General features: G+C 69.3%; 64 protein-coding genes and 1 pseudogene (1 of these 65 cut by a window edge). 28 read left to right on the top strand and 37 right to left on the bottom strand.

Annotated elements, in window-relative coordinates; genetic code table 11:
• Positions 1-294 precede the first annotated feature (294 nt).
• The gene (locus tag ACQUQF_RS08790) at positions 295-744 is read left to right on the top strand and encodes a ferritin-like domain-containing protein (RefSeq protein ID WP_435177857.1); all 450 of its coding nucleotides are present in this window, start codon (positions 295-297) and stop codon (positions 742-744) included.
• 87 nt (positions 745-831) lie between these two features.
• Positions 832-1134 (top strand): DUF5779 family protein, encoded by a 303-nt coding sequence (locus ACQUQF_RS08785; protein WP_435177855.1) that lies wholly within the window; start codon positions 832-834, stop codon positions 1132-1134.
• Positions 1135-1355: 221 nt separating this feature from the next.
• Here ACQUQF_RS08785 and ACQUQF_RS08780 read toward each other — a convergent pair whose 3' ends face one another.
• Positions 1356-2033: a VOC family protein gene (locus ACQUQF_RS08780; protein WP_435177853.1), complete on the bottom strand. Its 678-nt coding sequence runs from the start codon at positions 2031-2033 to the stop codon at positions 1356-1358.
• Between the two features lie 175 nt (positions 2034-2208).
• Between ACQUQF_RS08780 and ACQUQF_RS08775 the strand changes: the two genes are divergently transcribed.
• Both ACQUQF_RS08775 and ACQUQF_RS08770 read left to right on the top strand, forming a co-directional pair.
• A complete protein-coding gene (locus ACQUQF_RS08775) occupies positions 2209-2886 on the top strand; it encodes a hypothetical protein (RefSeq protein ID WP_435177851.1) in 678 nt (225 codons plus the stop codon).
• 120 nt (positions 2887-3006) lie between these two features.
• Entirely contained in the window at positions 3007-5088 is a 2082-nt protein-coding gene (locus tag ACQUQF_RS08770; protein ID WP_435177849.1) for a hypothetical protein, read from the top strand.
• Position 5089: 1 nt separating this feature from the next.
• Here ACQUQF_RS08770 and ACQUQF_RS08765 read toward each other — a convergent pair whose 3' ends face one another.
• Positions 5090-5224: a DUF7503 family protein gene (locus ACQUQF_RS08765; RefSeq protein ID WP_435177847.1), complete on the bottom strand. Its 135-nt coding sequence runs from the start codon at positions 5222-5224 to the stop codon at positions 5090-5092.
• Positions 5225-5408: 184 nt separating this feature from the next.
• Here ACQUQF_RS08765 and ACQUQF_RS08760 point away from each other — a divergent pair, with 184 nt between their 5' ends.
• Positions 5409-5822, top strand: a complete 414-nt coding sequence (locus tag ACQUQF_RS08760; RefSeq protein ID WP_435177845.1) for a hypothetical protein — start codon at positions 5409-5411, stop codon at positions 5820-5822.
• Between the two features lie 27 nt (positions 5823-5849).
• Here the strand turns inward: ACQUQF_RS08760 and ACQUQF_RS08755 are convergent, their stop codons facing one another.
• Together ACQUQF_RS08755 and ACQUQF_RS08750 are read right to left on the bottom strand one after the other, a co-directional pair.
• Positions 5850-6059 carry a ribbon-helix-helix domain-containing protein gene (locus ACQUQF_RS08755; RefSeq protein WP_115796150.1) on the bottom strand — a complete coding sequence of 70 codons (210 nt, stop codon included), beginning with the start codon at positions 6057-6059 and terminating at the stop codon, positions 5850-5852.
• 73 nt (positions 6060-6132) lie between these two features.
• Positions 6133-6408, bottom strand: coding sequence for a DUF7111 family protein (locus tag ACQUQF_RS08750; RefSeq protein WP_435177843.1), 276 nt, complete (start codon positions 6406-6408; stop codon positions 6133-6135).
• A gap of 284 nt (positions 6409-6692) precedes the next feature.
• Here ACQUQF_RS08750 and ACQUQF_RS08745 point away from each other — a divergent pair, with 284 nt between their 5' ends.
• Positions 6693-6971: a helix-turn-helix transcriptional regulator gene (locus ACQUQF_RS08745; RefSeq protein ID WP_435177841.1), complete on the top strand. Its 279-nt coding sequence runs from the start codon at positions 6693-6695 to the stop codon at positions 6969-6971.
• A gap of 30 nt (positions 6972-7001) precedes the next feature.
• Here the strand turns inward: ACQUQF_RS08745 and ACQUQF_RS08740 are convergent, their stop codons facing one another.
• Together ACQUQF_RS08740 and ACQUQF_RS08735 are read right to left on the bottom strand one after the other, a co-directional pair.
• Positions 7002-8144 (bottom strand): acyl-CoA dehydrogenase, encoded by a 1143-nt coding sequence (locus ACQUQF_RS08740; protein WP_435177839.1) that lies wholly within the window; start codon positions 8142-8144, stop codon positions 7002-7004.
• A gap of 172 nt (positions 8145-8316) precedes the next feature.
• Positions 8317-8556, bottom strand: a complete 240-nt coding sequence (locus ACQUQF_RS08735; RefSeq protein ID WP_435177837.1) for a hypothetical protein — start codon at positions 8554-8556, stop codon at positions 8317-8319.
• Positions 8557-8744: 188 nt separating this feature from the next.
• On the opposite strand from ACQUQF_RS08735, the gene ACQUQF_RS08730 reads away from it, so the two are divergent.
• Positions 8745-9824 carry a phytoene/squalene synthase family protein gene (locus tag ACQUQF_RS08730; RefSeq protein WP_435177835.1) on the top strand — a complete coding sequence of 360 codons (1080 nt, stop codon included), beginning with the start codon at positions 8745-8747 and terminating at the stop codon, positions 9822-9824.
• A 27-nt stretch (positions 9825-9851) separates the two neighbouring features.
• On the opposite strand, the gene ACQUQF_RS08725 is transcribed toward ACQUQF_RS08730, so the two are convergent.
• From ACQUQF_RS08725 to ACQUQF_RS08715, 3 genes and pseudogenes are all read right to left on the bottom strand, one after another.
• Positions 9852-10055, bottom strand: a complete 204-nt coding sequence (locus ACQUQF_RS08725; protein ID WP_435177833.1) for a hypothetical protein — start codon at positions 10053-10055, stop codon at positions 9852-9854.
• A gap of 100 nt (positions 10056-10155) precedes the next feature.
• Positions 10156-11016 carry a 3-hydroxyacyl-CoA dehydrogenase family protein gene (locus ACQUQF_RS08720; RefSeq protein ID WP_435177831.1) on the bottom strand — a complete coding sequence of 287 codons (861 nt, stop codon included), beginning with the start codon at positions 11014-11016 and terminating at the stop codon, positions 10156-10158.
• A 48-nt stretch (positions 11017-11064) separates the two neighbouring features.
• Positions 11065-11639, bottom strand: a pseudogene (locus ACQUQF_RS08715) (cysteine hydrolase family protein).
• A 229-nt stretch (positions 11640-11868) separates the two neighbouring features.
• Between ACQUQF_RS08715 and ACQUQF_RS08710 the strand changes: the two are divergent.
• The 3 genes from ACQUQF_RS08710 (at position 11869) to ACQUQF_RS08700 (ending at position 14347) form a co-directional block, all read left to right on the top strand.
• A complete protein-coding gene (locus ACQUQF_RS08710; protein ID WP_435177829.1) occupies positions 11869-12519 on the top strand; it encodes a helix-hairpin-helix domain-containing protein in 651 nt (216 codons plus the stop codon).
• 143 nt (positions 12520-12662) lie between these two features.
• Entirely contained in the window at positions 12663-13457 is a 795-nt protein-coding gene (locus ACQUQF_RS08705) for a class I fructose-bisphosphate aldolase (protein ID WP_435177827.1), read from the top strand.
• The gene (locus ACQUQF_RS08700) at positions 13454-14347 is read left to right on the top strand and encodes a class 1 fructose-bisphosphatase (protein WP_435177825.1); all 894 of its coding nucleotides are present in this window, start codon (positions 13454-13456) and stop codon (positions 14345-14347) included. The genes ACQUQF_RS08705 and ACQUQF_RS08700 overlap by 4 nt, the downstream gene beginning before the upstream one ends.
• A 44-nt stretch (positions 14348-14391) precedes the next feature.
• Here ACQUQF_RS08700 and gfo6 read toward each other — a convergent pair whose 3' ends face one another.
• Positions 14392-15489 carry a D-xylose 1-dehydrogenase Gfo6 gene (gene gfo6 / locus ACQUQF_RS08695; protein ID WP_435177824.1) on the bottom strand — a complete coding sequence of 366 codons (1098 nt, stop codon included), beginning with the start codon at positions 15487-15489 and terminating at the stop codon, positions 14392-14394.
• Between the two features lie 154 nt (positions 15490-15643).
• On the opposite strand from gfo6, the gene ACQUQF_RS08690 reads away from it, so the two are divergent.
• The 3 genes from ACQUQF_RS08690 to ACQUQF_RS08680 all read left to right on the top strand — a co-directional run bounded on the left by ACQUQF_RS08690 (position 15644) and on the right by ACQUQF_RS08680 (position 19234).
• The gene (locus ACQUQF_RS08690; RefSeq protein WP_435177822.1) at positions 15644-16519 is read left to right on the top strand and encodes an EamA family transporter; all 876 of its coding nucleotides are present in this window, start codon (positions 15644-15646) and stop codon (positions 16517-16519) included.
• Between the two features lie 119 nt (positions 16520-16638).
• On the top strand, positions 16639-18453 hold the full coding sequence (locus tag ACQUQF_RS08685) for an acyl-CoA carboxylase subunit beta (RefSeq protein ID WP_435177820.1): 1815 nt from the start codon (positions 16639-16641) through the stop codon (positions 18451-18453).
• 376 nt (positions 18454-18829) lie between these two features.
• Positions 18830-19234 carry a DUF5658 family protein gene (locus ACQUQF_RS08680; RefSeq protein WP_435177818.1) on the top strand — a complete coding sequence of 135 codons (405 nt, stop codon included), beginning with the start codon at positions 18830-18832 and terminating at the stop codon, positions 19232-19234.
• A gap of 24 nt (positions 19235-19258) precedes the next feature.
• Here the strand turns inward: ACQUQF_RS08680 and ACQUQF_RS08675 are convergent, their stop codons facing one another.
• The gene (locus ACQUQF_RS08675; RefSeq protein ID WP_435177816.1) at positions 19259-19732 is read right to left on the bottom strand and encodes a MaoC family dehydratase; all 474 of its coding nucleotides are present in this window, start codon (positions 19730-19732) and stop codon (positions 19259-19261) included.
• 195 nt (positions 19733-19927) lie between these two features.
• Here ACQUQF_RS08675 and ACQUQF_RS08670 point away from each other — a divergent pair, with 195 nt between their 5' ends.
• Positions 19928-21160 carry a PQQ-binding-like beta-propeller repeat protein gene (locus ACQUQF_RS08670; protein WP_435177814.1) on the top strand — a complete coding sequence of 411 codons (1233 nt, stop codon included), beginning with the start codon at positions 19928-19930 and terminating at the stop codon, positions 21158-21160.
• A 29-nt stretch (positions 21161-21189) separates the two neighbouring features.
• Positions 21190-22068 carry an HpcH/HpaI aldolase/citrate lyase family protein gene (locus tag ACQUQF_RS08665; protein WP_435177812.1) on the top strand — a complete coding sequence of 293 codons (879 nt, stop codon included), beginning with the start codon at positions 21190-21192 and terminating at the stop codon, positions 22066-22068.
• 30 nt (positions 22069-22098) lie between these two features.
• Here ACQUQF_RS08665 and gdhB read toward each other — a convergent pair whose 3' ends face one another.
• A complete protein-coding gene (gene gdhB, locus ACQUQF_RS08660) occupies positions 22099-23400 on the bottom strand; it encodes a glutamate dehydrogenase GdhB (RefSeq protein ID WP_435177810.1) in 1302 nt (433 codons plus the stop codon).
• 224 nt (positions 23401-23624) lie between these two features.
• Between gdhB and ACQUQF_RS08655 the strand changes: the two genes are divergently transcribed.
• The 3 genes from ACQUQF_RS08655 to ACQUQF_RS08645 all read left to right on the top strand — a co-directional run bounded on the left by ACQUQF_RS08655 (position 23625) and on the right by ACQUQF_RS08645 (position 26453).
• Positions 23625-24881 carry a Glu/Leu/Phe/Val family dehydrogenase gene (locus tag ACQUQF_RS08655; protein ID WP_435177808.1) on the top strand — a complete coding sequence of 419 codons (1257 nt, stop codon included), beginning with the start codon at positions 23625-23627 and terminating at the stop codon, positions 24879-24881.
• 297 nt (positions 24882-25178) lie between these two features.
• On the top strand, positions 25179-25763 hold the full coding sequence (locus tag ACQUQF_RS08650) for an archaellin/type IV pilin N-terminal domain-containing protein (protein ID WP_435179506.1): 585 nt from the start codon (positions 25179-25181) through the stop codon (positions 25761-25763).
• 171 nt (positions 25764-25934) lie between these two features.
• Positions 25935-26453: a GNAT family N-acetyltransferase gene (locus ACQUQF_RS08645; protein WP_435177806.1), complete on the top strand. Its 519-nt coding sequence runs from the start codon at positions 25935-25937 to the stop codon at positions 26451-26453.
• 19 nt (positions 26454-26472) lie between these two features.
• Here ACQUQF_RS08645 and ACQUQF_RS08640 read toward each other — a convergent pair whose 3' ends face one another.
• Positions 26473-27615: an acyl-CoA dehydrogenase family protein gene (locus tag ACQUQF_RS08640; protein ID WP_435177804.1), complete on the bottom strand. Its 1143-nt coding sequence runs from the start codon at positions 27613-27615 to the stop codon at positions 26473-26475.
• 126 nt (positions 27616-27741) lie between these two features.
• Between ACQUQF_RS08640 and ACQUQF_RS08635 the strand changes: the two genes are divergently transcribed.
• From ACQUQF_RS08635 to ACQUQF_RS08625, 3 genes are all read left to right on the top strand, one after another.
• Positions 27742-29187 carry an arylsulfotransferase family protein gene (locus ACQUQF_RS08635; RefSeq protein ID WP_435177802.1) on the top strand — a complete coding sequence of 482 codons (1446 nt, stop codon included), beginning with the start codon at positions 27742-27744 and terminating at the stop codon, positions 29185-29187.
• Positions 29188-29259: 72 nt separating this feature from the next.
• Positions 29260-30069, top strand: a complete 810-nt coding sequence (locus ACQUQF_RS08630) for an RIO1 family regulatory kinase/ATPase domain-containing protein (RefSeq protein ID WP_435177800.1) — start codon at positions 29260-29262, stop codon at positions 30067-30069.
• Positions 30070-30196: 127 nt separating this feature from the next.
• Positions 30197-31735, top strand: coding sequence for an aldehyde dehydrogenase family protein (locus tag ACQUQF_RS08625; protein WP_435177798.1), 1539 nt, complete (start codon positions 30197-30199; stop codon positions 31733-31735).
• Positions 31736-31977: 242 nt separating this feature from the next.
• On the opposite strand, the gene ACQUQF_RS08620 is transcribed toward ACQUQF_RS08625, so the two are convergent.
• The 5 genes from ACQUQF_RS08620 to ACQUQF_RS08600 form a co-directional block, all read right to left on the bottom strand.
• Positions 31978-32484 carry a DUF7344 domain-containing protein gene (locus ACQUQF_RS08620; RefSeq protein ID WP_435177796.1) on the bottom strand — a complete coding sequence of 169 codons (507 nt, stop codon included), beginning with the start codon at positions 32482-32484 and terminating at the stop codon, positions 31978-31980.
• Positions 32485-32736: 252 nt separating this feature from the next.
• Entirely contained in the window at positions 32737-33540 is an 804-nt protein-coding gene (locus tag ACQUQF_RS08615; RefSeq protein WP_435177794.1) for a carbon-nitrogen family hydrolase, read from the bottom strand.
• Positions 33537-33959 carry a CoxG family protein gene (locus ACQUQF_RS08610; RefSeq protein WP_435177793.1) on the bottom strand — a complete coding sequence of 141 codons (423 nt, stop codon included), beginning with the start codon at positions 33957-33959 and terminating at the stop codon, positions 33537-33539. The genes ACQUQF_RS08615 and ACQUQF_RS08610 overlap by 4 nt, the downstream gene beginning before the upstream one ends.
• A gap of 108 nt (positions 33960-34067) precedes the next feature.
• Positions 34068-34292: a DUF7123 family protein gene (locus tag ACQUQF_RS08605; RefSeq protein ID WP_115796176.1), complete on the bottom strand. Its 225-nt coding sequence runs from the start codon at positions 34290-34292 to the stop codon at positions 34068-34070.
• A gap of 106 nt (positions 34293-34398) precedes the next feature.
• Positions 34399-34584 (bottom strand): DUF7525 family protein, encoded by a 186-nt coding sequence (locus tag ACQUQF_RS08600; protein WP_115796177.1) that lies wholly within the window; start codon positions 34582-34584, stop codon positions 34399-34401.
• A gap of 90 nt (positions 34585-34674) precedes the next feature.
• Between ACQUQF_RS08600 and ACQUQF_RS08595 the strand changes: the two genes are divergently transcribed.
• On the top strand, positions 34675-35889 hold the full coding sequence (locus ACQUQF_RS08595; protein ID WP_435177790.1) for an LEA type 2 family protein: 1215 nt from the start codon (positions 34675-34677) through the stop codon (positions 35887-35889).
• A 266-nt stretch (positions 35890-36155) separates the two neighbouring features.
• A complete protein-coding gene (locus ACQUQF_RS08590) occupies positions 36156-36560 on the top strand; it encodes a DUF7528 family protein (RefSeq protein WP_435179504.1) in 405 nt (134 codons plus the stop codon).
• Positions 36561-36740: 180 nt separating this feature from the next.
• On the opposite strand, the gene ACQUQF_RS08585 is transcribed toward ACQUQF_RS08590, so the two are convergent.
• The 8 genes from ACQUQF_RS08585 to ACQUQF_RS08550 form a co-directional block, all read right to left on the bottom strand.
• Positions 36741-36914: a hypothetical protein gene (locus ACQUQF_RS08585; RefSeq protein ID WP_435177788.1), complete on the bottom strand. Its 174-nt coding sequence runs from the start codon at positions 36912-36914 to the stop codon at positions 36741-36743.
• Between the two features lie 108 nt (positions 36915-37022).
• The gene (locus ACQUQF_RS08580; RefSeq protein ID WP_435177786.1) at positions 37023-38051 is read right to left on the bottom strand and encodes a PhoU domain-containing protein; all 1029 of its coding nucleotides are present in this window, start codon (positions 38049-38051) and stop codon (positions 37023-37025) included.
• A 57-nt stretch (positions 38052-38108) separates the two neighbouring features.
• A complete protein-coding gene (locus tag ACQUQF_RS08575; protein WP_435177784.1) occupies positions 38109-39200 on the bottom strand; it encodes an ATP-NAD kinase family protein in 1092 nt (363 codons plus the stop codon).
• 77 nt (positions 39201-39277) lie between these two features.
• Positions 39278-39970, bottom strand: coding sequence for a hypothetical protein (locus tag ACQUQF_RS08570; RefSeq protein ID WP_435177782.1), 693 nt, complete (start codon positions 39968-39970; stop codon positions 39278-39280).
• Positions 39971-40441: 471 nt separating this feature from the next.
• A complete protein-coding gene (locus ACQUQF_RS08565; RefSeq protein WP_435177780.1) occupies positions 40442-41134 on the bottom strand; it encodes a competence/damage-inducible protein A in 693 nt (230 codons plus the stop codon).
• Between the two features lie 129 nt (positions 41135-41263).
• Positions 41264-42034, bottom strand: coding sequence for a DUF5803 family protein (locus ACQUQF_RS08560; protein ID WP_435177778.1), 771 nt, complete (start codon positions 42032-42034; stop codon positions 41264-41266).
• Entirely contained in the window at positions 42031-42741 is a 711-nt protein-coding gene (locus tag ACQUQF_RS08555; RefSeq protein WP_435177776.1) for a DUF2110 family protein, read from the bottom strand. The genes ACQUQF_RS08560 and ACQUQF_RS08555 overlap by 4 nt, the downstream gene beginning before the upstream one ends.
• On the bottom strand, positions 42742-43278 hold the full coding sequence (locus tag ACQUQF_RS08550) for a transcription factor (protein WP_115796184.1): 537 nt from the start codon (positions 43276-43278) through the stop codon (positions 42742-42744).
• 216 nt (positions 43279-43494) lie between these two features.
• On the opposite strand from ACQUQF_RS08550, the gene ACQUQF_RS08545 reads away from it, so the two are divergent.
• Positions 43495-43962 (top strand): MaoC/PaaZ C-terminal domain-containing protein, encoded by a 468-nt coding sequence (locus tag ACQUQF_RS08545; RefSeq protein ID WP_435177774.1) that lies wholly within the window; start codon positions 43495-43497, stop codon positions 43960-43962.
• Positions 43963-44028: 66 nt separating this feature from the next.
• Positions 44029-44910 carry an amidohydrolase family protein gene (locus ACQUQF_RS08540; RefSeq protein WP_435177772.1) on the top strand — a complete coding sequence of 294 codons (882 nt, stop codon included), beginning with the start codon at positions 44029-44031 and terminating at the stop codon, positions 44908-44910.
• A 20-nt stretch (positions 44911-44930) separates the two neighbouring features.
• Here the strand turns inward: ACQUQF_RS08540 and ACQUQF_RS08535 are convergent, their stop codons facing one another.
• From ACQUQF_RS08535 to ACQUQF_RS08525, 3 genes are all read right to left on the bottom strand, one after another.
• Positions 44931-45302, bottom strand: a complete 372-nt coding sequence (locus ACQUQF_RS08535; protein WP_435177770.1) for a hypothetical protein — start codon at positions 45300-45302, stop codon at positions 44931-44933.
• Between the two features lie 81 nt (positions 45303-45383).
• Positions 45384-46223, bottom strand: coding sequence for an aldo/keto reductase (locus ACQUQF_RS08530; protein WP_435177768.1), 840 nt, complete (start codon positions 46221-46223; stop codon positions 45384-45386).
• 109 nt (positions 46224-46332) lie between these two features.
• Complete coding sequence (locus tag ACQUQF_RS08525) at positions 46333-47097, bottom strand: enoyl-CoA hydratase/isomerase family protein (RefSeq protein WP_435177766.1); 765 nt, start codon at positions 47095-47097, stop codon at positions 46333-46335.
• Positions 47098-47251: 154 nt separating this feature from the next.
• On the opposite strand from ACQUQF_RS08525, the gene ACQUQF_RS08520 reads away from it, so the two are divergent.
• Together ACQUQF_RS08520 and ACQUQF_RS08515 are read left to right on the top strand one after the other, a co-directional pair.
• Positions 47252-47611 (top strand): Hsp20/alpha crystallin family protein, encoded by a 360-nt coding sequence (locus tag ACQUQF_RS08520; RefSeq protein WP_435177764.1) that lies wholly within the window; start codon positions 47252-47254, stop codon positions 47609-47611.
• A gap of 38 nt (positions 47612-47649) precedes the next feature.
• Positions 47650-48039 (top strand): methylated-DNA--[protein]-cysteine S-methyltransferase, encoded by a 390-nt coding sequence (locus ACQUQF_RS08515; protein WP_435177762.1) that lies wholly within the window; start codon positions 47650-47652, stop codon positions 48037-48039.
• 3 nt (positions 48040-48042) lie between these two features.
• On the opposite strand, the gene ACQUQF_RS08510 is transcribed toward ACQUQF_RS08515, so the two are convergent.
• From ACQUQF_RS08510 to paaA, 6 genes are all read right to left on the bottom strand, one after another.
• Positions 48043-48261: a DUF2196 domain-containing protein gene (locus tag ACQUQF_RS08510; RefSeq protein ID WP_435177760.1), complete on the bottom strand. Its 219-nt coding sequence runs from the start codon at positions 48259-48261 to the stop codon at positions 48043-48045.
• Positions 48262-48605: 344 nt separating this feature from the next.
• Entirely contained in the window at positions 48606-48773 is a 168-nt protein-coding gene (gene paaE, locus ACQUQF_RS08505) for a 1,2-phenylacetyl-CoA epoxidase subunit PaaE (RefSeq protein ID WP_303646387.1), read from the bottom strand.
• A 2-nt stretch (positions 48774-48775) separates the two neighbouring features.
• Complete coding sequence (paaD, locus tag ACQUQF_RS08500) at positions 48776-49303, bottom strand: 1,2-phenylacetyl-CoA epoxidase subunit PaaD (protein ID WP_435177758.1); 528 nt, start codon at positions 49301-49303, stop codon at positions 48776-48778.
• On the bottom strand, positions 49304-50146 hold the full coding sequence (gene paaC / locus ACQUQF_RS08495) for a 1,2-phenylacetyl-CoA epoxidase subunit PaaC (RefSeq protein WP_435177756.1): 843 nt from the start codon (positions 50144-50146) through the stop codon (positions 49304-49306).
• Entirely contained in the window at positions 50146-50466 is a 321-nt protein-coding gene (gene paaB, locus ACQUQF_RS08490) for a 1,2-phenylacetyl-CoA epoxidase subunit PaaB (RefSeq protein WP_435177754.1), read from the bottom strand. Before paaB ends, paaC begins: the two co-directional genes overlap by 1 nt.
• A 2-nt stretch (positions 50467-50468) precedes the next feature.
• Complete coding sequence (gene paaA, locus ACQUQF_RS08485; RefSeq protein ID WP_435177752.1) at positions 50469-51410, bottom strand: 1,2-phenylacetyl-CoA epoxidase subunit PaaA; 942 nt, start codon at positions 51408-51410, stop codon at positions 50469-50471.
• A gap of 383 nt (positions 51411-51793) precedes the next feature.
• Between paaA and ACQUQF_RS08480 the strand changes: the two genes are divergently transcribed.
• On the top strand, positions 51794-52435 hold the full coding sequence (locus ACQUQF_RS08480) for a helix-turn-helix domain-containing protein (RefSeq protein WP_435177750.1): 642 nt from the start codon (positions 51794-51796) through the stop codon (positions 52433-52435).
• Position 52436: 1 nt separating this feature from the next.
• Here the strand turns inward: ACQUQF_RS08480 and ACQUQF_RS08475 are convergent, their stop codons facing one another.
• Both ACQUQF_RS08475 and ACQUQF_RS08470 read right to left on the bottom strand, forming a co-directional pair.
• Positions 52437-52652 (bottom strand): hypothetical protein, encoded by a 216-nt coding sequence (locus tag ACQUQF_RS08475; protein WP_435177748.1) that lies wholly within the window; start codon positions 52650-52652, stop codon positions 52437-52439.
• A 54-nt stretch (positions 52653-52706) separates the two neighbouring features.
• A protein-coding gene (locus ACQUQF_RS08470; RefSeq protein WP_435177746.1) for a bifunctional metallophosphatase/5'-nucleotidase crosses the window boundary here: on the bottom strand, positions 52707-52832 show its 3' end. The gene runs 1254 nt beyond the window's last position; the window shows 126 of its 1380 coding nt (coding positions 1255-1380); the start codon falls outside the window, past its right edge — the gene reads right to left on this strand; its stop codon occupies positions 52707-52709.

Genomic DNA, 52832 nt, shown 5'->3' with positions numbered 1-52832 from the left:
GCCCGGCGGCGACGACCGTCCGAAGACGACCCGGCAGATCGCAAAACCGCACGACTGAAACGGCCTATCATTCTTCGTATGACCTAAGTTGACCTTATACTCCGACGCCGAACAGTAACATCGTTCTCTCGTCGAACCGTTGATTTTCAACATTCTCTCCCGGAATATACTCGGGCGCAGAGCTGACCGCCGGTCGCTCGGTGGGACCCGAGCCCGACTGGAGACCAGAGCGTCCCGGGCCGAAACTGCTACAGCAACAACAGTAAGGTGGCTGGCGGACGAAGTACCGCCGGTATGACGACGCAAGAGGTCACGGACCTGCTCAAGAAGGCCTACAGCGACGAGATCGAGACGGTGATGAACTACCTGACCAACTCCATCGTGCTCGACGGCGTGAGCGCCGAGGAGGTCAAGGAGAGCCTCGAGGCCGACATCCAGGAGGAGCTGGGTCACGCCGAGATGCTCGGCCAGCGGCTCAAGCAGCTCGACGAGCGCCCGCCGGCGTCCTACGACTTCGAGGCCCGCCAGGAGAGCCTCCAGCCGCCCGAGGACAGCACCGACGTGCTGTCGGTCATCAACGGCGTGCTCGACGCCGAGGAGGACGCCATCGAGACGTACCGCTCGCTCATCACGGCCGCCGGCGACGACGACCCGGTGACCGAGGACATCGCGGTGACCATCCTCGCCGACGAGGAGGCCCACCGCACGGAGTTCCGCGGGTTCAAGCGCGAGTACGAAGACTGACCGACACGCGATTCCGGCGGGAGGGTCACGGCTCCCGGCCGACCGTCGGGGGCAAGGACTTTGCCGGGGGAGTGCGAGCGAGCGCGTATGGGCAGTTTCGACCTCGACCTCCAGACCGTCGAGAAGGAGATAGACGACGGCGACACCGACCGCGAGCAGAGCGACCGACGCATCGTGCTGGGGGAGTTGAACGGCGAGACCGACGAGCGCGAGTGGTTCGAGGTCATCGACCGCGGCGACGTCCTCGTGCTGGCCATCGAGGGGGAACTGGCGGAGCTGGCGGCCGACCTCGCGCCCCGCGTCAAGGAGCGCGGCGGCAACCTCATCCACTTCCGGGAGTTCCTCATCGTGACGCCCGCCGACGTGAGCGTGGACACCGACCGGCTCTGAGACGGCCGCCGCGACTCGCGGCCGCAAGCCGACGCTCTTGCTGGGAAGGTTTACGTGCGAAAGCGCGAGGAAGACCGACCGGACGCTCCGCGCGGTCGCCCGTCGTCGCCGAGAGAGCTTGACCACCCGGGACGGGGACCGCCAGTCCGACTACCCCGAGAGGGCTGCGCCAGACGCGTCACCGCTCGGGCCGACTCCGTCGTCGCCCTCGCCGGGACCGACTACCGGAACGTGAGGTAGTGGCCGTCCGGGTCGCGCACGCGCACGCCGTCGTCGAGTTCCTCCACGGCGCACGCCCGGTCGCGGACCGCCTCGGCCGCCGCGGCCGGGTCGTCGGCCGCGAACCCCACGTCGACGTGGAGGCCGCCGCGGGCGTCGGCGATGCCCAGGTGGGGCTCCCAGAGCTCGAGATCCACCGGTCCGCCGAGCCGGACCCGGCGGCGCTGGTCGCCGCGGTCGACCACCTCGAAGCCCAGCGACCGGTACAGCGACTCGGCGCGCGGGAGGTCCTCGACTTCGAGGACGATCTCGAACACCCTGGTGATGTCGGCGTCGCCCTCGCCGACGCCGCCGATCTCGACGCAGTTCCCGTCGGGGTCGTAGAAGTACAACGACTTCGCGCCGCCGAAGTCGAACTCCGTGAGGTCGAACGACGGGGCGAGCCGGTCGTACCACGCCCGGTAGCGGTCCGGCGGCGCGGCGAACGCGTAGTGGGTGTGGACCCCGCCGCGGGGCACCCCGCCGGGTTCGCGGAGGACGAGGTCGGTCTCGCCGGCCTCGAGGACCACCTCGCCGCCGCCCTCGCGGGCCACCGGCAGGTCGAGGTGCGTCGCGTAGAACTCCCGCGCGCGGTCGAGGTGCTTCGCTTCGAGCGCCAGCCATCGCAACCCCGAGAGCATGGTCCCGTCGTACGCGCGCCCGGCGCTTAAACCCCGTGCGAGAAATCCCCACCCGTGCGCGAAACCTCCGGTTCGCGACGGCCGCGTCCCCGTCGCCGAACCCGTCGGTCCCGGTTCTCGCCCACTGCTTCGCCCGTCGGTGGGGATTTTGTGACTCGACCCCGTAGCGCCGGGCATGCCGATGAAGAAGTCACAGCCCGCGACCGACTACGAGGAGATCGACCGGTGGGACGGCGGCGTGGGCTGGATCGCCCACCCGAACGAGACGATGCTCCGGGCCAGCCACGCGCTCGCGACCGACGCGGGGGTCTGGGTGATCGACCCCGTCGACGCGCCCGGCGTCGACGACCTGCTCGGGGAGTTCGGCGACGTGGCGGGCGTCGTCGTCCTGCTGAACCGCCACTACCGCGACGCCGACGCCGTCGCGCGCCGCCACGACGTCCCGGTGTACGTGCCCGCGTGGTTCGACGATGTCGAGGAGATGAGCGCCGACCTCCGTCGGTTCGACGACGTGCTGCCGGGTACCGACTACCGGGTCCTGGAGGTGCTCGACGCGTTCGGCTGGGAGGAGGCGGCGCTCTACGACGACCGGTCGGGGACGCTGGTCGTCCCGGAGAGCGTCGGCAACGCGCCGTACTTCACGACGCCCGGCGAGCGGCTCGGCGTCCACCCGATGCTGCGGCTGACGCCGCCGTCGGCGCTGCGCGGGCTCCGCCCCGAGCGCGTCCTGGTCGGGCACGGGCGGGGCGTGTCCGACGACGCGGCGCGCGCGCTGGCCGACGCCCTCGACGGATCGCGACGGGCGGCGCCGAAACTCTACGCCCAGAGCCTGCGTCTCCTGTTCCAGCGGTAGCGGCCGCTCTAATCTCCGCGTCCGACGCGGCGATAAATTTTTGGAGTGTCGCCGTAAACGAGAAGATATGCATCTCCTCCGAGGGGTGGACTCGGACTCGAAACGCCGGGAGGTGGGGCCGTGAGCCTCTCGTTCGACCCGACGACCGGACGCCGCGGCGTCGAGATCCGGGACCGCATCGAGCGCCGCACGTACGCGCTCCGGACGTCGACGAGCGTCTCGCCGACGGCCGCCGACCCGGGTGCCTTCCGGTTCCCGGTCGACGAGGCGGTGTCGATCGAGACCGCCGCCGTGGAACTGCCGACGTTCGTCGCGGCGTACGTCCGGGACGCCGACGGCGAGATGCTGCTCCAGGTGAACCCCGGCGTCGACCGGCAGCTGCCGGCCGGCGCCTACGACATCGAGCTCTGCGCGCCGATGAAGCTGTACCTCGCGGTCGACGGGCCGCTGTCGGTGACCGCGAGCGACGACGGGATCCGGTTCGGGTTCGGGGGCGAGACGACGGTGCGGGTCGGCGCGCGGTCCCACCACGAGCGGCCCGCGGCGACCGTCACCACCACCGAGGACCCCCGCGACGTGATGGCCGCGCTCTCGACGTTCGGGTCGGCGCTGAAGACCACCTCGCCCGAGCGGTCGTTCCCGACCCTCCGGGGCCACCCGCCGCTGCTCGAGCTCGGCGACGAGCTCCGCGTTCCGGACGACCTCGACGCCCCCGACACCGGCGTCCGCGTCGAACTGCCGGCCGAACGCCGCCGGGCCTACGTGGCCGCGCCGCTCGCGTTCTACCTCGGCGCGGAGCTGGTGCCGGGCGGCGCGCCCCGGATCGTCACCGACGAGGGGTTCGAGTACCCCCTCGACGGCCCGCAGGGGTACGAGGAGACGGTCGCCCGGACGCTCCAGCAGACGTTCTTCCTCGACTGCATCACCCGGACCGAGGGGTACTACCCGGTCGAGCTCCACGAGCGCGAGGCGGTCGAGCCGCTGGTCGACCTCGACTTCGCCGACCTCTACGACCGGTCGCTGGCCGAGCGCCTGGAGGCGTACCTCTCGGTCCCGTTCGAGGTGGTGGCCGACCACGTGCCGACGTGGAAGCTGACGACCCACGTCGACCCGGCGGCCGAGAACGTCTCGTCGCTGCCGTTCCTCGTCGACGACCTGGCGGTCGTCCGGACGCCGGACACCCGTCGGACCGCGGCGAGCAGCTCGAACCCGGCGGTCGCCGGCATCGCGCGCGACGGGACTGTGACCGACGGCGGCGAGTTCACCCGGAGCACGGCCGAGTCGAGCGAGAGCGTCCCGGTGGTCGAACCGGAGCGCACCGATTCGGTCGAGCAGGCGTGGCTCGGCGACCACGCGCCGGTCGACGCCAGCAAGGCCACCACGACCGCGTTCCGCAACCGACTCGACCAGGAGACCGACGCCGGCGACATCGAGATCGCGGTCGTCTGCAACGACACCGCGATGGGCGAGGAGCGCGACATCGCCGCGGAGGTGTACGGCTCCCGCGAGTCGCTCCCGTTCGACGTGACGGTCCACCGCGACCTCACGACCGACCGGCTCCGCGAGGTGCTCGCAGAGGAGACGGCGTTCCTCCACTACATCGGTCACATCGACGACCGGGGCTTCGAGTGCGCCGACGGCCACCTCGACGCGGCCGACGTCGACGCGGTCGGCGCCGAGGCGTTCATGCTGAACGCCTGCCAGTCCTACGACCAGGGGATGGCGCTCATCGACGCGGGCAGCGTCGGCGGCGTCGTCACGCTCAGCGACGTCATCAACAGCGGCGCGGTCCGGGTCGGCAAGACGATGGTCCGGCTGCTGAACCGAGGGTTCCCGCTCCGGGCGGCGCTGAACATCGCTAAAACCCGCAGTATCGTCGGGAACCAGTACATCGTGGTCGGCGACGGGAACGTTGATATCGTTCAGACAGAGAGTGGAATCGCTGTTCTTTGTCGGCTTGAAACCGGGAAAGAAGAGTACGAACTCACTACTACGAGTTATTTATCAGACAGCAAAGGGATCGGTGCGATAACTACGTCTGTTCTTGGTGACGAGAACAAGTCACATCTCGTCTCCGGAGATATAGACACGTATACGCTTTCAAAGGCGGAGCTAAGAACATTCTTGACTCTTGAGAACGTACCGGTAATCGTAGACGGAGAGTTCACCTGGAGCAGGGAGATCGATTTCTCTAGTCTCTAATTTAGGGTCCTGCCGTCGTCGCGTACATCCCTGCCGCCGCGTTCCCCGCTTGCGTGAGCAGCAGCAGCATCGTGAACAGGACGCCCATCATCCGCGGATTCTCCTTCAGGTACGTGGTCAGGTCGGTTTCAGCCATCACACCAATTGGTAATAGCTATGGTAGTATAAAATATTCTATATTTTACGAGACATTTTTGCGTCTGACGTAAGTCAGACGACTATCGCACCCCTGAAAACAGTTACCACTCGCCACGACTGGGCCCCGCCGATCGCCGTCGACGGGGCAGTACGGTTAAACGCGGACGCCTCCAAGGGCGGGTGTGGTGTACGCAACCCGGGGCCTGGTGAACGTGTTACTGGACTTCGCCGCGGAGGCCGAACCGGACGAGGTCACGATCTCGCTCGCCGTCACGCCCGCCGCCGAGCTGGAAGGTATCGAGGACCTGGCGCCGGAGACCCCGGTGTTCACCCACTTCTACCCGCCGGACGCCGGCAAGTCGCTGACCGCCGTGTTCGGCGTCGACCTGTCGGTCCCGGCCGGCCAGACACAGGGCCGGTTCGTCTCCCACCCCAGGGGTAACCTCGAGGTCGCGAAGACCGACGACCTCCACGAGGCGATACTCGTCGCGGTCCCGCCGTGGGACGACTCGTCGCTGGCGGCGTTCGACCGCTCGGGCCGCCGCCAGCCGCTGGAGGTCGTCGACGCCGAGCCGCCCGCGGAGTCGCTGGCCTGATCGCCGGCGCTCGCCCGAACGGCGCCGCTACTCCAGGTATCCGAGCTCGCGGAGCTGGCCCGTTATCTCCTCGAACTCCGACTCCGTCAGCTGGCCCTCCTTCTGGTGCTGGATGACGATGCTCCGGAGCAGGAACCGCACCAGGTCGCTGGTGCTGGAGAAGCTGGTCCCCTCGATGGTCTCGTCCACGCGGTCCGCGAGGTCCTTCGGAATCGAGACGGTGGTGTACTCGGTCATGCGACCAACTGGGGCCGCGCTCGGGATAGATGTTGTGTACTAGCCGGGGCCGGTCGACCCGGCGACGGACCGATCACATCCCCATGTCCTCTGCGGCGTCGGGAACCGGCAGGTCGTGCGGCGAGACGCCCAGCAGTTCGGCGGCGTGGTCAAGCGCCATGTCGAACCCGTAGTAGCGTTCGAGCTCGTCGCCGTCGACGCTCGGCCGGACCTTCAGCATCGCGTACCCCTCGACGTTCTGGGCGATCGCCGCGGTCGCGCCCTCGCGGTCGAACTCCAGGACGCGCTCGTCGTCGGTCTCGTAGTACCGCGCGGTGACGCCCTCGCTTTCGGCCTCCTGCTCGGTCATGGGCGTGGCTTCGGAGCGGCGACAGTCGAAGGTACCGGTTCGTCGCTACGCACTGGAACAGCGAGTCGGACGGACGATCACAGCGTCGTATCCATTTTATAAATCCCCCGCCCGGTCGCGACCGGGCGGTTCCTTTCAGTCCCCCGTGGCAGAAATGTGGTAGAGCGTTTGCAGTGACGGTTGTTCGGTCGAGCGTTCCCAGTCGTGGTCGGGCCTCCCACTCACTACATCCAGTCCGCAGTCGAAGCGCAAACGTCGTGGTGGCCCGGCGAGAGTGGTCGACCATGACCCGATGGCTCCAGAGCGGCCGGCGCCGCGACCTCTGCGTCCTGCTGTACGACGACGGACCGCTCCGCGGCCAGTCGCTCAAGACCCGGCTGGAGGACCACTACGGCGCCCGCATCGACTCGAAGTCGTTCTACGGCGCACTCGAATCCCTGGCGGACAAGGGGTTCGTCGAGACGCGCACCGAGGGCATCCACGACGCCTACGCGCTGACCGAGGCGGGCGAGCGCCGGGTGGAGGAGCACTTCGAGTGGATGCGGGAGAAGGTGGAGGAGTAGGGCTCGTCGTCGAGGCGGCTCGTCTTCCGCTCAGTCCAGCAGCTCGTTCGCGATGGTGTTCCGCAGCACCTCGCTGGTCCCCTCGTATATCTCGTTGAGCTTCGAGTCGCGGTAGTACCGCTCGGCCGGGAAGTCCTTGGTGTAGCCGTAGCCGCCGTGGATCTGGATGCCCTCGTTGGCGACCTCGCGGCTGACCTCCGAGGCGTAGAGCTTCGCCTGGGCGGCGTGCTTGATGTAGTCCTCGCCGCGCATCTTGCGGTCGGCCGCGCGGTGCATCAGCATCTTGGCGGCCTGGACCTTGGTGTCCATGTCGGCCAGCTTGTGCTGGATCGTCTGGAACTCCGAGATGGGCTGGTCGAACTGCTCGCGGTCCTGCGAGTACTCCAGGGCGTCCTCCAGGGCGGCGCGCGCGATGCCGATGGACCGGGCCGCGATGGTGATGCGGCCGCCGTTCAGCGTCTTCAGCGCGTGGACGAACCCGCGGCCCTCCTCGCCGATGAGGCGGTCCTCTGGGACGCGCATGTCGTCGAACCGCAGTTCTGCGGTCGGACACCCCTTGTCGCCGAGCTTGTCCTCGGTGCCCTCGACGTGGAAGCCGTCGTCCTCCTCGGGCCGGACGACGAACGACGAGATGCCCCTGTTGCCGGCGTCGGAGTCGGTCTTGGCGAACAGGGTGACGGTGTCTGCGACCGAGCCGTTCGAGATCCAGAGCTTCCCGCCGTTGACGACGTACTCGTCGCCGTCCCTCTCGGCGGTGGTCTCCATCGCGGGGACGTCCGACCCCGCGCCGGCCTCCGAGAGCGCGAACGCGCCGATGTCCTCGCCGCGGCTGAGCGGCGTGAGGTACTCCCGCTTCTGGTCCTCGTCGCCGAACTCGTAGAGCATGTTGCCCGCGAGGCTGGTGTGGGCCGCCACGACCGTCCCCAGGCCGCCCGATCCGCGCGAGATCTCCTCCAGCCCGATGGCGTACGAGTGGTAGTCCAGCCCCGCCCCGCCGTACTCCTCGGGGAACGGCATCCCCATCAGCCCGAGGTCGGCCATCTCGTCGACGAGGTCCGCGGGGAACTCGTCGGTCTCGTCGATCTCGTCGGCGCGGGGTTTGATCTCCTCGTCGGCGAACTCCGCGACCATGTCGCGGATCTGCTTCTGCTCGGCGGAGAGGCTGAAGTCCATGGGCAAAACTTGCACCCAGGCCGTCCTTTAGCTTTCCCTTCGAATCCGGCGCCGTGGGCCGGGAAGCCCGGCGGCGGGTCGGGAGGCGGTCGTCAGGGCCGGGTGCGGACGTCTGAATCGGGAGACGGTCGTCGGGCCCGGCCGCTTCAGCCGGCGAACTGCCCGGGCGCGGTCAGAACAGCTTTCGGCGGACGTCGTCGGCCGCGAGCGCGCCCTGCAGCAGCCACGACGCCGCGGGGTGCCGGGGCGCGACGCTGGCCGCCCCGAGCAGGAGGAACGCCCGCGTGGGCCTGCCGTTCTTCAGTGCGATCGCGGCCTGGATCACGAACGAGGCGACGTTGAGCCTGTTCCCCTTGATGCCCAGCGGCTTGCCGACGAGCACCTTCGCGGCGTCCTTTGGTGTCGGAATCATGTGTACTCGGACGCGACGGGTCGGAATAAGCGTTGGGTGGGCGACCAGTCCCGGACCGCTCGAATCGGGGCGAACGCCGACCGGATCGCCGGACAGCCCCGCGTCCCCCGCGTGTGGTCCCGACGGCGGTAAATCCTAAGGCATTTGCTCAACCTTTTCAATCTCGCGTCCATAGAACCCAGAAGTCAATGGATACGGAGTCGCTCACCGAACGCCCCGACGCCGACCTGGACTGGTGTTTCGACGCCGTCCAGGGCGTGTCGCGAACGTTCGCCATCACCATCGACGTGCTGGAGCAGCCGATGGCGTCGTACATCTGCGTCGGCTACCTGCTCTGCCGCGTCGCCGACACGGTCGAGGACGCCGGACACATCCCGCCGGAGGCCCAGTCGCGCCTGCTGACCCTCTACGACCGGGCGCTCGACCCGGACGACGAGACGAGCATCGAGGAGTTCCGCGCGGCCGTCGAGCCCCATCTCCCGGCCAACGCGGACACGGTCGACGCCGAGGCGGTCGACGCCGAGGACTGGGAGGTGGTCGCCGAGTCGCCCCGCGTCGTCGCCACCTTCCGGTCGCTCGGCGAGCACGCCCAGTCGGCCATCTACCCGCCGGTTAGCGAACTGGTCAGGGGGATGGCGGAGTTCGTCGAGCGCTACGAGGACGACGGCGGCCTCCGCATCGGCACCATCGAGGAGCTCGAGGAGTACTGCTGGTACGCCGCCGGCACGGTCGGCGAGCTCATCACCAACCTGCTCGCCCAGGACGTCGACGACCGGCGGGCCGAGGTGCTGCGGGCGAACGCCCGCGGCTTCGCGCTGCTGCTCCAACTGGTCAACGTGGCCAAGGACGTCTCGGACGACTTCCGCGAGGAGAACAACGTCTACCTCCCGGCGGCCTGGCTGCGCGAGCGCGGGGTCAACCCGTCGAACGTCACCGACCCGGAGAACCGGACCGCGGTCGCCGGCGTCATCCGGCGGGTGACCCGCCACGCCCGCGGGTACATGGACGACGCCCAGCGCTACCTCGAGGTGCTGCCCGAGTCGAAGGGCAACACCCTCGAGGCGTGGGCCATCCCGTACCTGCTCGCGGTCGGCACCAGCCGCGAACTCCTCGAGCGACCCGAGGACGCGGTCGAGGAGGGCGACGTGAAGGTCTCGCGGGCCGAGGTGATGGGGCTCATCCAGCTGTTCAAGTCCGGCGACGTCGAGCGCGAGAAGATCGGCGAGCTGCGGTCGCGGATGGAGGACGAGCCGTTCTCGCCGTCGTGAACCGGCGAACGGTCCGACCCGTCGCGGCTACGACAGGACCGACGTCTGGACGAACTCGACGATCCCGACGCCGACCAGCAGCAGACCGAGGAGGCGGAACGCGAGCCCGCCGGTCTCGGCCGACCGGGCGCCGTCCGTGATCGGACCGAAGCGACGGACGTGGACCATGCGCTCCGCGAAGAGGTAGACGACGATTCCGAGGGCGAGGGGGACGACGTATCCAGGGGGCATTCGTCCCGACGCAGCGATTCGATAGATGTCAGTCTTTTCATAGTTTCTGTCGCAGGCCGGGTCAGCAGGTCGAGGGTAAAACGGCGCCCCGTCCGACGGTTCAGTGCTCGTAGAAGCCCTCGCCGGTCTTCTTGCCCAGATCGCCGGCGTCGACCTTGCGCTTGAGCAGGTAGGCCGGCTTGTAGCGGTCGCCGAGCTCCTCGTGGAGCGTCTCGCTGGCGTCCAGGCAGATGTCGAGCCCGATGTGGTCGGCGAGTTCGAGCGGACCCATCGGGACGTTGGTGCCGAGTTTCATCCCCTTGTCGATGTCCTCCTTGCTGGCGACGCCCTCGTCGTACGCCCGGATGCCCTCGTTGATCCAGGGCATCAGGATGCGGTTGGTGACGAAGCCGGGCTTGTCGTCGGACTCCCAGGTCTCCTTGCCGAGGTCCTCGGCCAGCGCGTGGGCGAACTCCACCACGTCCTCGTCGGTCTTCTCGCCGACGACCACCTCGACCCCCTTCATCACCGGCACGGGGTTCATGAAGTGGAGGCCGACCACGCGGTCCTCTCGCTCCGTGGCGGCCGCGATGGTCGTGATCGAGAGCGTGGAGGTGTTGGTCGCCAGCACGACGTCGTCGGGCACTGCCTCGTCGAGGTCCGCGAAGATGTCCCGCTTGATGTCCATGTCCTCGACCGCGGCCTCGACAACGACGTCGCAGTCAGCCAGGTCCGCGAGGTCGGTCGTCCCGGTGATGCGTTCGACGGTCTCCTCGGCCTCGTCCTCGGTCAGTTCGTCCTTCGAGACGAACCGGTCGAGGCTGTCCTCGATGGAGTCGAAGCCGCGCTGGACGAACTCCTCCTCCACGTCGCGCATCACCACGTCGTAGCCGTGCCGGGCCGCGACCTGGGCGATGCCGCTGCCCATCGTGCCCGCGCCGACCACGCCGATGCTCTCGATGCTGTCGAGCGTCCGTACCATGGCCGGCAATTCTTGCGGTCGGGCCGTAAGCCTACCGGAGCGCGTGCGTCACTCGACGGCGCGCAGCAGGTCGTCGGTCTCGGCGATGCGGGCGAACTCGCCGTCGAGGTGCGCGAGGGCGACCCGATGGCTCTCGTCGGCGGATATCGCGGTCCCGTCGGGTGCCTCCCGGTCGAAGGTCGCGGTCGCGTCCGCCGCGACGACCGGGTCGAACCGCGGTTCTCGGCCATCCGGGTCGTGGTCGAGACGCAGTGGTCGGTCGTCAGTCCCGCGAGGACCAGCGTCTCGTAGTCGCGCTCCCGGAGCCACGGTTCGAGGTCGGTGCCGACGAACGCGCCGTTGACCTGCTTGACGACCTCGATCTCCGCGTCCCGGCCGTCGGCGGGTTCGAGGCCAGGTGCGAAGGCGAACCCCGCCCGGTCGCGCCGGAGCGGGGAGTCGGCCTCCCGCGAGTCGTGCCGCACGTGGACCACGGGGAGGTCCGCCGTGCGCCACCCGTCGAGCAGGTCGACCGCGTGCTCCTCGGCGTCGGGGTTGTTTCGCGTCCCCCACGACGGCTCCTCGAACCCGCGCTGGAAGTCCACGAGGACGAGGACCGGATTGGCGGGGAGGTCGAGGCTCACGCCGGCATCACCGCCTCGCTCTCCGAGCGTTCGCAGATCGCGCGAACTGGCGGTTCACCGGGGTCCCTACGTCGCCGTGGCGGTACATGTCGTTCTCTTCGCAGGTGACTGCCGTATCTGTTTCGCCGCCCGATCGTCGCGAGAACGGGGGTAGCACCGACCTCTTTCGCTCCGGGCAAAACATTCAAGCCCCGTCGGTGTGACCCCGAAATTAACCCGGTGACGCCCCGTGAGCAAAGACGATGCCCCCGACGACGAACCGACCGACGGCGTGACGGAGCTGACAGACATCCACTTCGTCGGTCCCGCGACCGCGGAGGTGCTGGCGGACGCGGACTTCGACGCCACGGGTCTCCCCGAGAAGGAGGTCTCCTACGAGATGCTCATCGACGCGGGCGTCAACCCCGGCGTCGCCACCCGCCTGCGCAAGGAGCACTCCCTCCACTGGTCGTTCGGCGGCAGCGACGAGGACGACGACTCGCTCGCACAGCGCTCCGAGAAGGTCCGCGGGCTCCAGGACGACGAGCGCGCGTGGGTCGCCGCGAGCAGCGGCGACTGGGAGTCCGAGAGCGCCGACGGTGCGGACGCGACCGACGGTGACTGGTCGCCGACCGGCGAGACGTCCGCACCGGTGGAGGCCTCGACCGACGGCAGCGGGGCCGCCGAGGCCGCCGAGGCCGCCTGGCGCGAGCGGAGCCGTCCCGACCCGGTGACCGACGTCCCGGGCGTCGACGAGCGGACGGCCGAGATCCTGGCCAACGGCGGCGTCACCTCGGTCCGGAGCCTCGCCACCGCCGACCCCGAGCACGTCGCCGACTCGCTCGGCCTCGACCGCGAGCGGGTCGCCGAGTGGCGCGACGCCGCCCGCGACCTGGCCTGATTTTTACTATTTCGGTAGTAAGTACTCTCCCGGCGGACCGGGCTCACGTCCCGTCTCGACCGTTCTCGTGCCCGCAGGAGCGACTTCGTCTCGCCCGCGCGACCAGTAAAACTCTTATGCGATGTTACCGGACTTCGAAACGGATGATACCACTCGAAGACTCCCCGGTAACGCGCGACGGCAAGGCGCTCATCCTCGCTTACGATCACGGCCTCGAGCACGGCCCCTCCGCCGACTTCAGTTCGGTGCCGGAGACGCTGGACCCCGAGCGGATCTTCGACATCGCGACCCACGACGCGGTGACGTCGCTGGCGGTCCAGAAGGGGGTCGCCGAGCGGTACTACCCCTCCTACGACGATCAGGTCAACCTGCTGGCGAAGCTCAACGGCACGAGCAACCTCTGGATGGGCGAGCCCTACTCGCCAAAGAACTGGACGGTCGACTACGCCGCCGAGCTCGGCGCCGACGCGGTCGGCTACACGGTCTACTCGGGCTCGAACCACGAGACCGAGATGTACGAGGACTTCCGCGAGGTCCAGGAGCGGGCCCACTCGGAGTACGACCTGCCGGTCGTCATGTGGTCGTACCCCCGCGGCCAGGGGCTGAAGAACGACACCAAGGAGAGCGTCATCGCCTACGCCACCCGCATCGCGCTGGAGATCGGCGCCGACATGGCGAAGGTCAAGTACCCCGGCTCCCGGGAGTCGATGGAGTGGGCGGTCCAGTCCGCGGGCGACATGCCGGTCGTGATGTCCGGCGGGTCGAAGGTCAGCGACTACGAGTTCCTCTCGAGCGTCGAGGCGGTCATGGACGCCGGCGGGTCGGGCCTCGCGGTCGGCCGCAACGTCTGGCAGCGCGACGAGCCCGAGCGCATCCTCGACTCGCTCGAACAGGTCATCTTCGAGGGCGCCACCGCCGACGAAGCCCTCGACGAATGAGCGGGTCGGACTCCGACGCCGCGCCAGACACCGCCGACCCCGTCGGCGAAGCCATCGCGGTCGTCGCCCGGTCCGCGCCCGAGATTCGAGGCGGACTCGCCGGCAGACGCACGAAGACCGACGAGGAGAACGCCAGCGGCGAGACCCAACTCGCGGCGGACGTGTGGGCCGACCGGTTGCTCGAAGAGCGACTCGCTGCCATCGACGACGTGGGCCAGTTCGCCAGCGAGGAGCGCGACGAGGTCGTGGACGCGGGCGAGGGTCCGCTCTCGGTTGCCGTCGACCCCCTCGACGGCTCGTCGAACCTCAGGTCCAACAACTCGATGGGCACCATCCTCGGGGTGTACGACGCCGACCTCCCCGCGAGGGGCCGGGACCTCGTGGCCGCGGCCTACGTCCTCTACGGTCCCATCACGACGATGGTGGTCGCGCGCGACGGCGAGGTGACGGAGTACGTCATCGAAGGGACGGACGGCGAGTTCGACGAGCGCCGGGCGGTCCGCGAGGACGTGAGCCTTCCCGACGACCCGACCGTCTACGGGTTCGGCGGTCGAGTGCCCGACTGGACCGACCGGTTCGCCGACTACGCCCACGAAATCGAGGACGAGCTCAAGCTCCGGTACGGCGGCGCGATGATCGGCGACGTCAACCAGGTGATGACCTACGGCGGGGTGTTCGGGTATCCGGAACTCGAATCCCGTCCCGAGGGCAAGCTCCGCCTCCAGTTCGAGGGGAACCCCATCGGGTACATCGTCGAGACCGCGGGCGGCGCGTCCTCGAACGGCCAGGAGTCGCTGCTGGACGCCGACGCCGAGGGGGTTCACCAGCGCACGCCGGTGTACGTGGGCAACGAGGAACTCATCGACCGGCTGGAGTCCCAGTTCGCGTAAGCGGCCTCTTCTCTCGGCTTTCCCGCGTTCCGAGCGAAGCCTACTCAGACGCCGACGTCCCCGACCTCGACCCGCCGGCCCGTCTCGGCCGACTCGTAGACGGCCTCGACCGCTTCCATGTCGGCGACGCTGTCCCGGCCGTCGGGCTCCGGGTCGGCGCCGGTCAGCACGCAGTGGGCGAAGTAGTCGAACTCCTCGGCCACCTCGTTGACGTACGAGCCGGTGTACTCGGCGCGCTCGTCGCCGATCTCGACGTCGAGCGTCGGCTGGATCTCGGAGTCGAACGCGGGGTTCAGCTCGACCTGGCCCTCGGTGCCGACGAGCCGGAGCCTGTCGTCGCCCTGGGCGTTGTAGCTCGCGGTGCACGAGGCGGTCGTGCCGCCGGGGAACTCGAGCTGGAAGGCGACGTGCTCGTCCAGGCCCTCGAACGCCGCGTCCGGGGCGCTCGTGGTGGCCTGCGCCGCGATCGGGTCGGCGTCGAGCAGGAACCGGGCCGCGTTGAGGGGGTAGACCCCCACGTCCATCGTGGCGCCGCCGCCCGCGAGGTCGGGGTCGAGCCGCCACTGGTCCTCGCCGCCCGCCGCCAGGATGTGGCCCGTGAACCAGCCGTGGAACGCGACCGGGTCGCCCAGCAGGCCGTCGCGGACCATCTCGCGGAGCCGGCGGTGGGCGGGTTCGACCTGCGGCCGGTAGCCGACCATCAGGGTCACGCCCGCCGCCTCGCAGGCCCGGACCATCTCGCGGGCGCGGTCGGCGTTGACCTCGATCGGCTTCTCGCAGAGGACGTGCTTGCCGTGGTCGGCCGCGGTCCGGGCGTAGTCGAGGTGGAGCGCGTTCGGCCCGGCGACGTAGACGGCGTCGAAGGCGTCGACGCCATCGCCGGCCTCGAACTCGTCGTAGGTGAGCGTGGCGCCGATGCCGTACTCGCCGGCGACCGACTCGGCCTTCTCGGGCGAGCCGCTGACGAGCGCCGACACCTCGCAGAACCGCGTGCGGTCGGTCGCGGCGTCGCCTTCCAGCGCCGGCAGGACGTGGTCGCAGGCGAACTCGCCGAGCCCGAGCAGCGCGACCCGGACGGTCCCCTCCGCGTCGGTCTGCCAGTCGCGTTCCGCGAAGTCGCCCAGGTACGAGTCGAGGTTCATGCCAATCCGGTCGGCTCGGACGCCGGAAAGTGTACCGGCGGCGGCCCGGCGGAGCGACTTCCCTCGAATCACCCGACCCGGCCGCCGAAACACGATCACCGACTGCCGGGCCTCGGCCGGGCGTTTCTTCCCGGCCGGCAGAGAAGGCCGCGTCGTGGTAGGACTCGGCATCTGGTACGCGGCGGTCGCGGCGCTGGTCTGGGGCGGCTACCTGTTCGGGCTCAAGCGGTACGTCTCGGGGTACCCGCCCGCGGTGGTCATCGTCGGCGCCAACGCGGCCGGGGTCGCGTGGTACCTCCCGGTCGTCGCGCTCCGGCCGGCGGACGGGCCGCCGGTCGGCGAACTCACCCTCCGGGGAGTCGCGCTGATCGGCTTCGTCCTGGTCGCCAGCGCCGCGGCGTACCTCGCGCTGCTGTACGCGCTGAACGCCGGCGACGTCTCGTACGTCGCGCCGCTGGGCAAACTGGTCCCGGCCTTCACCCTGCCGCTGGAGGTGCTGCTGGTCGGCGAGCGCCTTGCACCGTCCCAGGTCGTCGGCGTCGGCTTCGCGACGCTGGCGGTCTACCTCGCCAACTACCAGTCGACCGGCCTGCTCGCGCCGATTCGCCGGGCGGCGACCCATCGACCCGCCCAGCTCGCGCTCGGCAGCGCCGCCCTCTACGGCGCGGTCGACGTCGGGACCCGCGTCGTGCTCCAGGGCGTGGGTGTGCGGTCGGACGTGTGGGTGCTGGTCTACACCGGCGGCGTCGGGGTCGTCCTCCTGCCGCTGGCGGCCCGGCAGTGGTCCGGCGAACTCGGCGCGGCCCTGCCGACGTTCGCGGCGCTCGGCGCGGTCGTCGCGGCCGGAACCCACCTCATGACCCAGGCGTTCGACGTCCTCCCGGCGAGCATCGTCTCGCCGATCCTCAACACGCAGGCCGTCGTCGCCGTCGTCCTCGGCGGCCTGCTGCTCGGCGAGGACCGGTTCGGGCTCCGGCTGGTCGCGGGCGCGGTCGCGGTCGTCGGCATCGCGCTCATCGCGCTCGGGTGAACACGGTCGGCCGAGTCGCGGTCGGGTGAACCGCGCGCGGGATCACGGCGGCGGGCGCCGCCGGCAATATTCGCGCCCAAATGGAAAACGGTTTGAAATTGCTCGCCGGACGCTTGGACATGAAAGTCCGCGTCAGCGACGGTGCGACCGACGAGGAGGCCTCCGCCATCGCCGAGGCGCTCGCCCGGCACGTCCGCGACGAGGTGGAGGTGTACGTGGGCGACGCCGACGCGCCCGCGGCGGTCCGCGAGGCGCCGGTCGCCGAGGCAGGGGCCGGCGGAGCGGGGTCGACCGGCGCAGGGGCCGCACGAACAGCGACCGACGGGGCGGCGGCCGGCGCCGGTGGGCCGACGGACGACCTCGGGCCGACCGACCGCGAGCGGGCGCTCTGGGACGAGATCGAGGACATCGAGCTCGGCGGCCCCGAGAAGTACCGCGAGCGCCTCGAGGAGCAGGGCAAGCTGTTCGTCCGCGACCGGCTCGACCTCTGGTTCGGCGACCTGCTGTTCGAGGACGGCAAGTTCGCCAACTTCGACGCCTGGCACCCCGACAGCCCGGAGGTCGACGCGGACACCGACGACCGGCTGCCCGGCGACGGCCTGCTCACGGGCGCGGCGGAGTTCGAGGGCCGGGAGGTCCACTTCATGGCCAACGACTTCACCGTCAAGGCCGGCTCGATGGCCGAGAAGGGCGTCGAGAAGTTCCTCCGGATGCAGCAGCGCGCGCTGAAGTCGGGCAAGCCGGTGCTCTACCTGATGGACTCCTCCGGCGGGCGCATCGACCAGCAGACCGGCTTCTTCGCCAACCGCGAGGGCATCGGGAAGTACTACTACAACCACTCGATGCTCTCCGGGCGGGTCCCCCAGATCTGCGTGCTCTACGGGCCCTGCATCGCGGGCGCGGCCTACACACCCGTCTTCGCCGACTTCACGGTGATGGTCCGGGACATGTCGGCGATGGCCATCGCCTCCCCGCGCATGGTCGAGATGGTCACCGGCGAGCAGATCGACCTCGAAGAGCTGGGCGGCCCGGACGTCCACGCCAAGCACTCGGGCAGCGCCGACCTCGTGGCCGACGACGAGGAGCACGCCCGGCAGCTCGTCGCGGACCTCATCTCCTACCTGCCCGACAGCGCCGACGAGAAGCCGCCCAGAACAGAGGGCCGGCCCCCCGCCAAGTCCCCCGAAGGTATCGACTCGATCGTCCCCCAGGAGCCCAACCGGGGCTACGACATGACCGACGTCATCGACCGCGTAGTCGACGAGGGGTCGTTCTTCGAGCTCAAGCCTGAGTACGGCACGGAGATCGTCACCGCGTTCGCCCGCATCGACGGCCGGCCGGTCGGCATCGTCGCCAACCAGCCCGCCCAGCGCGCCGGCGCCATCTTCCCCGACGCCGCCGAGAAGGCCGCGGAGTTCATCTGGACCTGCGACGCCTACGAGATTCCGCTGCTCTACCTCTGCGACACGCCCGGCTTCATGGCGGGCTCGCAGGTCGAGAAGGACGCCATCCTCGAGAAGGGCAAGAAGTTCATCTACGCCACCTCCTCCGCGACCGTCCCGAAGCAGACCGTCGTCGTCCGGAAGGCCTACGGCGCGGGCATCTACGCGATGGGCGGGCCGGCCTACGACCCCGAGAGCGTCATCGGGCTCCCCTCTGGCGAGATCGCCATCATGGGACCGGAGGCCGCCATCAACGCCGTCTACGCCCGGAAGCTCTCCGAGATCGACGACGAGAAGGAGCGCGCCGCGAAGGAGCGCGAGCTCCGCGAGGAGTACCGCGAGGACATCGACGTCCACCGGATGGCCAGCGAGGTGGTCATCGACGAGATCGTCCCGCCGAGCACCCTCCGGACCGAGCTCCGCAACCGGTTCGCCTTCTACGAGGACATCGAGAAGGACCTGCCGGACAAGAAGCACGGCACGATCCTCTGACCGGCCCCTGGACGCTACAAGCCGTCCCCGCCGACTCGCCGAACCGTCCCCACGACTCTCCGGGTCGTCCCCGCAGACTCTCCGGGCGGTCGTGCACCCTCTGAACGACCGTCCCGACGCCCCGACCGGTGCTGCCGATTCGCCGACCGGCGCTGTGACCGCGGACCGGCGCTGGAACACGCCGACCCACGCCGGCGACTCCCCGCCGGCGCGCCGAACAGGTCCGGCCTGTGAGGACGCGTCGTCGCTGTAACGCGGCGTTTTCTGCCGGTTCGGACGCCGACGACCCGGTTCTCCGGCGTTCCCGATGTCGCGGCGAGAGCGATCGCGCTGCGGCGTTAATCCGGCGTGTCAGCGCCTAAGGAGCCGTATAACAATGGACGGTCTCGTCGTCCGTGGAATCGTGAGTTCTGACGGACGTTACTGGTCGGCGCTGGCCAGCACCGGACGACGACGCCTGACCGATCCGCTGGCGGGCGTCGGCAGGACCGAGCGGACGCTCTGGATACTCGTGGGGGTGGCGCTCGTCGGCGACCTGCTCACGACCTACTACGGGCTCCGGATGGGGCTGTCCGAGTCGAACCCGGTGGCCCGGGCCGCCATCCGGCAGTTCGGGTTCGGGGCGATGGTGGGGATGAAGCTGTTCGCGGTCGGAATCGGGCTGGGCTGCCGGCGGCTCCTGCCCGAGCGACACGGTCTGCTCGTCCCAGCGGGGCTCGCGGTCCCCTGGCTTGCGGCAGCGGTCGTCAACCTCGCGCTGTACGCGATGGTCGTGGGGTGAGCCGGGTCCTCTCGTCCGGGACCTCTACTGCTCTTCCTTCTTCAGCGACAGCACCGTCCGCTCGAACTCGCAGACCAGCGTCTCGCCGTCGTCCTCGTCGTCGCGGTCGACCGCGAACGCCTCGACGCGCATCGTCACCACGCCGCGCTCGCCGTCGGAGGTCTCGCGCTTGTCGGTCACGGTCGACTGCGCCCGGATGGTGTCGCCGTGGAACACCGGGTTCGGGTGCTCGACGTCGTCGTAGCTGAGGTTCGCGACGATGGTCCCGTCGGTGGTGTCGGGGATCGAGAGCCCGACCGCCAGGCTCATCGTGTAGAGGCCGTTGACCAGCCGGTCGCCGAACTGGGTGTCGGCGGCGAACTCGGCGTCGAGGTGGAGCGGCTGCTGGTTCATCGTCATGTCGCAGAACCGCTGGTTGTCCGACTCGCTGATCGTGCGTCGCTTCTCGTGTTCGATCGTCTCGCCGACCTCGAACTCCTCGTAGTAGAGCCCAGTCACGCGCGGACTGTCGCCTCGGCCGGGCAAAAATCCCGCCGGTTCGGCGCGTCCGGGCGTCGTCCCGGCCCGACCGTCGAACCGGCTCGCGACCGCTGCCGTCGGCGTCAGGCGGCGCCTGCGGACCGGTAATCACCGCATAACAAAGCATAAGTCCCGAATAAATCGGGTCGCAGTCAGTCACAGCCGAGGCTCACCATGTCTGAGGACGCAAGCCGGTTCGAGTGGGCGCGACAGCCGACAGGGGAAGACAGCGTCGGCGCGACCGCCGGCCGCGACGCGGCGCCGGGGACGCCGCGGGGCGCGACGCCCCCGGCCGGCGGGTCGGGCGCACGCGAGTCGCAACCGCGACACTCGCGTTCGCGTCCGGCGCGGGCCGACGTTCCGCACGACCGGCTTGCCGACGACGGGACGGGTGCCGAATCCGTCGTCGACGACGCTCGCGACCGCATCCCCGCTCCGGCCCGACCGCGGGTCCGCTTCCGCTTCCGGGCCGACGGGCCGGTCGCGACCGCGCCCGTCGTTCGCGACGGGACGGCGTACCTCGGCTGTGCGACCGGCTGCACGCACGCGATCGACCTCGCCGACGGGACCGAGCGCTGGTCGGTCCGGACCCGGGGCCGGGTGACCGGACCGACAATTGCCGACGACGCCGTGTACGCGGGAACGAGCGGCGGTGCGGTCCTCGCGCTCGACGCGTCGACCGGCGACCGGCGGTGGACGTTCCGCACCGACGGTGACGTCCAGGCGAGGCCCGCGGTCGCCGACGGTACCGTCTTCGCCGCGGCGGACGACGGCCGGGTCGCGGCCCTCCACGCCGCCGACGGCTCCCGGCTCCGGACGTTCCGGAACGCCGCGCGGTCGCTCTGCGCGGTGGGCGTCGACGACGAGCGCGTCCTGCTCGCCAGCCTCGCCGGCGGTGCCTACGCCCACGACCGGACCGACGGCCGGGAGCGCTGGCGGTTCGAGCCGGCGGTCGCGGTCGCCGGAGCGCCCGCGGTCGACGGCGAGACCGCGTACCTCGGCACGGTCGACGACGGCCGGGTGTGCGCGGTCTCGGCGGTGACCGGCCGGGAGCGCTGGCGCGCCGAGACCGACGGGGCCGTCTGGGCGTCGCCGGCGGTCGCGGACGGGACCGTCTTCGCGGGGAGCGCCGACGGGTCGGTCTACGCGCTCGACGCCGACGACGGGTCGGTGTCGTGGCGGACCGACCTCGGCGCGCGGATCTGGGCGTCGCCGACGGTCGCCGACGGCGCGGTCCTCGTCGGGACCGAGGCGGGCGACGTCTGCGGAATCGACGCCGAGGAGGGCACGATTCTGTGGTGGTACCGGGCGGCGGACGCCGTGGTCGCGCCGGTGGCCGCGGCCGACGGGACGGCCTACGCGGCCGACCGCGGCGGGGTCGTCACGGCGCTCGCGCTTCCGGAATAGTTGAACCCTCGGAGCGCGTGGTGTCGCGCATGCCGCGACGAAGCCTACTGTTCACGCCGGGCGACCGCCCGGAGATGATGCGCAAGGCGCCGAGCGCCGGCGCCGACGTGATCGTGTTCGACCTGGAGGACGCCGTGGCGCCAGACGCCAAGGACGAGGCGCGAGAGGCGGTCCGGGACGTGCTGGCCGATCCAGAGTTCGCGCCGGACAGCGAGGTCTGCATTCGGGTGAACCCGACGGGCATCGCCGCGGACGACGACCTCCGCGGGATCCTGAGCGGTTCCGACGGCGACGACGCGGCCCGGGCCGCCGACACGCTCGACGCCGTGATGCTCCCGAAGACCGAGCGCGCGGCCGACGCCGAGACGCTCGCCGACCTGCTCGCCGAGCGCGGCGCGGAGGTGCCGATCCTCGCGCTGGTCGAGACGGCCGCCGGCGTGCTCGCCGCCGAGGAGATCGCCGCGGTCCGCGAGGTCGACGCGCTGGTGTTCGGCGCCGAGGACCTCGCGGCCGACCTCGGCGCGACCCGGACCGACGAGGGGACGGAGGTCCTCCACGCCCGCGAGCACGTCGTCCTCGCGGCCAGCGCCGCGGACGTCGACGCCATCGACACGGTTCACACCGACTTCGAGGACGTCGACGGACTGCGCGAACAGACCGAGTTCGCGGTCCAGCTGGGCTACGACGGGAAGCTGGCCATCCACCCCGCGCAGGTCGACCCCATCAACGAGTCGTTCACGCCCGACCCCGAGCGGGTCGAGTGGGCCGAGCGCGTACTGGAGGCGAAGGAGGAGGCCGACGCCGAGGGCCGGGGCGTCTTCCGGGTCGACGGCGAGATGATCGACCCGCCCCTGATCGCGCGGGCCGAGCGCGTGCTGGCCTACGCCGAGGCGGCGGAAGAGGAGTAGCGTCCGAAGCGGTCCTGCGGTGCTGTCAGCTCAGGGCCAGAGCCCGCGGGTCGACTTCGCCTCGGCGATCCGCGAGAGCGCCACGACGTAGGCGGCGTCGCGCCAGCTGATGTCGCGGGCCTCGACCTCCCGGCGCACGTCGTCCCACGCCGAGAGCATGTGGGTCTCCAGTTCCTCGTTGACGCGCTCGAGCGACCACTGGCGGCGGTTGATGTCCTGGAGCCACTCGAAGTACGACACCGTCACGCCGCCCGCGTTCGCCAGGATGTCGGGGATGACCTGGACGCCGTTCTCCTCGAGGATGGCGTCGGCGGCGAACGTGGTCGGGCCGTTGGCGCCCTCGACCACGATGTCGGCCTGGACGTCACCGGCGTTGTCGGCGGTGAGGACGTTGCCGATAGCAGCGGGCACGAGCACGTCCACGTCGAGTTCGAGGATCTCCTCGTTCGAGAGCTTCTCGGGCGCGTCGTGGGTCATCACGGCCTCGGGCTCCTCCTCGTGGGAGGGCACCGCGCGGGTGTCGAGCCCGTCGGGGTCGTAGATGGCGCCGTTGACGTCGCTGACGGCCACGACGTTCGCGCCCCAGTCGTCGAGCAGGCGGGCGGCGTTCGCGCCGACGCTGCCGAACCCCTGGACCGCCACCGTGGTGTCCTCGAGGTCGTAGTCGTAGTAGTCGGCGGCCTCGCGGACGACGATGGCGACCGACCGGCCGGGCGCCTCCTCGCGGCCCTCGCTGCCGCCGACGACCGGCGGCTTGCCCGTCACGACGCCGGGGATGGTCTCGCCCTCCTGCATCGAGTAGGCGTCCATGAACCAGGCCATCGTCTGGGCGTCGGTGCCCATGTCCGGCGCCGGGATGTCCTTCTTCGGGCCGACGAACTTCCGGAGCTCCTCGGCGAACCGGCGGGTGAGCCGCTCCTTCTCGTCGTCGCTCAGTGCCTTGGGGTCGACGACGACGCCGCCCTTGCCGCCGCCGAACGGGAGGTCCATCACGGCGCACTTCCAGGTCATCCACATCGACAGCCCCACGCACTCCTCCTCGCTGACGTGGGGGTGGAAGCGCAGGCCGCCCTTGTAGGGACCCCGGACGTCGTCGTGCTGGGCGCGGTACCCGGTGAACACCTCGACGGTGCCGTCGTCGCGCTTCAGCGGGACCGCGACGCGGTGGACCTTCGTCGGGTGCTTCAGGCGCTCGATGACGCCCTCGTCGACGTCGAGGTGGGCCGCGGCGTGTTCGAGCTGTCGCCGGGCCGTCTCGAGCGCCGACTCCGGCTGCTCGGTCTGCTCGTCGGCGTCCGCCGGTTCCGCGGCTTCGGTCGTGCCTGAGGACATTGGTAGAGAAGTGGTCCGTGCAGGCGCTTAAAATATTAATGCTATTGATTCCACTTAGGTCCTTATACACATACTTACGGTCCGGCGGGGATAGGGATGGCGGGGGTCGACAGGCGGAGAGAGCGTCGCGGGAGACCGGACGCGCGGCGAAGCGGCTCCTCCGCTTCCGGAAACTGTATGAGTTGTAGTAACGAACCTCCGACCCGACGGTACGACTTCCCACCATGTCCGAGCAAGCAAACCCCTTCGAGAGCCTGCAGGAACAGATCGACGACGCCGCCGAGTACGTCGACGCGGGAGACGACGTGCTGAACCGGCTCAAACACCCCGAGCGCGTGCTGGAGACCAACCTCTCGGTCGAGATGGACGACGGGGAGATCGAGGTGTTCAAGGCGTTCCGCTCGGAGTTCAACGGCGACCGCGGCCCCTACAAGGGCGGCATCCGCTACCACCCGAACGTCTCCCGAGACGAGGTGAAGGCCCTCTCCGGGTGGATGGTCTACAAGTGCGCCGTCGTCGACATCCCCTACGGCGGCGGCAAGGGCGGCATCGTCATCGACCCCGACGACTACAGCGAGTCCGAACTCGAACGCATCACCCGGTCGTTCGCCAAGGAGCTGCGGCCGTTCATCGGCGAGGACAAGGACATCCCCGCGCCCGACGTCAACACCGGCCAGCGCGAGATGAACTGGATCAAGGACACCTACGAGACGCTGGAGAACACCACCGAGCCCGGCGTCATCACCGGCAAGTCACCCGACTCCGGGGGGAGCGCGGGCCGCGTCGAGGCGACCGGTCGCTCGACGATGCTCACCGCCCGCGAGGCGTTCGACTACCTCGACAGGGACATCGCGGGCGCGGAGGTCGCGGTCCAGGGGTACGGCAACGCCGGGTGGATCGCGGCCAAGCTCCTCCACGAACTCGACGCCAACGTCGTCGCGGTCAGCGACTCCAGCGGCGGAATCTACGCCGAGGACGGCTTCAACCCCGTCGACGTCAAGGACCACAAGAACGAGACCGGCAGCGTCGTCGGCTACCCCGGCGCCGACGAGGAGCTCTCCAACGAGGACGTGCTGACGCTCGACGTGGACCTGCTGGTCCCGGCCGCGCTCGAGAACGCAATCGACGGCGACCTCGCGCGCGACGTGCGGGCCGACGTCATCGTCGAGGCCGCGAACGGCCCGCTCACCCCCGAGGCCGACGAAGTGCTGGCCGAGGCCGACACCTACGTCTTCCCGGACATCCTGGCGAACGCAGGCGGGGTCACGGTGTCGTACTTCGAGTGGGTCCAGAACCGCCAGCGGTTCTACTGGACCGAGCAGCGGGTCAACGAGGAGCTCGAACGCATCATCACCGCGGCCTTCGACAACCTGGTCGAGACCTACGAGCGGACCGGCGCGCCCAACATGCGGACGGCGGCCTACGTGGTCGCCATCCGGCGGGTCGTCGACGCCTACGAGGAGAGCGGCAACTGGCCCTGAGCCGCGGCTCCCGGGCGTGGACGCCCGTCGCGGGACGGCTCGACCGCCGGGACCCCGGTCGGACCGAATCCGTATCGGGACTCCACCCGGAGCTGTTCGGAACGTGACCGAACGGGTCCGAAGTCGCCTTTTTATCCACCATCACACTGGATACAATTCTATTATCTATCTACGCTCATATTGCGGAGAGAACGCCTCTACCCCTGATACCGTGCCACAGACCGAGTATTTTCAGCTGTGATAATGGTCTCGGGGATTTATGTCCTCTGTGCGAGAAGAGTGGTCCAGAAGAGAAGCATGTTCGACATCGAGAACGGGCGGGTCGACCGCGGTCAGGTGGGCATCGGCACCCTCATCGTGTTCATCGCGATGGTGCTGGTCGCCGCCATCGCGGCCGGCGTGCTCATCAACACCGCGGGCTTCCTCCAGACCAAGTCCGAGCAGACCGGCGAGGAGAGCACCGCGAGCGTGACGAACCGCGTGAACGTCGTGAGCAGCGTCGGCATCGTCGGCAACGACCAGACCGTCCACCTGGTCAACCTCACCGTGATGAAGAACTCCGGGTCGGGCGACATCAACCTCTCGACGGCGACCGTCGAGTGGCTGGGTCCCGACACCGGAAAGATCCTGCAGAACGGGACGACCGCTGATGCAAACCACTTCAACCTCTCCGCCATCAAGGACAAGCAGGACACCTTCCCGGTGCTGCACAACCAGGAGGACCGGTTCCGGATCACCATCAACGCGGACGAAATAGGGAACGCCGGCGGACTCGAAGGCGGTGAAGAGTTCACCATCAAGATCGTCACCTCGGCGGGCGCGATGACCTACCACCACAGCATCCCGCCGTCGCTCTCCGAGAAGGACGCGGTGCAGCTCTAGTCGGTCCGCTCTCCTCTCTGCTTCCCGAACGACCGGACTCGGACAGCCACCGGGTCGAACGGACTTCTCGGGGTGCGTTCCCGAACGTCGACTATCGGACCCAGTTTTCGCTCCGGGCGACCGTCAAACGTGTGAGAAACCGTTATACCGCGAACCTCCGAACGCGACCGCATGGCCGGCGCTGCGTTCCTCCGCGGTGACAGACTGACGCTCCGGACGGTCGAGCCGGCGGACTACGAGTTCGTCCACCGGCACTGGAACGACCCCGAGGTTCGCCGGGGGTTCGCTCGCTCGACCCCGCGAACCCGCGAGGATGTCGCCGAGTTCTTCGAAGAATCCGACGACGAGTCGGTCCACTTCGTCGCCTGTGTCGACGGGGAGCGGGTCGGTTTCGTCTGGCTGTTCGAAATCGACGACGTCGCCGGCAGGGCAGAACTGGGGTACTGGGTCGCGCCCGACGAGCAGGGCAACGGCTACGCCACCGAGCTCGCCGACCTCGCCGTCCGGTACGCCTTCGACGACCGGGGACTGCGGAAGGTATCGGCGCGCGTCTTCGAGTGGAACGACGCCTCGCGGCGCGTCCTCGAGAGGACCGGATTCCGCCAGGAGGGTCACCTGCGCGACCACTACTACGTGGACGGCGAGCGCGTGGACGCGTCCCTCTACGGGCTCCTGAGAACGGAAGAATAGCTCCCCGACCAGGGCCGGGCTACAGTCCGAGCTCCCGCCCGACGACCAGGTGCTGGATCTCGCTCGTGCCCTCGCCGATCTCCATCAGCTTCGCGTCCCGGAAGAACCGCTGGGGCGCGAAGTCCTCGGTGTAGCCGTAGCCGCCGAGGGTCTGGACCGCGTCCTCGGCGACCTCGCGGGCGGCCTCGCTGGCGTCGAGCTTCGCCAGGGCGCTCTCGCGGGTGACCGGCTCGCCTCGGTCGTACTTCCAGGCCGCGCGGTGGGTCAGCAGCCGGGCGCGCTCGACCTTCCGGTCCATCGAGACGACCTTGTTCCGGATGGCGTCGAACTTCGAGATGGGCTGACCGAACTGCTCGCGCTCTGTGCTGTACTCCTTCGCGGCCTCGTAGGCGCCCTGCGCGAGGCCGGTCGACAGCGCGGCGATGGAGATGCGGCCGCCGTCCAGCGTCTTCTTGGTCTGGTCCCAGCCGTCGCCCTCCTCGCCCAGCAGTCGGTCCTGGGGGACGCGGACGTCGTCGAGCTGGATCTCGCACGTCGGCGAGGCGTTCAGCCCCATTTTGTCCCAGACGGTCGTGACCTCGAAGCCGTCGTCCTCCTCGGGGTCGACGATGAACGTCGAGATGCCGTCGTAGCCGGCCCCCGGGTCCGTGACGGCCTTGACGAGGACCGACCCGGCGACGTTGGCGTTGGTGATGAACTGCTTGGTCCCGTTGAGGACCCACTCGTCGCCGTCCTTCTCCGCGGTGGTGTCCATGTCGCTTGCGTCCGAGCCGCTACCGGGCTCGGTCAGCGCCCACGAGCCGAGGTACTCGCCCTCCGCGAGCGGCCGGAGCCACCGCTCCTTCTGGGCCTCGGTGCCGAACAGCTCGATGGGCTTCGAGGCGAGCGAGACGTGGGCCGCGTAGGAGAGCCCGACCGACCCCGACACCCGGCCGAGCTCCTCGGTGACGAGCGCGTACATGAGCTGGTCGCCGCCCAGCCCGCCGTACTCCTCGCTGACGGGCACGCCCATCATGTCGAGGTCGGCGAGCTCGTCGAAGATCTCGGCGGGGAAGCGGTGTTCGTCCTCGATCTCCTGGGCCACGGGCTCGATCTCCTCGTCGCAGAACCGACGCACCTCGTCGCGGATCATCTGGTGCTCGTCGGAGAGTCCGAAATCCATGCGCAAAATTTGCGCGAGCCGGAGTATAAAGTCACCGAAGCGAGCGGTTCCGACGCCGACGACGCCGCTCCGGACCCGGTCGTCACCGCCACAACGCTGTTGACGGACACCGCCGTACCAGGCCGTGTGAATGCCCAAACGCCGACCCGCGCCGCCCTCGGCGCTCTCAGCCTCGGACTGGTCCTCGCACTCGCCGCCGGATTCGTCACCGCGGGACAGTCGCCGAACGCCCGGTACGACCGGGCGGCGGAACTGGCGCCCGGCGAACGGGAACGGGTGGTCGGCCATCGGTCGGGCGTCACGGTCGTCACGGTCCAGCGAGGCGACATGCGGGGGCTCTCGGGGGAGCTGGTCGCGTTCCGGCCGAACGGGACCGTGCTCTACCAGACGGAGCGGCACAGCTCCTACTGGGACGTCGACCCGAGTCCTCGCGGTGACCGCACGGTCACGTACGTCGCCTCGAAGTGGCTGAACGAGTCGGTCTGCGGGGGCGGCCCGCTGCTCTCCGACCGCGGTGACTGCCGCCGGAACGTGGTCGAACGGCTGAACCTGACCACGGGCGAGCGCACGCGGCTGTACAGCCACCGGATGGAGGGCGGCCGGTGGCACGACGTCGACGTCATCAACGACACCCACATCCTCGTCGGCGACATCGGCAACGAGGCGGTCTTCCTGGTCAACACCTCGTCGGGCATCCGGGAGTGGACCTGGACCGCCGAGAGCGAGCTCCCCATCACCAGCGGCGGGAGCTACGACAAGGACTGGGTCCACATCAACGACGTCGAACTGCTCGACGACGGCCGGGTCATGGTCGACCTCCGCAACCAGGACCAGGTCGCCTTCCTGAACCGGAGCCGCGGCATCGTCGCGAACTGGACGCTCGGCGGCGAGAACGACTACTCGGTCCTCCGGGAGCAGCACAACCCCGACTACATCCCGGAGTCGGCGGGCGGCCCGGCGGTGGTGGTCGCCGACTCCGAGAACGACCGCATCGTGGAGTACCAGCGCCAGAACGGCGGGTGGAACCGGACCTGGACGTGGACCGACGAGCGGATGCAGTGGCCCCGCGACGCCGACCGCCTGCCGAACGGTCACACGCTCGTCACCGACACCATCGGTGACCGCGTGTTCGAGGTGAACCGGCGGGGCGAGATCGTCTGGCGGCTGCCCGTCGACCGGGCGTACGAGGCCGAGCGGCTCGGGACCGGCGACGAGAGCGCCGGCGGGCCGAGCGCCGCGAGCGCCGGCATCCGGTCCCACCGGGGGACGACCGTCGACGGTCCCGTCGACCGGTTCGAGGAGGCGGTCCGGAGCGCGGTCCCCGTCGGCGTCCAGAACGCGCTGCTGGGCTACTTCTTCCCGTGGTGGATGGGGTTCTACGACGTGCTGGCGGTGTTCGCGCTGGCCGGCGTCCTGCTTGTCTGGGGCAGTCTGGAGCTGTGGTGGGCGGTCTCGCTCCCCGCGTCGGCGTCGCTCGGAGCCGACGCGCTCCCGTCGCTGCGGTCGGTGCTGGTCCTGACGGCCCTGGCCGTCATCGGTTACGCCGCGTCTGTCATCGCCTCGCTGATGTGAGCAGTTCGAACCGCGGGCCGGAGTCGGCGCGGGCAAGTGGCTTTTTGAGGGCCGGCCGCCTAGTCGCGGCCGATGGGCATCCGGCGACTGGTCCGCGGGACCATCGAGTGGCAGCGCCTCGAGGCCGTCTTCGCCGAGCTGGCGCGGCGGTACGACCAGTCCGAGCTCCGCGTCGAGTTCCTCGACGCCGACAACTGGCTGTCGACCCCCGCGGTGGTCGACGACCAGTGGTTCGTCAAGATCGTGACCGACCAGAACTCGCTGGTCCACGCGCTGTTCACGGGCGCGCGCAACCTCGGCGCGTTCTCGTCGGGCACGGAGGGGTTCTTCGAGCACTTCGCCGACCCGCTGGAGATGTGCGAGCACGAGCTCGAGGCGACCCGCCGGATGCGCGAGATCGGGCTCAACGTCCCCGCGCCGGTCGAGGCGTTCGAGGTCGACGGCATGGGCGTGCTCGTGATGGGCTACCTGCCCGAGTTCCGGATCCTGGACGACCTGTCGCCCGAGGAGGTCGAGCGGTTCGCCCCCGAGGTGTTCGGTGCGCTGGCGGTGATGCACGAGAACCGGCTCGCGCACGGCGACCTCCGGGGCGAGAACGTCCTGGTGCAGGACGGCGAGGTGTACTTCATCGACGCGACCAGCGTCCGGGAGGACGCCATCGAGGAGGCCCGGTCGTACGACATCGCGTGCGCGCTGGGGGCGCTCGAACCGCTCATCGGCGCGAGCGCGGCGGTCGCGGCCGCGGCCGAGCACTACCCGCCCGACCAGCTGCTCGCGGCCCGGGAGTTCCTCGACTTCGTGAACATCCGGCCGGACCACGACTTCGACGCGGTGACCGTCAAGGGCGAGGTCGAGAAGCTGGCCGACGCCGAAGGGACGTGACGTCGTATCAGCCTCGCAGTAACGACTGACTCCGGCGCCGTCCGGCGATACGGATGGCCAACTTCTCGCCCGAACGACCCGAATTGAGAGACTTTTTAGTCGTGCCCGTCCCAATTTTTGCCAGAGCATGAGCCAGCAAGCCAGCGAGCAGACCTACCAGCACTACATCGGCGGCGAGTGGACCGAGGGCCACGGCGACGAGACGTTCGAGAGCGTCGACCCCTCGAACCGGGAGGTGCTCGGGGAGTTCCACCGCGGGACCGAGGCGGACGTCGACGACGCCCTCGCGGCCGCCGAGGAGGCCGAGGAGGAGTGGCGCGAGCTCTCGTACATCGACCGCGCCGAGTACCTCTGGGACGTCTACCACGAGCTCAAGGACCGGACCGACGAGCTCGGCGAGATCGTGACCAAGGAGTGCGGCAAGGAGATCTCGGAAGGGAAGGCCGACGTGGTCGAGGCCGCCCACATGGTCGAGTGGGCCGCGGGCAACGCCCGCCACCCCCACGGCGACGTGGTCCCCTCCGAGATCCCCAGCAAGGACGCCTACATGCGGCGCAAGCCACGCGGCGTCGTGGGCTGTATCACCCCGTGGAACTTCCCGGTCGCCATCCCGTTCTGGCACATGGCCATCGCGCTGGTCGAGGGCAACACCGTCGTCTGGAAGCCCGCCGAGCAGACCCCGTGGTGCGGCCAGATCATCGCCGAGATGATGGTCGACGCCGGCATCCCCGACGGCGTGTTCAACATGGTCCAGGGCTTCGGCGACGCCGGCAACGCCATCGTCGAGGACGACCGCGTCGATACCGTGCTGTTCACGGGCAGCAGCGAGGTCGGCCACAAGATCGCCGGCAAGGTCGGCGGCGAACCCGGCAAGCTCGCCGCCTGCGAGATGGGCGGGAAGAACGGCATCGTCGTCACCGAGGAGGCCGACCTCGACATCGCGGTCCACTCGGCGGTGATGTCCTCGTTCAAGACGACCGGCCAGCGCTGCGTCTCCAGCGAGCGGCTCATCGTCCACGAGGACGTCTACGACGAGTTCAAGGAGCGGTTCGTCGAGCTCGCCGAGAGCGTCTCGGTCGGCGACCCGCTGGAGGAGGACACCTTCATGGGCCCGGTCGTCGACGAGCAGCAGGTCGAGAAGTTCCACAAGTACAACGACCTGGCCCGCGAGGAGGGCGCGAACGTGCTGGTCGACCGCGCCGAACTCGAACCCGACGAGATCCCCGAGGACCACGAGGACGGCTACTGGGTCGGCCCGTTCGTCTACGAGGTCGACTACGACCCGGACCTCCGGTGCATCAAGGAGGAGGTGTTCGGCCCGCACGTCGCGCTCGTCGAGTACTCCGGCGACGTGGACCGCGCCATCGAGATCCACAACGACACGCCCTACGGGCTGGCCGGCGCGGTCATCTCGGAGGACTACCGCCAGATCAACCAGTTCCGCGACGAGGCCGAACTGGGCCTGGCGTACGCCAACCTGCCGTGCATCGGCGCGGAGGTCCAGCTCCCGTTCGGCGGCGTCAAGAAGTCCGGCAACGGCTACCCGAGCGCCCGCGAGGCCATCGAGGCGGTCACCGAGCGCACGGCCTGGACGATGAACAACTCGAAGGACATCGAGATGGCGCAGGGACTCAGCGCGGACATCAAGACCGAGAGTGATGACTGAACTGCGAGGCCCTTGTGGCCGAGCAAATTCAGTCATCACTCTCGCAGAGAGCGACGATTAGACTACGAGACCTGCCGTTGCGTGGTCGAGCAAGTCTAATCGGCGTTCTCGCAGATCCCGACGATTGAACAGCGAGGCCCTCGTGACCGACCAATCTCTGGCGGCGGACTCGTAGAGAGCGATAGAAGACGAACCAGTTCCAGGCTTCCGCGGAAACCCGCGGTTCCCGCGACGGGAACCGCTCAGTCGAGGAGTCGCAGCAGCTTCGGTCCCTCGACGGCCATCACGAACGAGACGCTGAGCATCATGAACGTCACGGTGAGCAGGCCGTAGAGGTCCTCGGTCCCGAAGTGGGTCGCCGGCGCCGTCCCGAGCCAGTTGCCCGCGATGGCGGCGCTGCCGATCACCGCGGTCCAGAGGAAGTAGCGGCTCCACTGGTGGGAGGGCCGGCCCTGCCGGGGTTCGTCCACGTCGAGGAAGCGACGCAGGCGGTCCGGGTCGGCGGTCAGCCTGACCGTCCGGGCGTCGGCGTCGTAGGTCACGACGCCGTGGTCGCTCAGGCGGGGGATGTGGGTCTGGTAGAGCGAGGAGTACACCTGCTTTCGCTGGCGCGAGGAGAGGTCGGCGACGGGCGTGTCGTTCTCCCACGCCGCGATGCGCGCGCTCAGGTCGGTCAGCGTTATCTCGGGGTCCTCAATCAGGTGGCGGAGGAGGCGGCGCCGCCGTGAGTTGCCGAGGAGGTCGAACATCGTCTCCCGGGAGGGACCCGCCGGTGGCTCCCCGCCCTCGTTCGGTACGCCGGTTCGAGTCGTCGCTTGGGCCATCTGTCCGTTATGTGGCCATTATTTTGCACCGTAATTAAGATTCGGGTTTTCACTCTTATGGCCGGGAGACGACCGATTTCTCCCGTTTCGGTCGAGCGAGGTCCCCGCGCGGTCGATAGTAAACTGAGAGGAACCAGAGAGGGGTTGATACGGGGTTCGCCTCCCGCGTCCGGACCGTCAGAGCCGCCGGTCGCGCCACGCCGGGAACTCCTCGCGGACCGCCGCGACCCGGTCGAGGTCGACGTCGGTGACGACGAGGTCGGGGTCGTCGCCCGTGCCCGCCAGCGTCGTGCCCCACGGGTCGTACACCGTCGAGCGGCCGAGGAGCTCGGCGTCGTCGAACTCGCCCGACCCGTTGATGGCCGCGACGAACAGCTGGTTCTCGACCGCGCGGGCCCGGGGCAGGAGCTGCCAGTGCTCGACGCGGGGGTACGGCCAGGCGCTCGGGACCAGGATCAGGTCCGCGCCCTCCGCCGCGATGTCGCGGTACAGCTCCGGGAACCGGAGGTCGTAGCACGTCGTCATCCCGACCGTCGCTCCCTCGAACTCGGCGACGCCCAGGCTCTCGCCGGGGACCAGCATCCGGGCCTCCGCCGACTCGTAGCCGAACAGGTGGTGCTTGCGGTACACCGCGAGCCGCCGGCCGTCGCGGTCGAACAGGACCGAGGTGTTGGCCAGCCCCTCGTCGGCCGGGGTCTCGACGCTCTCGGTCTCGGCGAGGTCCTCCACGATGCTGCCGGCGAGCACGCCGATGCCGTGCTCGCGGGCGGCGTCGGCGATGCGGGAAAGCGTCGGGCCCTCGACGGGTTCGGCCGCGCGCTGGTAGGCGTCGAACGCGAAGTAGCCCACGTTGAAGATCTCCGGGAGCGCGACGAGGTCGGCGCCCCGGTCGGCGGCCTCCGCGACGGCGGCCTCGGCGCGCTCGCGGTTGTCCTCGACCGCAGCCGACTCGATCTCCAGCTGGGCGAGCGCGAGTCTCACGCCGGAACCTCCTCCCGGAGCGCGGCCTCGAGGTTGTCGAGCTCCTCGTCGAGGTGCTTCTTGAAGTAGCGCTCGATGCCGGGCATCTTCCCCTCGACCGTGAACCGGTTGACGAGCCGGCTCCCGTCCTCGGTCTCCTGGATCTCGTGTTCGCCGGTGACCCGAAGCGCCGACGACCGACCGACGAACTTCACGTACCGCGGCGGGTCGCGCTCGACGTCCTCGGTCTCGACCGGGACGGTCCTGTCGAGGAACGGGATCGGGAGCTTGATCCGCCAGATGGACCGGTTCTCGCCGACGAGCTCGTAGTCGTCGACCACGCTGATGGCGGTGGCTCGCTTCTCCGGGTCCGAAATGAACTCCCACACGTCTTCGGGCGCGACCGCGAGATCGAAGGTTCGCTCCACCCGGACTGTCATACCGGTCGTTCGGGACGCGCTCTCAAAAACCCGCCGGACCTCCCGTCGCTTCCGTGCCGGGATTACACCGAACTGCCGCTGCTCCGCGGTCGTGACTCCCCGAGGGACCTACCCCGGAGTCACCTTCCAGGTCGTCGACTTCGCGCGGCCCCACTTCTCGATGTCGACCTCCTCGGTCTTCTCGGCGAGCTCGGGCAGCCGGACCCCCACCTGCTTCGAGGACAGCCCCAGCTGCTCGGCGATGTTCTTCGACCTGAAGTAGCGCTCGCCCTTCGAGACGCTCTCGCGGAGGTAGGCAACGATCCGTTGTTCCTCGTCGGTGTAATCGGTCATCGTCACGGGTGTGTAAGGGGTTGCGACCCTTAACGATTTCCCGTGGGAAACGGCCCACGTCCGGGGATGACCGGCGCGTCGGTCGCGTCGCGGAACCGGGCGTTACTCACCAGAACAGGTGGACCGCCGCGACCGCGAGGACGCCGGCGGTCACGGCGGCGGCGAAGCCCCACGCGGCGAGTTCGGTGCCCGGCGCCACGAACATCGCGACCGTCGCGCCCGCCGCCAGCAGCGTGAACAGCGTCGCGAGTCCGATACCCTTGTCGCTCCCGACCGTCTCGGTTTCGGCCATGTCAGGGGGTTCCGGCGGCCCGAACTTAGTTCATTCTACTCGCCGATACGTGACGGTACCTTTTACGTGGTGGAGTGCGGGCCGGCGCGTATGGGACTCTCGCTCAAGTCGACGTTACTCGGGAGCAAGATTCGGATACTGTTCTCGGTGGTGCTGGTACTCGGCGTCGTCGTCGCCGGCGGCGTCTCGCTGGGCGTCCTCGGCGCGCCCGGCGTCGGCGGTATCGACAACAGCTTCGGCAACGTCACGGAGAACACGACCGAGATACGGACCGACATCACGGTCAGTAACCCCAATCCCGTCGGAATCAGTCTCGGCGGCGTGTCGGTGTCGTACGACGTGACGATGAACGACGTGGCGATGGCCAACGGCACGAAGGAGGGCGTCTCGGTCGGCACCGGCAATAGCACCGTCGAACTCACCACGCTGATGGCCAACGACCGGATTCCGGCGTGGTGGGTCAGCCACGTCCGGAACGGCGAGCGGACGACGCTCCGGGTCGACGCCTCGGTCCGGTCGGCGACGCTCGGGCGCAGTTTCGATGCGCCGCCCGTGACGCGCCGGATCTCGACCGACCTCGTCTCGCAGTTCAACTCCACGGAGCCCCGGCCCGTCAACGCCAGCCAGCCGCTGGTCTCGGACCCCGTGGCGTACGTCAACGAGACCAGCGCCCGATGGGGCGAGGTGACGTCGTCCGAGACGCCCATCGCGCTGCGCTTCGAGGTGTACAACGCCAAGACGCTGCCGATGGTAATCACGGAGATCGGCTACGACATCACGATGAACGACATCGAGGTGGGGAGCGGCGCGAGCCGGACCGGCCACGTCATCGAGGGCCACACCACCGAGACGATCGACACCCGCACCGTCATCCGGAACGCGAAGCTCGACGAGTGGTGGGTCTCGCACCTGAAGAACGACCAGGTGACCGAGCTCCGCATCGACTTCTACGCCCGCGTCGAGCTCGCCGGCGAGACGTTCCGGATCCCCCTGGACGAGCTGACCTACACGAAGACCGTCGAGACCGACATCCTCGGGTCGAAGGGCGAGTCGACCGACGGCGGCGAGTCGAACGACGCGACGACGACCGGCAGCGACGGGTCGGAGACCAGCGACGGAAGCGGCGCGACCACCGAGGAGTCGACCGCGACGACCACCGAGAAGGCGACAACGGACGAGACGGCGACCACCGACGGCGGGTCCGCGACCGACGAATCGACCACCACGACCGGCGAATCGACCACCGGCGACGAGACCACGACCGACGACGGGCTCTTCGCTCGCGACCCGTCGGGAGTCCGGTGAGTCGACCGCCGCGGCCGCGGCACCGGTAGTCAGAGCGACCGCCGTCCGTGCGCCGAACTCCCCGACGGGACGGTGTCACTCGCCGGCGGAAGGCGCAGAAATTAGGGGGCGTCGACAGAACTTTATAGCCGGCGATGCGACCTACGTTCGCATGACACGGAGTGTTGACGCTCCTGATCGAGTTCTTCTCGGGCGATGAGAACGACGTCTCGGTCCGACGGGACGGCGAGTCGATAGTGCTGGCAGTCGACGGCCGCGACTACGAACTGTCCAGAGACGAGGCCGCCCAGCTGCAGGACGCGGTCGGCGACGCGCTGACCCAGCGCCGGGAGTTCTTCCGGACGGCGGGGGTCCACCGCGAGGACGGCACCTACGAGGTCTCGCGCCGGGGCGCGGACTCGGCGGGCAACTCGAAGGTGTTCGAGAGCTTCGAGGTGCTGCGCCGGCTGTACGACCGGCTGCCCGACGAGTTCTCGGCCGACGACGTCGGCCGGACCGGCATCACGGGCTCGCGGCGCCACATGCTGGTGCGGCACTTCGCCGAGCACCCGGCGTTCGACTGCGGCATCGCGCGCCGGAACCCGCTGACCGCCGAGAAGACAGGAGACGACGCCGGAGAACCGAGCGACGAAGCAGACGCCAAGGAGGTCGGGGTGGTCAGCGCGGACTGACGTCCCCGCTCGACTTCCCCGAACGTAGCGCCTCTCCAGCGACGGACGATTTTCCAACGGCCTCCAGTTCGAGTACGGACCGCGACCGACAGGTGCAGCTACTGGTTCTCCGTCGTCGGAGCGGTTCGACGTGTAGCTGTGCGGTCCGGGGCAGTGCCCGAGAAAACCGACCGAGCGGGGCTACGTGTCCGGTCGCATGTCGAAGCCCTCGATTTCTTTGATCTCGGTCGACCCGCACTCCGGACACTCGCCGTAGGGTTCGTCGAACGTCGCGCCGCAGTTCGTGCACTCCAGCGCGACGCCCGCTTCGTTGTCGGGGACGAGCATGTCGCGGATCGTGTCGACGATTCCCATACCCACGCTTGCGTCCGCGGCCTGAAATCGGTTGTTGCCGAAACGTCCGGTTTCCCTCGGAGAGCGGTTTGCGCGGTCAGTGAGGTCGAAAAGGGCGCGACGACCGGTTCAGTTGATGGTCGTGTGCTCGCTCTCCTCGTTGAGCGCGAGGTTCGCGGCGATCTCGGCGTTCCGCATGGCGTACTGGGCGGTCTGCTGGAGGCTGACCAGCACCTCGCGGACCGCCAGCAGGGCGTCGTTGTCCATCTCGGGGAGGTCCGAGAGGATCTCGCTCTCGCGGTCGCCGATCTCGTGGAACAGCGCACGGACCTCCAGGGTCTTGTCGTAGTCGCGCTCGACCGCGGCCTGGACCGCCTTCGCGGTTATCTCGTCGACCTGGTCGGTGAACTCCCGGATGCGCCGCATCGTCTGACCGTCCACGTCGAGGGTGTTGCCCTCGGCCTCGAGCGCGATCTCGGCGATGTCCTCGGCGTTGTCCGCCGTGAGTTCGAGGTTCTTGGCGATCGAGCGGTAGCCGATGAGCGGGAAGCCGCTGTCGAGGTCCACGGCCCGCGCGAGCGTGGGGTTCTGGTAGGCCGTGAAGATGAGCCGGAGCAGCAGGACGAAGATCTTGTTCGCCTGGCGCTCGCGGTTGAGCGCCCGCTCGGCGAGGTCGGGGTTGCCGTGGGCCAGCGCCTTGACCGCCTCGCCCCGCATGGTCGAACCGGTGTTCTCCAGGCGCTCGAGCAGGTTGTCGAGGCTGAAGTCCTCCGGGTCGACCGAGCACCGGATGGCGATGCTGTCGGGGGTCTCCTCGACCACGCCCAGCCCCATCAGCTGGGTCTCGGCCTTGTACACGGCGTTGATGTGCTCGCTGTCGAGGGTCTCCTCGCTCTGGAGGTGGATGACTCGCCGCCCGAGCACGTACTGGGCGACGATGGCGCGCTCGACCGCGTAGGCGTCGAGGTTCTCGGCGTGGATGACCGCCTCCGACTCCTCGGTGTGGGCCGACTCCGGCAGCACCGTCAGCGTCCCCTTCCCGCCCATGCGCAGCGACACCTCGTCGCCCTTCTCGACGTTGTTCTCCGAGGCCCACTCCGCGGGGAGCGTCATCGCCAGCGTCGAGGGACCCAACCGTTGCACCTTTCGCGTTTCCATACGTCCCCCATCGTCACCGGAGAACCTTAAACTTCACTAGGAGACGATTATTGTACCTTAAATGACCTTCATCATCCTCCGTTCGAATCGGCCGACCCGGACCTTCCGCCACCCCCGCAGCGACTCGTCGACCTCGTCGTCGCCCGTATCGACCCGGAGGACGCCGATACCGTCGAGTTTGGGCTTGGACGCGACCACCTCGACCGCCGACCGCCGGATGACCGCGGGCGAGATCTGGTCGTTCCCCCGGCCGAAGACGAACCCCTGGCCGCCGATGGGCGACACCACGACCACGTTCCGGTCGCCCAGGTTCGCCAGGATCTCGTCCTCGGTCGCGTCCGCGACCAGCACCTCGCCGTCCCGCCACACGTCGACCCCGAGCGGCGACCCCTCGAAGCCGAGCTCGTCCTCGATCGCGCCGACCGTGCTGCCCGGGCCGAGGACGTAGGTCGCGCCCTCGTCGGACCGGATATCGTCGGCCGCGCCGGCCGCCAGGCTCTCGACGGTGCCGCCGCCGACCTGCTTGCTCGACTGGAGGTCCTCGGCGACCGGCACCGCCGCCACGCCGCGCAGTTCGGCCCGGACCTCCCCCTCGCGGTAGGCGTCCTCGTCGATGTCGTTGACCTCCCGGTCCTCGGTCCGGTCGAAGTCGGCCGCGACCCGGCCCGCGGCCGCGGGCGTGACCGCGAACACCGCCGAGTAGACCTTCACGCCGGCCGGGACGCCGAGCACCGGGATCTCGGCGCCCGCCTCGTCGAGCGTCTGGGTCACGTCGACCGCGGTGCCGTCGCCGCCGACGAACAGGATTAGGTCGACGTCCTCGGCGGCGAACCGCCGGACGGCCTCGCGGGTGTCGGCCGCGGTCGTCTCACCGTCGCGCTCCGGGCGGCCCACTACCTCGGGGTCGAAGCCCGCCTCGCGGGCCTCGCGCTCGCCCATCTCGCCGCCGTAGGTCAGCAGTCGGACCTCGGGGCCGCCCGACGCGTCGGCGCGCTCGGCGAGCGACCGGAGCGCGTCGACCGCCCGGTCGGGCGCGCGCGGTTCCGCGCCGCGCTCGCGGGCCTCCTCGACCTTCCCGTCGGTGCCCTTCAGGCCGACTCGCCCGCCCATCCCCGCGACGGGGTTGACCACGACGCCGATGGTTCGCATGGGCGCGGCTACGGGCGTGGCGCGCAAAAGCCGTCCGGTACGAGAAAAAGATTCACCGGTTCGCGGGCCGAATCAGCTCAGTACGACTGGGTGCCCTGGAACGACTGGCCCTGGGGCTGCTGGTACGACTGACCCATCTGTCCGCTCTGCCGGCCCATCGTGCCCTGCTGACCCATCTGGCCGCCCTGCATCTGGCCGCTCTGCTGGCTGACCTGCTCCTGGATGCCCATCGTCGTGCCCTGCTGGCCGCCGCTGATGGAGTTCAGCAGCTTCTCGGTCGCGTCCATCGCCTGGGTGACCGCCTGGTAGGTCTCCTGGACGTGCGGCGACTGCTGGTGCTGCTGGAGGATCGGCAGGCCCTGCTGGGCGACCGTCAGGAACGCCTCGGCGATCTCGGGCCCGTTGATGGAGTCGCGGGCGATGAACTTCTCGTTCAGCGACGCCAGGTCGGCGAGGTCCTCGCACAGCCGTGCGCACTCGGCCATCTGCGGACCGCTCTCGATGCACTTGTCGGCGCACCACTCGGCGATCTCGACCACGCGGTCGAACGACTCAAGCGCCTGGTTGAGCTCCGGGGTCATCTCCGACTCGAACTGCTGGCCGACCCGCTGGTGGGTCATCTGGTGGCTCTGGCCGCTCTGCTGGCCGCCGAACTGGGTCGACTGCATCGGCTGCTGCTGTGTCTGCTGTCCCCCGTACGTCTGCTGACCGGTCTGGCCGTACGTCTGCTGTCCCGTGCTCCCCGTCGGCTGTTGATATTGCTGTGACATGATTTGTCCTCCCCCGCGTAGGCACCTCCTAACGCCGAGGCGCCCGCAGCGGGCAGTCGGTGGTTCGCCGGAAACGCAGATAAACCGGCGCGACCGTTGGCGATCGTTCAACCCGGCAACGGAGTGTTTCCGTCGCTTCGAGGTCGAAAAAACCGATTCCGGGGGAGAAACAAACACCCGGTTACGCCGTCGTTTCCGAACCGTTCGCCGGGACAACGACCGATTTCGACCCGGCGCCCGCGCGGGGCCCGGTCGGGGTTGACAAACGTTAAGGCACCGGCACGGCAACCCCCGGACATGATAACACTCGCAGAATCGGCGACGATTCCGGCGAACGCCGCAGGCATCGTGACCGGCCTCCTCGGGCTCCTGATCACCGCCGCGTGGGTGGCGTACTTCTACCGGTGAGTCCGTTCCCGGGCCGAACTTCGGCCCGGAAGCGACGCGTCGCAGGTCGAGCGGCGCCGCGGCCTACCGGTCGACGCCCTCGACCCGCTCGCGCAGCCACGCCGCGGCCCGTTCGAGTTCCTCCTCGTCGGTGCTCTGTAGCTTGACCCGGACGTGGTCGCCGGGGTAGCTGCCGACGGTCACGTCGAACTTCTCGCGCAGCTCCGCGAACCGCTCGACCAGCGCGCTCTCTGGCTCGTCGGCCTCCACGGTCCTGACGTGGCGGTACTCGCCCGCGAACTCGTCGGCGATCCGCTCGAACATCGCCTCCATCTCGGCGGGGACGCCCGGCAGGACGTAGATGTTCTCGACGACGCAGCCCGGCGCCACGCCCTCGTCGTTCGGCAGCATCCGCGAGCCCCTCGGGAGGTGGGTCGTCCCCTCCACCAGGTCGGCCCGCTCGTAGTCGGTGTGGTCGGTGATCCAGGCCACGGCCTCGTCGTGCTCCTCGACCGGGACGCCGACCGCGGCCGCGACGCCCTCCATCGTCAGGTCGTCGTGGGTCGGGCCGAGCCCGCCGGTGACCACCACGGCGTCGTACTCGGCCCGCAGCTCGTTGACAACCCGGGCGATGTCGGCCACGCGGTCGGGGACCACCACGACGCGCTCGACGCTCGCGCCGCGCTCGGTGAGCCGCTCGCCCAGCCACGCGGCGTTCGTGTTCACGGTGTCGCCCGCCAGCAGTTCGTCGCCGACGGTGACGAGGGCTACGTCCATGGGGACGGGTACGAATCGCGGAGGTAAAAAGTGGGCGCTACCCGGCCTGGGGTCGCGTTTCTCGCCTCGCTTCGCCACGCGGTCCGGAGTTTCGGGGACTCTCTGACACCTGGGAGACGACCGAACGAGTCACCCCATCCCCGGCGGCGGTCCCTGGTCGAACTCGTCGCCGTCGGTGTCGACGTTCAGCCCCATCTCCTCGCGCTCCTGTTCGAGCCGACGGATCTGGAGCCGGAAGTACGCCAGCCCCACCAGCGCGACCAGCACGCTCGCGCCGATGATGCCAGCGAAGATGGTGAGGTCGCGGGCGAGGTAGTACCGGACCACGATGCTGTCGGCGGTCACCTCGGCCCACGAGAGGTGGACCCGGCCGCCGAGCTGGCTCTTGCCGTCGGCGCTCGGGCGGACCTGGCTCAGGATCGGCGTGCCGACCCGCATCCCCTTCGGCAGGATGACCTCGTAGGAGTCGTGGACGTAGGTCGGCGTGCTGAACGACTTCCCGCGGTGGGGCGCGGTGTAGGCCAGCTGGCCGTCGGACTCGGGCAGCGTGATGACCGTCTTGGACTTGGTCTTGCGGACCCGCTCCTGACCGAGGGTCACGACCGTCCCGTTCTCGTACCGGAACCGGACCGTCCCGACGTTGACCGGGGTCTTCTCGCCCAGCGACTCGCGCTCGAAGACGGCCAGCTTCGAGCGGTTGTCGAAGTCGTACACCGCCTTGTACTCCCCGCCGGTGACGTTCAGCGTCACCGCCGCCGTGTTGTCCCAGTCGTAGTCCGGGTCCCCGTCGCCCTCGAGTCGCTTCTCGCTGATCTGGTCGCCGCCGAACAGGCCGGTGCAGCCCGCGGTGAGCGCCAGCAGCGCGACCGACGCGAACGCGAGTGCGAGTCGGCGGTTCATGGGATGACGCAGCGAATCTCCGCCGGCAGGTAGTCGCCGATGGCCGCGAGCAGCCCCGGCGGGTCCGTCTCGTCCTTGCAGACGATGCTCTGCTCGAGCAGGCCGAGCCGCTCGACCGTCACGATGTCGCGGGCGTGGCCCGCGCGGTTGACCGTCGCCCGCACCTCGCCGCGGGTCGCGCTGTTGACGTTGACCCGGCCCGCGCCGCGGGTCCAGTCGAAGAGGCGGTCGCGCTCCTCGTCGGCGAGGCGGTGGGGCCGTTGCTCGCCGGCCTCCTCGTCTTCGCTGCCGTCGGCCGGCTCGCCGCCGTAGACGAACCGGAGCGGCACGTGCTGGACCAGCCCGAACCGCTCGACGATCTGGACCGGCGTCCCCTGGCCCAGGCCGAGCTCGCCGGCGGGGACCCGGACCTCCTCGCCGGCGTCGAGGACGAACCCGTCCTCGTCCCACGCCTCGAGCGTGCCGACGTAGGTCTCGCCCGGCTCGAAGTCGGGCGTGATCTCGCCGAACGCCTCGCGGAGCACGTTGCGCGCGACCACCTCGTCCCCGCCCTCGATGGTGACGACCGCGAAGTCGTCGTGACGCACGCCCACGGTGTACTCGACGTCGAGGTCGCCGATCTCGTTGTCGACCAGCGACCGCAGCGCGTCGAGCGCCCGCTCCCGGGCCTCGCCCCGCACGTACACCTTCGTGGCGAGTACGACCATCTATGCCTCGGCCTCTTCGAGCTGTTCGACGTTGAGCTCCGCCCGCAGGTCCTCGATCCGCTGCTCCATCGCGTCGATGAGCCGGCTGTTCTCCATCGACTCGAGCGGCGACCCGCACTCGGGGCACTCGAAGCCGAAGTCCATCGCCTCGCCGAACTCGAACCGGATCGAGCAGACCTCGCAGAGGTAGAACTCGTGCTGGTACTCGTACTCCTGGCGCTGTTCGAGCGCGTCGAGCAGCCGGTACATCTCCTCCTCGAGGTTGTCCGGGATGTTCTCGTACTGGAACGTCCAGAGGTACGTCAGCCACCCCGAGTCCTCGTCGCGGAGCCGTCGGTACGTCGCGAGGTCGTTCTCGTAGAGGATGAACAGCGCCCGCCGCACGTCGTTGAGTTCGAGGTCGAGCTCCTCGGCGAGCTCCTCGTCGGTCACCTCGCCGTCCGGCGGCGCGGCCGCCACCGGCATCCCCTTCGGCCCGACCAATTCGTGAAGATACTTCTGAATTACCGGGTCCTCCAGTAAGTCCTCAAAAGCCATTATCGTACACTGGGGCGTTCGAGCGTTTAAAACCATCGGGAACGCGTCATTCCCGCCGGCGGGCGGCGCTCGATGCCGGGCCAGCGCCGCGTTCGCGGACGGTTTCGCCGTCGTGCCGGCGGTGGTGACGCCCGGGCCCGATCCGATTCCGACCGACGGGCCGGATTCGGCCCGGGACACCATAGAATTTTATCGTTAACGACCGAACGCGGAGGCATGCCGTACAGCTACCGACCCCACCACTTCGAGGACTTCGAGGAGGGCCAGACCTTCGAGAGCGTCGGCCGGACCGTCACCGAGTACGACTTCGTGATGCACTCGGCGTTCGCCGGCGACTGGACCGAGCTCCACACCAACAAGGAGTACGCCGAGGAGGGCCACTTCGGCGAGCGCGTGGCCCACGGTCCGATGACGTTCGTGCTCGCGACGGGGTTCGTCTACCGCACCGGCATCCTCGAACGCACCGTGCTGGCGTTCCTGGGGATGAACTACATGGACATCCCCAATCCGGTGTACATGGACGACACCATCAGTCTCGACATGGAGGTCACCGAGACGAAGGACCTGAGCAGCCGCGACGACGCCGGCCTGGTGGTCATGGACACGACGATGACCAACCAGGAGGACACCGTCGTGTTCGAGGGCGACATGAAGTTCCTCATCAAGACGGAGGAGACGGCGTAGGTCGCCGGCCGGTCGGCCGCTCTCCGACTCCCACGATTTTTCACGACACCCGCCGAACAGCTTCGCATGCCGCAACTCGACGTCGTCGCAGACCAGGACGACGAGTACCCCATCGTCGACACCCACTGCCACCAGCCGACCGAGGAGTTCCTCCACGACGCCGGCGGCCAGATGATGCGGGACGCCGCCGCGAAGTTCGGCGCCGAGATGGAGACCGACACCTACGACAACCTGATCGCGGAGTACCGCGACTGCGGCATCGGCCGGGCGGTACTGCTCGGCTGGGACGCCGAGACCAACACCGGGAACCCGCCCGTCCCGAACGACTACGTCGCGGAGGTCCGCGACGAGTACGACGACTTCTTCGTCGGGTTCGCAAGCGTCGACCCCCTGAAGGACGACTGCGTCGAAGAGGCCGAGCGCGCGGTCGAGGACCTCGACCTCTCGGGGTTCAAGTTCCAGCAGATCGCCCAGGGGTTCGACCCGAGCGACCCCGAGCACGACGAGCTGTGGGACACCATCGAGGACCTGGGCGTCCCCGTGGTCTTCCACGGCGGCAGCTCCACCCTCGGGGCAGGTGCGCCCGGCGGCCGCGGCCTCAAGATAAAGTACGGCGACCCGATGATGATCGACGACGTGGCGGCCGAGCACCCCGACCTCCAGATCCTGCTCGCCCACCCCGCGTTCCCGTGGGAGAAGGAGCAGCTCGCCGTCTGCCAGCAGAAGGGCAACGTCTACATGGACCTCTCGGGGTGGATGCCCCGGTACATCGACGATCAGGTGCTCCACTACGCGGAGACGCTGCTGCAGGACAAGGTGATGTTCGGCACCGACTACCCGATGATCGACCCCGCGGCGTGGCTCGACCAGTTCGCGGAGCTCGACTTCCCCGCGGACGTCCAGCGCAAGATACTCTGGGAGAACGCGGAGTCGTTCCTCGGGCTGTAGGGCCGGCCCTCGCTCGCGATCTACTCCGACTCACTGTCGCCGCCGACGACCGTCACCTCGTCGCTCGTGGCGTGGTGGATCTCGACCGAGTGGCGAGTGTGCCGGACGTGGGTCTCGGCCCACCGGGTCGCGGCGTCGCTCGCAAGCCGCTGGACCTCCTCCGGGCAGTTGCGGCAGACCGCGCGCCAGGTCCCGATGCCGTCGGGGAAGTGGCCGGTGTGGCGCCGGTGGTCGAGCGCGAACTGCTCGACCGCGTGGTTGCCCACGCCCAGGTCCTCGAACTCCGTCGAGAGGTCCCACTCCCGGTCGCACCGCTCGCAGGTCACGGTCGGCGCGTCGAACTCGTCGCCGCCGGCGGAGGGTCCGCCGTCGGTGTCGTTGGTGTCGGACACGGGGTCGGCTTGCCGGCCCACGGCCTTGAATCGCTCGTCAGGGAACGGGCGGGCGCCGGAGTCCTCCGCGCCGAACCCGGCTCACTCCGCGATGCCGTACACGTCGCCGGTCCAGTCGCGGGCCGGCGTGTCGTACACCGGGTAGTCCCGGTCGAGGTCGTCGAGCCGGCGCAGATCGTCCTCGTCGAGTTCCCAGCCGAACAGGTCGACGTTCTCCCGGACGTGGTCGGGCGAGGACGACTTCGGGATGACGACGACGCCCTTCTCGACCGCCCACTTCAGCACGATCTGGGCGGGCGTCCTGTCGTACTGCTCGGCGAGCTCCTGTACGGTGTCGTCGCCCAGCACCTCGGTCCGGGCCAGCGGCGCGGCCGCCTCGACCACGACGTCGGTCTCGCGGCAGTACTCCACCAGGTCGGGCCGCTGGAACCACGGGTGGAACTCGATCTGGTTGACCGCGATGGGGACGTCCGAGACGTGCTGGGCGGCGCTGAGCTGGTAGGCGCTGAAGTTCGAGACGCCGACGTTCCGGACCAGCCCCCTGTCGTGCAGGGTCGCCATCGCGTCGAGGGTCTCGCGCAGCGAGATCGCGGGGTTGGGCCAGTGGATCAGGTAGAGGTCGAGGTAGTCGGTGCCCAGCCGGTCGAGCGAGGCCTCGCACGACTGGACGACCGACTCGTAGTTCAGGTTCTTGGGGAGCACCTTCGAGGTCAGGAACAGCTCCTCGCGGTCGTAGTCGGCCAGCGCCTCGCCGATCTCGGCCTCGTTCATGTACCCCTCGGCGGTGTCGACGTGGGCGTACGCGTCGTCGAGCGCGGCACGGACCGACTCCTGCACGGTCTCGCCCTCGAGGTTCCACGTGCCGACGCCGATCAGGGGCATCTCGTCGCCGCTCGGCAGTTCGACAGTTGGTACGGTCACGGCGAGTGGTGGCGTCTCGGACGGGCTTAGTTCTGGTGTAACCGGCGGTTCTGCCGGGTTCCGCGCCGGGAACCCGCCGCTTCCGGACTCCGCGACTCCCCGAGCCGGCTCACTCGAACTCCGGGTCCCGGCCGTCGAGGAACGCCGCGACGCCCTCCTCGTGCTCGGCCGTGGCGTAGGCCTGCGACTGGACCGCGTTCTCGTAGTCGAGCGCCTCCCGCCAGCCCTTCCCCATGTTCTCGTGGACGGCGCGCTTCGCGAGCCCGATGGTCCGCGTCGGGCGCTCCCGGAGCGTGTCGAGCAGGTCGGCGACCGCGCCGTCGAGGTCGTCGTCGGGCACCGCCTCGTTGACCAGCCCCATCTCGGCGGCCTCGGCGGCCGGGAAGAACTCCCCGGTGAACGCGAGCCGCTTGGCGGTCCGGAGCCCCACGAGGCGCGGCAGCAGGAAGCTCCCGCCGGTGTCGGGGATGAGGCCCACGCGGACGAAGGCGCAGCTGAACGTCGCCGACTCGGCCGCGTAGGCGAAGTCGCTGACCGCGGCGACCGCCAGCCCCGCGCCCACCGCGTCGCCGTTGACCTTGGCGACGATGGGGACCCGGGCCGAGAGCGCCTCCTCGACGAGTCGACCGAACGTGTCGGTGACCCGGTCGTACGCCTCGTCGGGCGCCTCCTCGCGCTCGGCCATCGACTGGAGGTCCCCGCCCGCGCTGAAGGCGCCGCCCTCGCCGGTCAGCACGATCGCGTCGAGGTCGGCGGGGTCTGCCTCGGCGAACACGTCGGCCAAGTCGGCGGCGAGTTCGGGCGTGAACGCGTTCATCACCTCGGGGCGGTCGAACGTGACGGTCCGGACGCCGTCGTCGTCTGCGATGTCCATACCTGTCCGTCCGCCGCCACGACGATAAGGGTACTCACTGCGACCGGTTCGACCGAGACACGGCCCTGGCGGGCGATCCGACCCGTATGGACAACCCGACTCCGACGGGCGAGCGTTTAAGCCTCCGGGCGTCGCCGGGAGAACGGGGGAGTACATGTCACGACGCAACCGAAAGCGACGTCCCAGCGACACGCGACCCGAGCCCGAAATCGACGTCGACGTGGCCGACCGCGGCGACGAGTACGTCCTGACCGCCGACCTGCCGGGCATCCGCAAGCAGGACATCGACCTCTGGGTCAGGAAGAACCGGGTCCAGATCGTCGTCGATCCGGACAGCGACCCCGACGCGGAGGGCGCGTTCGCCCGGCGGGCCCGGGAGCGCGGCCCGGTCTCCCGGACGCTCCGCCTGCCGGAGCGCGTCGACGAGCGCCGGACCGACGCCGAGTATCTCGACGGGCGGCTCCGGGTCACCCTCCCGAAGCGCGAGCGACGACGCCGCATCCAGGTGGAGTGACCGAAACGACGAAGCCGGCTCGCGCCCTCTCTCCGCCGATGCACGTCGAACTCCTCGGGCAGACGGTCGAACTCGACGCGGACCGCGTCGGCGCGTCGGAGCCGGAGATCCGCGAGCAGGTCGCCGAGTACGCCGCGGGCGAGCGCCGGACCTTCGATCTCCCGGTCGAGCTCGTCGACGGCTTCGCGGGCGAGGTGATGGCCGAGATGCGGGCGATCCCGTACGGCGAGACCCGGACCTACGGCGACATCGCGGCGGCGCTCGACACCGCCCCGGTCGCGGTCGGCCGGGCCTGCGGCGCGAACCCGGTCCCGCTGGTCGTGCCCTGCCACCGAGTGGTCGGCGCGGACTCGCTGGGCGGTTACTCGGCCGGCGACGGCCTCCCGCTCAAGCGGGCGCTGCTCGACCTCGAAACCGGAGAGAAGTAGCCCTCACTCGTCGGGAGCCACGCGCTTGACGTACCCGGTGACGCCCGACTGGAGCTTCACCTTCGCCCCCTCGACGCTGGCGTCGTCGTCCTGCAGCACGGTCTGTATCTCGCCCATGATGCCCTCGGCGTCGGGCGCGTTCTCGGCGTTCGACTGCTCGATCTCGACCATCATGCCGGGCCGGAGCTCGTCGTCGCTCGGACGGTCGCCTGTCTCTGACATACTGTAGCCTGGGTCCGTTTCGGGCAAGAAGATGACGGCCCCGTCGCCGCCCGGATTATTTCTCCACTATCGGCCATAACGACTAAGCTGGTAGTACCAGACAGCCAAGGTGCGGTCGCGACCGTTCGCACCGCTCACCCGTCCGTGACCGAGCCGCCCGCCCGTCGACCGTCGCCCGCGCTCCGCCATCTAGCGCGGGTCGGTGGCATCGAGTTCCACGCCCTCCGCTTTCCTACCGCTCGCCGGAGATTTCGCTTCGACCTCGCGGATTCGACACGGTAGAGGAGACGATACGTCGAAGCGTCGGAGACGTCTCCTCCGGTGAGAAGGGGCCGTCGGAATCGCTACTCGAACTTCTCGAACGGCTGCTCGCACGCGTTGCAGTAGTGCATCGACCGGCAGAGCGACGGCCCCTTCGGGTGCTCGCGCTCGGTATCGGTCGACCCGCAGTAGGGGCACTCGGCCCCGGTCCGGTCGCCCGAGGTGTCGACGCTGGGGTCCGGTCGGCGCACGGTCACACGCTGAGGCCGAACTCGCGGAGGTCGGCCTTCCCCTGCTCGGTCACCATCTCGACGGACCACTCGGGGCTCCAGACCAGACGCAGGTCCACCGACTCGACGCCCTCGACGCCGGCGACGGCGCGCTCGACCTCGTCGATGAGCATGTCCCGGGCCGGACAGCCCGAGTAGGTCAGGGTCATCAGCACCTGTGCGTGGACGCCGCCGTCGACGCGCTCGTCGACCTCGACGCCGTAGACGAGCCCGAGGTCGACGATGGACACCGGCATCTCGGGGTCCTCGACGCCGTAGAGCGCGTCCCAGACGTCGGCCGCGACGCCCTCGGCGTCCTCACCTGTCGCCGGGAGGTCCTCGACGTCCTCGCCCTCGACGTACTCGGTGTACGCGCAGAGCGCGGGGTCCCCGCAGTCGTCGTCCGGACCGGGGACGCCGCCGACTCCCGGGACGCCGTCGGCCCCCACCTCGTCGGGATCGGTCTCTCGGAGGTCGGGGACCTCGGGGTCGTAGGGGAGGTCGCTCGACATCTACTCGCTCACCTCGTCGGGGTCCTTCATGATGCGGGTCGCCTCGCTCCGGCCGAGTTCCCGGTACGTCCGGGTGAACTCCTCGCGGAGGTCGTCCCAGTCGTCGGTGTGGGACCTGTCGCGACCGATCTCCGCGGGCAGGTCGGCGTCCTCCGGGACCGACAGCCCGAGCCCGTCGAGGTACGGCACCACCGTCTCTAGCCAGGCCTCGCGCATGTCGGCCAGCGACTCGGTCCGGAGGCCGAGGTCGTCGATGCGGGCCTCGACCTCCTCGTCGGCGGGCTCGAAGAGCGTCAGCGCGTACGGGAACAGCCGGTCGAGCGCGTCCTGCACGCGGCGCCGGCCGTCCTCGTCGTCGGTCAGCCGCTCCAGCCAGTTCTCGGCGTGCTCGCGGTGGTAGTCCTCCTCGCCCCGGATCTTGCCGACGCGGTCCCGGATGCGGGCGTACGAGGAGTCGACCAGCGCCTCCAGCCGGAGCTCCTCGGCCACGTCGTAGAGGTACGACCGCAGTATCGGGTCGGCCCAGTCGCCCTCCGCGAAGGGGCGTTCGACGAGGGTGCTGTGGCGCCACTCGTCGGCGGGCCGCTCCCAGATGAGGTCGGGCTCGTCCGGCCCGAAGTCCTGCAGCAGGTCGTACCAGAGCCGGGCGTGGCCGAGCTCGTCCTGCGCGACGTTGGCCAGCGCGAGGTCGGATTCGAGGGTGGGCGCCCGGACCTGCCACTCGGTGTAGCGCTCGGCCAGCACGAACTCGTCGTCGGCCAGCCGGAACAGCAGCGTCTCGACCGCCTCGCGCTCCGCGTCGGAGAGCTCACTGGGGCCGGCGAGCTGCTCGGCGCTCGCCATCAGTCGTCACCCCGCTGTCGCTCGGCCTCGGCCTCGACCTGCTCGCTCTCGGACTCGGCAACCTCCTCGGCCGCGGCCTCGAAGTTGTACGACTGGGCCCACCGGTAGGACTTGTCGGTCGTGCCGCCGAAGTGGGCCTCCTCGGTGTCGACCTCGCCGATCTCCCGCTGGGGGACGACCCAGAGGCTGTTGGTCGGCTTGCGCCGGCCGTGCTGGACCTCCGCGAACATGAGCGCCATCTCGCGGTCCGGCGCGTGGACGTTGCCGCAGTGGGTGTGGTACTCCCCGGCCTGCTCCTGGCGGAACACTTCCCAGATCATGGTCAGTCGGCCGCCTGCGGGGTCCGGCCCGCGGTCTTGGTCTCCCAGTCGTCCAGGCTGTTCCGGACCCACTCGACGGCCTCCTGGGTGCGGCTGCGCTTGCCGATCTGTTCGTGGCTTCCCTCGTAGTCGTTCTTCGCGATGGTGAAGAACTCGTCCCAGTCGAGGTCGTCCTCCTCGACCTCGTAGGTGCCGTCGCCGTTCTCCCGGATGCGGGGCTCGTCGGGAATCTTGAGGCCGTACTTCTTCGCCTTCGGCACGTAGGAGTTGAGGAAGGCGTTCCGGAGCTCGTCGTTGGTCATCGTCTTCAGGCCGACGTCGGCCGAGAAGTCGTGGTGGGTCGACTTGTCGTCGGTCGGGCCGAAGAACTGGATGATGCGGGGCCACCACTTCTCGAAGGCCGCCTGGGTCCTCTCCTGCTCGGCCTTCGAGCCGGTCATCAGCTCGTAGAGGATGGCCTCGCCGTGCTTGACGTGGAACCCCTCCTCGAAGCACACCTTGTCCATCGCGTGGGCGTAGGGCTCCCAGCTGCTCTGCTTGAGCGTGGCCTGGCGGCGCATCGCCGCCCCGTCGACGAAGAACGCGATCATCGGCGTCTCGACCCACGACTCCATCGGGTAGTGGAAGCAGTTGAGGAACTTGCCCTCGCCCGCCGCCAGCTCGTCCAACATCTCCTCGCGGGTCTTGACCCCGAGCGACTCGGCGGCCCGGTAGAGCAGCTGTCCGTGGCCGATCTCGTCCTGGACCTTCGCGGAGAACGCCAGCTTCCGGTCGAGGCTGGGCGCCTGCCGGATGAAGGGCCGTTCGAGGTACGCCCCCATGATCTCGCTGTTCGCGTGGAACTGGATCATCCGGGTCGCGGCCTTCCGGTACTTCTCCGGGAGGTCGTCCTTCGGGCTGAACGCCCGCGGCCCGGCTCGCTCTTTCACCTGTTCGATGTCCATGTGCGGGAATCTAGGTACGGACTGCCAAACCAATTGACCCGGCCATGAGCGGGCTTTAAGTATTCCCGAGCGAAAGACCGTGATGGAAATGTGGCGAAGACCCGACCACCGACCGCAGCGCTCGCCCGACCCGACAGCCCGGGGCGGGACTGAAAGGGGCCGGTCGCTCGCGTTCACTTGGTCGTCTCAGCGACCCCTATCCGAGGCGAGCGCAGCGACCCGAGGATATGTCGCTGAGTCGTTCGAAAGACGCGGAGGTCTTTCGTGATCACGAGAGAGCAAAGCTCTCTCGGACGACGACCGCGAGCGACCGGGGGCTTTCTGGGACTTCGCATTACCGACTCCCGAGACGTCAGTAGCGTTTCACCAGATGGAGTCGCGAGATGATAGACGAGTGCCTCGTCGTCGAGTTCTCCGTCACGGGCGACGACTGCCCGCTGGCCGACGCCGCCCGGGAGACCGGCGCCACCGTCGACGCCAGGCCCCCGCAGCTCCGCCGCGACGAGAACGCGCTGCTCCGGTTCTCGGTCGGCGAGGGCGCCGACGAACTCGGCGCGGTGCTCGACGCCGACGAGCGCATCCGGTACCTCCACGCCTCCCGGACCGACAGCCGGACCAACTTCCGGTGCCTCTCGAAGCACCCCTGCGTGGTCCACGAGCTCACCGACGCGGGGTTCATGGCCGAGACGCTCCAGTACCGCGGGGACACCGAGCGCCACACCGGCGCGGTGGTCGGTCACGACGTGCTCCGGGGCGTGCTCGCCGCGGCCGCCGAGACGGTCGGCGTCTCGCTGGAGCGGGTCTTCCCGCTCGGCAGCGAGGACGACGAGGCGGTCGCCCAGCGCTGGGACGTCACGCCCGCCCAGGAGGCCGCGCTCCGGACCGCGCTGGAGATGGGCTACTTCGAGGTGCCGCGGGAGGTGACCGCTCGGGAGGTGGCCGACGAGTTGGGGATCAGCAAGTCGGCGTTCCTGGAGCGGCTCCACCGCGGGCAGGCCACCCTATTCGGACAGGTGTTCGGATAGCTCACGGGGCGTCCGGTTCCGGGTCGCGCTCGGCCTTCCGGTCGACGCGGACGCGCCACGCCGTCCAGCCGAGCGGGCCCGCGACGATGCCGACGAGGGCCAGGAGTGCGAGCACCTGCGGGCTGGCGACCGCGACGAGAAGCGCCACGAGGAGGACCGCGATGACCGCGAGCAGGGCGACGATGGCGTCGAGTCGCTTCCGGAGGGCGTCGTCCACGTGCGGCGCGACTCGGGGAGTCCGGAAGTACGTTGCGGACGCCGGAACTCGCCCTCACCGCTTGACCTCGATCCGCCCGTCTATCTCGGCCCGCACGCCCTCCGCCCTCGCGTACTCGACCAGCGCGTCGTACTGGACGCCCCACACCGCCTCGGCGTCGGCTCGCGACACGGCCGGGAA

Source organism: Halorussus sp. AFM4, from assembly GCF_051194995.1.
In the GTDB taxonomy this organism is placed as follows: Archaea; Halobacteriota; Halobacteria; order Halobacteriales; family Haladaptataceae; genus Halorussus.
The sequence above is the reverse complement of the archived record's forward strand: the minus strand, read 5'-3'. Positions and strand labels throughout refer to the sequence as shown.

Excerpts from the sequence above, each read along its gene's own strand:
- ACQUQF_RS08790 (WP_435177857.1), top strand. The coding sequence starts at position 295 with ATGACGACGCAAGAGGTCACGGACCTGCTCAAGAAGGCCTACAGCGAC.
- ACQUQF_RS08785 (WP_435177855.1), top strand. The coding sequence starts at position 832 with ATGGGCAGTTTCGACCTCGACCTCCAGACCGTCGAGAAGGAGATAGAC.
- ACQUQF_RS08780 (WP_435177853.1), bottom strand. The coding sequence starts at position 2,033 with ATGCTCTCGGGGTTGCGATGGCTGGCGCTCGAAGCGAAGCACCTCGAC.
- ACQUQF_RS08775 (WP_435177851.1), top strand. The coding sequence starts at position 2,209 with ATGCCGATGAAGAAGTCACAGCCCGCGACCGACTACGAGGAGATCGAC.
- ACQUQF_RS08765 (WP_435177847.1), bottom strand. The coding sequence starts at position 5,224 with ATGGCTGAAACCGACCTGACCACGTACCTGAAGGAGAATCCGCGGATG.
- ACQUQF_RS08755 (WP_115796150.1), bottom strand. The coding sequence starts at position 6,059 with ATGACCGAGTACACCACCGTCTCGATTCCGAAGGACCTCGCGGACCGC.
- ACQUQF_RS08750 (WP_435177843.1), bottom strand. The coding sequence starts at position 6,408 with ATGACCGAGCAGGAGGCCGAAAGCGAGGGCGTCACCGCGCGGTACTAC.
- ACQUQF_RS08745 (WP_435177841.1), top strand. The coding sequence starts at position 6,693 with ATGACCCGATGGCTCCAGAGCGGCCGGCGCCGCGACCTCTGCGTCCTG.
- ACQUQF_RS08740 (WP_435177839.1), bottom strand. The coding sequence starts at position 8,144 with ATGGACTTCAGCCTCTCCGCCGAGCAGAAGCAGATCCGCGACATGGTC.
- ACQUQF_RS08735 (WP_435177837.1), bottom strand. The coding sequence starts at position 8,556 with ATGATTCCGACACCAAAGGACGCCGCGAAGGTGCTCGTCGGCAAGCCG.
- ACQUQF_RS08730 (WP_435177835.1), top strand. The coding sequence starts at position 8,745 with ATGGATACGGAGTCGCTCACCGAACGCCCCGACGCCGACCTGGACTGG.
- ACQUQF_RS08725 (WP_435177833.1), bottom strand. The coding sequence starts at position 10,055 with ATGCCCCCTGGATACGTCGTCCCCCTCGCCCTCGGAATCGTCGTCTAC.
- ACQUQF_RS08720 (WP_435177831.1), bottom strand. The coding sequence starts at position 11,016 with ATGGTACGGACGCTCGACAGCATCGAGAGCATCGGCGTGGTCGGCGCG.
- ACQUQF_RS08705 (WP_435177827.1), top strand. The coding sequence starts at position 12,663 with ATGATACCACTCGAAGACTCCCCGGTAACGCGCGACGGCAAGGCGCTC.
- ACQUQF_RS08700 (WP_435177825.1), top strand. The coding sequence starts at position 13,454 with ATGAGCGGGTCGGACTCCGACGCCGCGCCAGACACCGCCGACCCCGTC.
- gfo6 (WP_435177824.1), bottom strand. The coding sequence starts at position 15,489 with ATGAACCTCGACTCGTACCTGGGCGACTTCGCGGAACGCGACTGGCAG.
- ACQUQF_RS08685 (WP_435177820.1), top strand. The coding sequence starts at position 16,639 with ATGAAAGTCCGCGTCAGCGACGGTGCGACCGACGAGGAGGCCTCCGCC.
- ACQUQF_RS08680 (WP_435177818.1), top strand. The coding sequence starts at position 18,830 with ATGGACGGTCTCGTCGTCCGTGGAATCGTGAGTTCTGACGGACGTTAC.
- ACQUQF_RS08670 (WP_435177814.1), top strand. The coding sequence starts at position 19,928 with ATGTCTGAGGACGCAAGCCGGTTCGAGTGGGCGCGACAGCCGACAGGG.
- ACQUQF_RS08665 (WP_435177812.1), top strand. The coding sequence starts at position 21,190 with ATGCCGCGACGAAGCCTACTGTTCACGCCGGGCGACCGCCCGGAGATG.
- gdhB (WP_435177810.1), bottom strand. The coding sequence starts at position 23,400 with ATGTCCTCAGGCACGACCGAAGCCGCGGAACCGGCGGACGCCGACGAG.
- ACQUQF_RS08655 (WP_435177808.1), top strand. The coding sequence starts at position 23,625 with ATGTCCGAGCAAGCAAACCCCTTCGAGAGCCTGCAGGAACAGATCGAC.
- ACQUQF_RS08650 (WP_435179506.1), top strand. The coding sequence starts at position 25,179 with ATGTTCGACATCGAGAACGGGCGGGTCGACCGCGGTCAGGTGGGCATC.
- ACQUQF_RS08645 (WP_435177806.1), top strand. The coding sequence starts at position 25,935 with ATGGCCGGCGCTGCGTTCCTCCGCGGTGACAGACTGACGCTCCGGACG.
- ACQUQF_RS08640 (WP_435177804.1), bottom strand. The coding sequence starts at position 27,615 with ATGGATTTCGGACTCTCCGACGAGCACCAGATGATCCGCGACGAGGTG.
- ACQUQF_RS08630 (WP_435177800.1), top strand. The coding sequence starts at position 29,260 with ATGGGCATCCGGCGACTGGTCCGCGGGACCATCGAGTGGCAGCGCCTC.
- ACQUQF_RS08625 (WP_435177798.1), top strand. The coding sequence starts at position 30,197 with ATGAGCCAGCAAGCCAGCGAGCAGACCTACCAGCACTACATCGGCGGC.
- ACQUQF_RS08620 (WP_435177796.1), bottom strand. The coding sequence starts at position 32,484 with ATGTTCGACCTCCTCGGCAACTCACGGCGGCGCCGCCTCCTCCGCCAC.
- ACQUQF_RS08610 (WP_435177793.1), bottom strand. The coding sequence starts at position 33,959 with ATGACAGTCCGGGTGGAGCGAACCTTCGATCTCGCGGTCGCGCCCGAA.
- ACQUQF_RS08605 (WP_115796176.1), bottom strand. The coding sequence starts at position 34,292 with ATGACCGATTACACCGACGAGGAACAACGGATCGTTGCCTACCTCCGC.
- ACQUQF_RS08600 (WP_115796177.1), bottom strand. The coding sequence starts at position 34,584 with ATGGCCGAAACCGAGACGGTCGGGAGCGACAAGGGTATCGGACTCGCG.
- ACQUQF_RS08595 (WP_435177790.1), top strand. The coding sequence starts at position 34,675 with ATGGGACTCTCGCTCAAGTCGACGTTACTCGGGAGCAAGATTCGGATA.
- ACQUQF_RS08585 (WP_435177788.1), bottom strand. The coding sequence starts at position 36,914 with ATGGGAATCGTCGACACGATCCGCGACATGCTCGTCCCCGACAACGAA.
- ACQUQF_RS08580 (WP_435177786.1), bottom strand. The coding sequence starts at position 38,051 with ATGGAAACGCGAAAGGTGCAACGGTTGGGTCCCTCGACGCTGGCGATG.
- ACQUQF_RS08575 (WP_435177784.1), bottom strand. The coding sequence starts at position 39,200 with ATGCGAACCATCGGCGTCGTGGTCAACCCCGTCGCGGGGATGGGCGGG.
- ACQUQF_RS08570 (WP_435177782.1), bottom strand. The coding sequence starts at position 39,970 with ATGTCACAGCAATATCAACAGCCGACGGGGAGCACGGGACAGCAGACG.
- ACQUQF_RS08565 (WP_435177780.1), bottom strand. The coding sequence starts at position 41,134 with ATGGACGTAGCCCTCGTCACCGTCGGCGACGAACTGCTGGCGGGCGAC.
- ACQUQF_RS08560 (WP_435177778.1), bottom strand. The coding sequence starts at position 42,034 with ATGAACCGCCGACTCGCACTCGCGTTCGCGTCGGTCGCGCTGCTGGCG.
- ACQUQF_RS08555 (WP_435177776.1), bottom strand. The coding sequence starts at position 42,741 with ATGGTCGTACTCGCCACGAAGGTGTACGTGCGGGGCGAGGCCCGGGAG.
- ACQUQF_RS08550 (WP_115796184.1), bottom strand. The coding sequence starts at position 43,278 with ATGGCTTTTGAGGACTTACTGGAGGACCCGGTAATTCAGAAGTATCTT.
- ACQUQF_RS08545 (WP_435177774.1), top strand. The coding sequence starts at position 43,495 with ATGCCGTACAGCTACCGACCCCACCACTTCGAGGACTTCGAGGAGGGC.
- ACQUQF_RS08540 (WP_435177772.1), top strand. The coding sequence starts at position 44,029 with ATGCCGCAACTCGACGTCGTCGCAGACCAGGACGACGAGTACCCCATC.
- ACQUQF_RS08525 (WP_435177766.1), bottom strand. The coding sequence starts at position 47,097 with ATGGACATCGCAGACGACGACGGCGTCCGGACCGTCACGTTCGACCGC.
- ACQUQF_RS08520 (WP_435177764.1), top strand. The coding sequence starts at position 47,252 with ATGTCACGACGCAACCGAAAGCGACGTCCCAGCGACACGCGACCCGAG.
- ACQUQF_RS08515 (WP_435177762.1), top strand. The coding sequence starts at position 47,650 with ATGCACGTCGAACTCCTCGGGCAGACGGTCGAACTCGACGCGGACCGC.
- ACQUQF_RS08510 (WP_435177760.1), bottom strand. The coding sequence starts at position 48,261 with ATGTCAGAGACAGGCGACCGTCCGAGCGACGACGAGCTCCGGCCCGGC.
- paaD (WP_435177758.1), bottom strand. The coding sequence starts at position 49,303 with ATGTCGAGCGACCTCCCCTACGACCCCGAGGTCCCCGACCTCCGAGAG.
- paaC (WP_435177756.1), bottom strand. The coding sequence starts at position 50,146 with ATGGCGAGCGCCGAGCAGCTCGCCGGCCCCAGTGAGCTCTCCGACGCG.
- paaB (WP_435177754.1), bottom strand. The coding sequence starts at position 50,466 with ATGATCTGGGAAGTGTTCCGCCAGGAGCAGGCCGGGGAGTACCACACC.
- paaA (WP_435177752.1), bottom strand. The coding sequence starts at position 51,410 with ATGGACATCGAACAGGTGAAAGAGCGAGCCGGGCCGCGGGCGTTCAGC.
- ACQUQF_RS08480 (WP_435177750.1), top strand. The coding sequence starts at position 51,794 with ATGATAGACGAGTGCCTCGTCGTCGAGTTCTCCGTCACGGGCGACGAC.